The sequence below is a fragment of the Planktothrix tepida PCC 9214 genome, assembly GCF_900009145.1.
GTDB classification, from domain to species: Bacteria; Cyanobacteriota; Cyanobacteriia; order Cyanobacteriales; family Microcoleaceae; genus Planktothrix; species Planktothrix tepida.
Genome location: NZ_LN889782.1, coordinates 706,825 through 764,495 on the forward strand (window position 1 = coordinate 706,825; position 57,671 = coordinate 764,495).

52 protein-coding genes, 1 tRNA gene and 1 pseudogene (2 of these 54 only partly in view) are annotated in these 57,671 nt (G+C 39.3%); 22 read left to right on the top strand and 32 right to left on the bottom strand.

Annotated features, from left to right (window positions below; translation table 11 throughout):
* On the bottom strand, positions 1-1,246 hold the 5' end (the start) of the coding sequence (locus tag PL9214_RS06040; RefSeq protein ID WP_072717909.1) for a GAF domain-containing hybrid sensor histidine kinase/response regulator. 2,645 nt of this gene lie to the left of the window's left edge; only the first 1,246 of its 3,891 coding nucleotides appear in the window; its start codon is at positions 1,244-1,246; the stop codon falls past the left edge of the window.
* A complete protein-coding gene (locus tag PL9214_RS06045) occupies positions 1,239-2,285 on the bottom strand; it encodes a diguanylate cyclase domain-containing protein (RefSeq protein ID WP_072717910.1) in 1,047 nt (348 codons plus the stop codon). The genes PL9214_RS06040 and PL9214_RS06045 overlap by 8 nt, the downstream gene beginning before the upstream one ends.
* 398 nt (positions 2,286-2,683) lie before the next feature.
* Here PL9214_RS06045 and PL9214_RS06050 point away from each other — a divergent pair, with 398 nt between their 5' ends.
* Positions 2,684-3,994: an HhoA/HhoB/HtrA family serine endopeptidase gene (locus tag PL9214_RS06050; protein ID WP_072717911.1), complete on the top strand. Its 1,311-nt coding sequence runs from the start codon at positions 2,684-2,686 to the stop codon at positions 3,992-3,994.
* Positions 3,995-4,147: 153 nt separating this feature from the next.
* Here PL9214_RS06050 and ureA read toward each other — a convergent pair whose 3' ends face one another.
* The 5 genes from ureA to PL9214_RS06075 all read right to left on the bottom strand — a co-directional run bounded on the left by ureA (position 4,148) and on the right by PL9214_RS06075 (position 7,710).
* The gene (gene ureA / locus PL9214_RS06055; RefSeq protein WP_072717912.1) at positions 4,148-4,450 is read right to left on the bottom strand and encodes an urease subunit gamma; all 303 of its coding nucleotides are present in this window, start codon (positions 4,448-4,450) and stop codon (positions 4,148-4,150) included.
* Positions 4,451-4,477: 27 nt separating this feature from the next.
* Entirely contained in the window at positions 4,478-5,326 is an 849-nt protein-coding gene (locus PL9214_RS06060) for an urease accessory protein UreD (RefSeq protein ID WP_072717913.1), read from the bottom strand.
* Positions 5,327-5,440: 114 nt separating this feature from the next.
* Positions 5,441-6,037, bottom strand: a complete 597-nt coding sequence (gene ureG / locus PL9214_RS06065) for an urease accessory protein UreG (protein ID WP_072717914.1) — start codon at positions 6,035-6,037, stop codon at positions 5,441-5,443.
* Positions 6,038-6,118: 81 nt separating this feature from the next.
* Positions 6,119-6,817: an urease accessory protein UreF gene (locus PL9214_RS06070; RefSeq protein ID WP_072717915.1), complete on the bottom strand. Its 699-nt coding sequence runs from the start codon at positions 6,815-6,817 to the stop codon at positions 6,119-6,121.
* A 197-nt stretch (positions 6,818-7,014) separates the two neighbouring features.
* Positions 7,015-7,710: a GDSL-type esterase/lipase family protein gene (locus tag PL9214_RS06075; RefSeq protein WP_072717916.1), complete on the bottom strand. Its 696-nt coding sequence runs from the start codon at positions 7,708-7,710 to the stop codon at positions 7,015-7,017.
* A gap of 279 nt (positions 7,711-7,989) precedes the next feature.
* On the opposite strand from PL9214_RS06075, the gene PL9214_RS06080 reads away from it, so the two are divergent.
* From PL9214_RS06080 to PL9214_RS06100, 5 genes are all read left to right on the top strand, one after another.
* Positions 7,990-8,220: a DNA-directed RNA polymerase subunit omega gene (locus PL9214_RS06080; protein WP_072717917.1), complete on the top strand. Its 231-nt coding sequence runs from the start codon at positions 7,990-7,992 to the stop codon at positions 8,218-8,220.
* 58 nt (positions 8,221-8,278) lie between these two features.
* Positions 8,279-8,911 carry a hypothetical protein gene (locus PL9214_RS06085; RefSeq protein ID WP_072717918.1) on the top strand — a complete coding sequence of 211 codons (633 nt, stop codon included), beginning with the start codon at positions 8,279-8,281 and terminating at the stop codon, positions 8,909-8,911.
* 10 nt (positions 8,912-8,921) lie between these two features.
* The gene (locus tag PL9214_RS06090; protein WP_072717919.1) at positions 8,922-9,287 is read left to right on the top strand and encodes a DUF1818 family protein; all 366 of its coding nucleotides are present in this window, start codon (positions 8,922-8,924) and stop codon (positions 9,285-9,287) included.
* Positions 9,288-9,336: 49 nt separating this feature from the next.
* A tRNA-Pro gene (locus PL9214_RS06095) sits at positions 9,337-9,410 on the top strand.
* 165 nt (positions 9,411-9,575) lie between these two features.
* Positions 9,576-10,220 (top strand): CatB-related O-acetyltransferase, encoded by a 645-nt coding sequence (locus PL9214_RS06100; protein WP_072717920.1) that lies wholly within the window; start codon positions 9,576-9,578, stop codon positions 10,218-10,220.
* A gap of 69 nt (positions 10,221-10,289) precedes the next feature.
* Here the strand turns inward: PL9214_RS06100 and PL9214_RS06105 are convergent, their stop codons facing one another.
* The 7 genes from PL9214_RS06105 to PL9214_RS06135 form a co-directional block, all read right to left on the bottom strand.
* Positions 10,290-10,898: a DUF4276 family protein gene (locus tag PL9214_RS06105; protein ID WP_072717921.1), complete on the bottom strand. Its 609-nt coding sequence runs from the start codon at positions 10,896-10,898 to the stop codon at positions 10,290-10,292.
* Positions 10,895-12,043 (bottom strand): AAA family ATPase, encoded by a 1,149-nt coding sequence (locus tag PL9214_RS06110; protein WP_072717922.1) that lies wholly within the window; start codon positions 12,041-12,043, stop codon positions 10,895-10,897. Before PL9214_RS06110 ends, PL9214_RS06105 begins: the two co-directional genes overlap by 4 nt.
* A 93-nt stretch (positions 12,044-12,136) precedes the next feature.
* Positions 12,137-13,771 (bottom strand): alpha-D-glucose phosphate-specific phosphoglucomutase, encoded by a 1,635-nt coding sequence (locus PL9214_RS06115; protein ID WP_072717923.1) that lies wholly within the window; start codon positions 13,769-13,771, stop codon positions 12,137-12,139.
* A gap of 148 nt (positions 13,772-13,919) precedes the next feature.
* The gene (locus PL9214_RS06120; RefSeq protein ID WP_139294975.1) at positions 13,920-15,476 is read right to left on the bottom strand and encodes a PAS domain-containing sensor histidine kinase; all 1,557 of its coding nucleotides are present in this window, start codon (positions 15,474-15,476) and stop codon (positions 13,920-13,922) included.
* A 608-nt stretch (positions 15,477-16,084) separates the two neighbouring features.
* On the bottom strand, positions 16,085-17,431 hold the full coding sequence (locus PL9214_RS06125) for a TldD/PmbA family protein (protein WP_072717924.1): 1,347 nt from the start codon (positions 17,429-17,431) through the stop codon (positions 16,085-16,087).
* A gap of 93 nt (positions 17,432-17,524) precedes the next feature.
* Positions 17,525-18,178 carry a Uma2 family endonuclease gene (locus PL9214_RS06130; protein ID WP_072717925.1) on the bottom strand — a complete coding sequence of 218 codons (654 nt, stop codon included), beginning with the start codon at positions 18,176-18,178 and terminating at the stop codon, positions 17,525-17,527.
* Between the two features lie 37 nt (positions 18,179-18,215).
* Positions 18,216-18,731, bottom strand: a complete 516-nt coding sequence (locus PL9214_RS06135) for a DUF29 family protein (RefSeq protein WP_072717926.1) — start codon at positions 18,729-18,731, stop codon at positions 18,216-18,218.
* 159 nt (positions 18,732-18,890) lie between these two features.
* Between PL9214_RS06135 and uvrC the strand changes: the two genes are divergently transcribed.
* Both uvrC and PL9214_RS06145 read left to right on the top strand, forming a co-directional pair.
* Complete coding sequence (uvrC, locus tag PL9214_RS06140; protein WP_072717927.1) at positions 18,891-20,750, top strand: excinuclease ABC subunit UvrC; 1,860 nt, start codon at positions 18,891-18,893, stop codon at positions 20,748-20,750.
* Between the two features lie 278 nt (positions 20,751-21,028).
* Positions 21,029-21,151 (top strand): annotated as a pseudogene (locus tag PL9214_RS06145) (transposase); the annotation flags it as partial.
* 12 nt (positions 21,152-21,163) lie between these two features.
* Here PL9214_RS06145 and PL9214_RS06150 read toward each other — a convergent pair.
* The 4 genes from PL9214_RS06150 to leuC all read right to left on the bottom strand — a co-directional run bounded on the left by PL9214_RS06150 (position 21,164) and on the right by leuC (position 27,371).
* Positions 21,164-23,965: a HAMP domain-containing histidine kinase gene (locus tag PL9214_RS06150; protein WP_072717928.1), complete on the bottom strand. Its 2,802-nt coding sequence runs from the start codon at positions 23,963-23,965 to the stop codon at positions 21,164-21,166.
* Between the two features lie 32 nt (positions 23,966-23,997).
* Positions 23,998-25,032 (bottom strand): BMP family lipoprotein, encoded by a 1,035-nt coding sequence (locus tag PL9214_RS06155; RefSeq protein ID WP_072717929.1) that lies wholly within the window; start codon positions 25,030-25,032, stop codon positions 23,998-24,000.
* 153 nt (positions 25,033-25,185) lie between these two features.
* Positions 25,186-25,779: a 3-isopropylmalate dehydratase small subunit gene (gene leuD, locus PL9214_RS06160; RefSeq protein WP_072717930.1), complete on the bottom strand. Its 594-nt coding sequence runs from the start codon at positions 25,777-25,779 to the stop codon at positions 25,186-25,188.
* Between the two features lie 188 nt (positions 25,780-25,967).
* Positions 25,968-27,371, bottom strand: coding sequence for a 3-isopropylmalate dehydratase large subunit (leuC, locus tag PL9214_RS06165; protein ID WP_072717931.1), 1,404 nt, complete (start codon positions 27,369-27,371; stop codon positions 25,968-25,970).
* Positions 27,372-27,556: 185 nt separating this feature from the next.
* Between leuC and PL9214_RS06170 the strand changes: the two genes are divergently transcribed.
* The 4 genes from PL9214_RS06170 to PL9214_RS06180 all read left to right on the top strand — a co-directional run bounded on the left by PL9214_RS06170 (position 27,557) and on the right by PL9214_RS06180 (position 29,613).
* Positions 27,557-28,039: a cupin domain-containing protein gene (locus tag PL9214_RS06170; RefSeq protein WP_072717932.1), complete on the top strand. Its 483-nt coding sequence runs from the start codon at positions 27,557-27,559 to the stop codon at positions 28,037-28,039.
* Positions 28,040-28,100: 61 nt separating this feature from the next.
* Complete coding sequence (locus tag PL9214_RS06175; RefSeq protein WP_072717933.1) at positions 28,101-28,670, top strand: Uma2 family endonuclease; 570 nt, start codon at positions 28,101-28,103, stop codon at positions 28,668-28,670.
* Positions 28,671-28,678: 8 nt separating this feature from the next.
* On the top strand, positions 28,679-28,984 hold the full coding sequence (locus PL9214_RS31950; RefSeq protein WP_222425206.1) for a hypothetical protein: 306 nt from the start codon (positions 28,679-28,681) through the stop codon (positions 28,982-28,984).
* Positions 28,873-29,613 (top strand): nucleotidyl transferase AbiEii/AbiGii toxin family protein, encoded by a 741-nt coding sequence (locus PL9214_RS06180; RefSeq protein ID WP_072717934.1) that lies wholly within the window; start codon positions 28,873-28,875, stop codon positions 29,611-29,613. Before PL9214_RS31950 ends, PL9214_RS06180 begins: the two co-directional genes overlap by 112 nt.
* On the opposite strand, the gene PL9214_RS06185 is transcribed toward PL9214_RS06180, so the two are convergent.
* Positions 29,610-30,182, bottom strand: a complete 573-nt coding sequence (locus PL9214_RS06185) for a Uma2 family endonuclease (protein ID WP_072717935.1) — start codon at positions 30,180-30,182, stop codon at positions 29,610-29,612. The two genes, PL9214_RS06180 and PL9214_RS06185, sit on opposite strands and share 4 nt — an antisense overlap.
* An 83-nt stretch (positions 30,183-30,265) precedes the next feature.
* Positions 30,266-30,976, bottom strand: coding sequence for a hypothetical protein (locus tag PL9214_RS06190; RefSeq protein ID WP_072717936.1), 711 nt, complete (start codon positions 30,974-30,976; stop codon positions 30,266-30,268).
* A gap of 239 nt (positions 30,977-31,215) precedes the next feature.
* On the opposite strand from PL9214_RS06190, the gene PL9214_RS06195 reads away from it, so the two are divergent.
* Entirely contained in the window at positions 31,216-32,430 is a 1,215-nt protein-coding gene (locus PL9214_RS06195; RefSeq protein WP_072717937.1) for an ATP-binding protein, read from the top strand.
* 208 nt (positions 32,431-32,638) lie between these two features.
* On the opposite strand, the gene PL9214_RS31130 is transcribed toward PL9214_RS06195, so the two are convergent.
* Positions 32,639-33,115 carry a hypothetical protein gene (locus PL9214_RS31130; protein WP_072717938.1) on the bottom strand — a complete coding sequence of 159 codons (477 nt, stop codon included), beginning with the start codon at positions 33,113-33,115 and terminating at the stop codon, positions 32,639-32,641.
* A gap of 211 nt (positions 33,116-33,326) precedes the next feature.
* Here PL9214_RS31130 and PL9214_RS06205 point away from each other — a divergent pair, with 211 nt between their 5' ends.
* Positions 33,327-35,204, top strand: a complete 1,878-nt coding sequence (locus PL9214_RS06205) for an AAA family ATPase (RefSeq protein ID WP_186440299.1) — start codon at positions 33,327-33,329, stop codon at positions 35,202-35,204.
* Positions 35,205-35,273: 69 nt separating this feature from the next.
* On the opposite strand, the gene rsgA is transcribed toward PL9214_RS06205, so the two are convergent.
* The 5 genes from rsgA to grpE form a co-directional block, all read right to left on the bottom strand.
* Complete coding sequence (rsgA, locus tag PL9214_RS06210) at positions 35,274-36,416, bottom strand: small ribosomal subunit biogenesis GTPase RsgA (RefSeq protein WP_437126744.1); 1,143 nt, start codon at positions 36,414-36,416, stop codon at positions 35,274-35,276.
* Between the two features lie 5 nt (positions 36,417-36,421).
* On the bottom strand, positions 36,422-36,679 hold the full coding sequence (locus PL9214_RS06215; protein WP_072717941.1) for a sulfurtransferase TusA family protein: 258 nt from the start codon (positions 36,677-36,679) through the stop codon (positions 36,422-36,424).
* A 144-nt stretch (positions 36,680-36,823) separates the two neighbouring features.
* Positions 36,824-37,954: a molecular chaperone DnaJ gene (gene dnaJ / locus PL9214_RS06220; protein WP_072717942.1), complete on the bottom strand. Its 1,131-nt coding sequence runs from the start codon at positions 37,952-37,954 to the stop codon at positions 36,824-36,826.
* A gap of 327 nt (positions 37,955-38,281) precedes the next feature.
* Positions 38,282-40,336, bottom strand: a complete 2,055-nt coding sequence (gene dnaK / locus PL9214_RS06225) for a molecular chaperone DnaK (protein ID WP_072717943.1) — start codon at positions 40,334-40,336, stop codon at positions 38,282-38,284.
* Positions 40,337-40,487: 151 nt separating this feature from the next.
* Entirely contained in the window at positions 40,488-41,234 is a 747-nt protein-coding gene (grpE, locus tag PL9214_RS06230) for a nucleotide exchange factor GrpE (RefSeq protein ID WP_072717944.1), read from the bottom strand.
* 1,044 nt (positions 41,235-42,278) lie between these two features.
* Here grpE and PL9214_RS06235 point away from each other — a divergent pair.
* The 6 genes from PL9214_RS06235 to hisA all read left to right on the top strand — a co-directional run bounded on the left by PL9214_RS06235 (position 42,279) and on the right by hisA (position 49,114).
* On the top strand, positions 42,279-44,282 hold the full coding sequence (locus PL9214_RS06235) for a GspE/PulE family protein (RefSeq protein ID WP_072717945.1): 2,004 nt from the start codon (positions 42,279-42,281) through the stop codon (positions 44,280-44,282).
* A 276-nt stretch (positions 44,283-44,558) separates the two neighbouring features.
* Complete coding sequence (locus PL9214_RS06240) at positions 44,559-45,662, top strand: type IV pilus twitching motility protein PilT (RefSeq protein WP_072717946.1); 1,104 nt, start codon at positions 44,559-44,561, stop codon at positions 45,660-45,662.
* A 77-nt stretch (positions 45,663-45,739) separates the two neighbouring features.
* Entirely contained in the window at positions 45,740-46,873 is a 1,134-nt protein-coding gene (locus tag PL9214_RS06245; protein ID WP_072717947.1) for a type II secretion system F family protein, read from the top strand.
* 224 nt (positions 46,874-47,097) lie between these two features.
* Positions 47,098-47,712, top strand: a complete 615-nt coding sequence (locus PL9214_RS06250) for a hypothetical protein (RefSeq protein WP_072717948.1) — start codon at positions 47,098-47,100, stop codon at positions 47,710-47,712.
* 130 nt (positions 47,713-47,842) lie between these two features.
* Positions 47,843-48,244: a hypothetical protein gene (locus PL9214_RS06255; RefSeq protein WP_139294977.1), complete on the top strand. Its 402-nt coding sequence runs from the start codon at positions 47,843-47,845 to the stop codon at positions 48,242-48,244.
* A gap of 96 nt (positions 48,245-48,340) precedes the next feature.
* Positions 48,341-49,114, top strand: coding sequence for a 1-(5-phosphoribosyl)-5-[(5-phosphoribosylamino)methylideneamino]imidazole-4-carboxamide isomerase (hisA, locus tag PL9214_RS06260; RefSeq protein WP_072717950.1), 774 nt, complete (start codon positions 48,341-48,343; stop codon positions 49,112-49,114).
* 33 nt (positions 49,115-49,147) lie between these two features.
* On the opposite strand, the gene PL9214_RS06265 is transcribed toward hisA, so the two are convergent.
* Both PL9214_RS06265 and PL9214_RS06270 read right to left on the bottom strand, forming a co-directional pair.
* Complete coding sequence (locus PL9214_RS06265; protein ID WP_072717951.1) at positions 49,148-51,055, bottom strand: two-component system response regulator; 1,908 nt, start codon at positions 51,053-51,055, stop codon at positions 49,148-49,150.
* Positions 51,056-51,412: 357 nt separating this feature from the next.
* Positions 51,413-52,597 carry an NAD(P)/FAD-dependent oxidoreductase gene (locus PL9214_RS06270; RefSeq protein ID WP_072717952.1) on the bottom strand — a complete coding sequence of 395 codons (1,185 nt, stop codon included), beginning with the start codon at positions 52,595-52,597 and terminating at the stop codon, positions 51,413-51,415.
* Positions 52,598-52,753: 156 nt separating this feature from the next.
* On the opposite strand from PL9214_RS06270, the gene PL9214_RS06275 reads away from it, so the two are divergent.
* A complete protein-coding gene (locus PL9214_RS06275) occupies positions 52,754-53,362 on the top strand; it encodes a cytochrome b/b6 domain-containing protein (protein ID WP_072717953.1) in 609 nt (202 codons plus the stop codon).
* 31 nt (positions 53,363-53,393) lie between these two features.
* Here PL9214_RS06275 and PL9214_RS06280 read toward each other — a convergent pair whose 3' ends face one another.
* The 3 genes from PL9214_RS06280 to PL9214_RS06290 all read right to left on the bottom strand — a co-directional run bounded on the left by PL9214_RS06280 (position 53,394) and on the right by PL9214_RS06290 (position 55,713).
* Positions 53,394-54,485: a S1 family peptidase gene (locus PL9214_RS06280; protein ID WP_072717954.1), complete on the bottom strand. Its 1,092-nt coding sequence runs from the start codon at positions 54,483-54,485 to the stop codon at positions 53,394-53,396.
* A gap of 33 nt (positions 54,486-54,518) precedes the next feature.
* Complete coding sequence (locus PL9214_RS06285) at positions 54,519-55,160, bottom strand: COP23 domain-containing protein (protein ID WP_245824184.1); 642 nt, start codon at positions 55,158-55,160, stop codon at positions 54,519-54,521.
* An 85-nt stretch (positions 55,161-55,245) separates the two neighbouring features.
* Entirely contained in the window at positions 55,246-55,713 is a 468-nt protein-coding gene (locus PL9214_RS06290) for a helix-turn-helix domain-containing protein (RefSeq protein ID WP_072717955.1), read from the bottom strand.
* A 190-nt stretch (positions 55,714-55,903) separates the two neighbouring features.
* Between PL9214_RS06290 and gatA the strand changes: the two genes are divergently transcribed.
* Entirely contained in the window at positions 55,904-57,364 is a 1,461-nt protein-coding gene (gene gatA, locus PL9214_RS06295) for an Asp-tRNA(Asn)/Glu-tRNA(Gln) amidotransferase subunit GatA (protein WP_072717956.1), read from the top strand.
* 40 nt (positions 57,365-57,404) lie between these two features.
* On the opposite strand, the gene PL9214_RS06300 is transcribed toward gatA, so the two are convergent.
* A protein-coding gene (locus tag PL9214_RS06300) for a calcium-binding protein (protein WP_072717957.1) crosses the window boundary here: on the bottom strand, positions 57,405-57,671 show its end. 630 nt of this gene lie beyond the right edge of the window; 267 of the gene's 897 nt are visible here — the last part of the coding sequence; its start codon lies off the right edge, out of view; it ends in the stop codon at positions 57,405-57,407.

The window sequence follows — 57,671 nt, forward strand, 5'->3', positions numbered from 1 at the left end:
GTAATTCAGCTTGTTGAATTGCGACTCCCAATTGTCCGCCAATTTGAACTAAAAACTTAATTTCTGAGGTTTCCCAATGTCGAGCACTTTGATTTTGGTAGACCGCTAATAATCCCCATAATTGTTTCCCTTGATAAATTGCAATAATTGCATAAGCTTGGGCTTCATACCGTTCTAACGCTTGAATATAACAGGTAGAAAAATTAGCTTTATAAATATTGTCACAAACTCGAAAAACTTCTCCCCGTGTAAAATCTCCCCCTTGGGTTTCTTGTAAATAGCTATCAGTAACGTAGGGAGTTGCTAAATATTTCAGGCTACATTGACTAATATTAGCTCCAAATTGTGGATCATATTTTTGTTCTTCAATTAAAGATTTCCATCCTTCGGCTTTAGATTCAACTAAAAATTCTCCACTCCAGTCAGCATTAAATCGATAAATCACCACCCGATCAGCTTTTAAAAGTTGACGAACTTCTTGGGTTGTGGTTGTAAAAATCGTATCCAGTTGTAAGGATTGACGAATTTTATTAATAATAGCAGCAACAGCTTTTTCTCTTTCAACAGCCTGATTTACCGCTTGGGTTAAATATTCAGACTGCATTTGCAATTTTTTAACAAATTCTGCGTGTTGTAATGCCACGCCTAAATGGGTGGCAATTTGGCGGACAAATTCCATTTCCGATTCTTGCCATTCACGGGGGCTGGAACATTGATGAATGCACAGTAATCCCCATAAATTTTCCCCTTTCAGTAAGGGTGCAACTAAATTAGCCCTGATTTGAAATTGGGATAACATTTGGGCATAGCAACGCGGTAATGGTAACGTATAAATATCATCGGCTGCCCAGATTTTGCCATAAAAATAATAGTTAATATAATGTTCTCCAAAACAGTGATCTTTGATTTTTGCGGATAATGCTGAACGAAAATTGGGTAAAACATCTTCAGATACAAATTCTCCCCGTTGATATTGGGAATCTGGATCAAACCGATACATTCCCACCCGATCTGCATTCAACAATTGACGCACTTCAATCGCTGTAGACTTAAAAATACTATCTAAATCTAAAGATTCTCGAATTTTACTAATAACCGCAAATAGTGCTTTTTGTTGGGCCACTTGATAAGGTTCTGTACTCTTGGCTTTTTCGAGTTGTAATACCCGTTTTCGCAGGGTTTCAAGTTCCTGAATTAAGGGTGCTTCCGTCTCCTTATTGCTTGAAATTGGTTCAGGTTCAGACATAGGTTTTATTTAATAAAGTAACACTACAATTTCGACCTTGTTTTTTAGCTTGATAGAGGGCACGATCAGCCCATTCAATTAATAGAGAGGGACTAAATTGGAAATGGGGAATTAGGCAGGTAATTCCTAAGCTTAAGGTGATATAAGGGCTGACTTGGGAATGGTCATGAACCAGTTTTAGAGATTGTACTTTTTTTTGAATCGTTTGGGCAATTATTTCGGCTTCTAGGAGATCCGTTTCCGGTAAAATAACCGCAAATTCTTCCCCCCCATAACGAGCAACTAAATCTGTTGTCCGGGGAATGGCTTGACTAATGGCTTGGGCGATCGCGCGTAAACAATCATCTCCGGCTTGATGACCATAAGTATCATTATAGGATTTAAAGTAATCCACATCACACATGATTAAAGCCAGGGTTTTTTGTTCTTGACAAAGCTGCATCCATTGCTGTTGCAAATAGTGATCAAATTGTCGTCGATTTGCGGTTTGAGTTAATCCATCTAAATGAGCTAACCGTTGTAATTCTTGATTGAGTTTTTGGAGTTCAGATTGAGATTCTTTGAGAGCGATTTCAATTTCTTTTCGAGCTTTAATTTCTTGTTGTAATCGTTCATTTTTTTCTAAGAGTTGTTGATGTTGACTTCGGAGGGTGAGGTGGTTTTTAACCCGAACTAAAACTTCTTCAACTTGAAAAGGTTTGGTAATATAATCAACGCCTCCAACACTAAAAGCTTTGACTTTATCTAAAACATTATCTAACGCACTAATAAAAATAATGGGAATTTCGGCAGTCATGGGGTCAGATTTGAGAGCTTGACAGACTTCATAGCCATCAAGATCCGGTAACTTAATATCCAGAACAATCAAATCCGGTGGAGCAGCTTTAGCCGTTTTTAATGCCATTACTCCTTTTGTCACCCGTCTGACTTCATATTGATGTTCCATTAACATCGTTGATAATAGTCTTAAATTATCGGGTTTGTCATCAACTAATAAAATACTTCCTGGGGAAGATTGTGAATTTGCAAAATGAATCATTATAAACGACGGGGGACAGGTTAAAGTAAATAGGGAACCAGTTAATATGTGAAATTCGAGGGCTTAAAAAATCAAAAAATTGATTATTGATCGTTGCATCTATTTTATCAGAATTCTTAGCCGTTGATTAAAAGATGGATGTTTCTGATGATATTAAGGTCAAGGGGAATAGACCGCCCCTATTGAGCCGTTAACCGTATCACTAGGTAAGGATTTTAATTAAAAATCCGTAATTTTACGGATTGTTTTTCACCTCTAAAAGACTCAAGCTCTCCAATTTTCATCCAGATGTCATATCTCTGCCACAAGGATGTCATACTCGTCCTATATCTTAAGAAATATCAGGGCAGACAGAAACCAGTCCAATCCCTGAAACCCTTATAGATGAGGTATTAAATATGAAATCCGATTTTGATCCAGCAAATTCTTTAGAGTCCCGTCGTTTAGAGTGGACAGACGCATCTCACTCCGCTTCCCAACGTTCTCGGACACAATCTTTAAAATCTTTATCTTTAATCGTATTAGGAACAGGCTTAGGAATTGCAGGGGTGTCCCTGACTCATCAACTGCAACAACCTCCTCAGCCCACTCAACCCACTCAGCCAACGGTGGCTTCTCCCGCCGTACCTGCGCCGATTCCAACCCAGGTAAGTTCTATGTCAGGAACCATTGCTGATCCTGACCTGATCACTTCTGTTGTGGAACGCTTTGGGCCGGCTGTTGTGCGAATTAATGCCACAAAGACCGTTGAAAGTCAGGTTCCTGAAGGGTTTAATGATCCGTTTTTTCAACGGTTCTTTGGTTCCCAAATGCCCAATTCTCCTCAACAGGAAATTGTTAGAGGTTCAGGGTCAGGATTTATTGTCAATTCTAATGGTCGAATTATTACCAATGCTCACGTTGTCGATGGGGTAACAAAGGTCTCTGTTGTTCTTAAAGATGGTCGTCAATTTGAAGGAAAAGTCATTGGAACTGATCCGGTCACGGATGTTGCTGTTGTTCAAATTGAAGCGAATAATTTACCAACGGTTTCATTAGGCAATTCAGATGTCTTACAACCGGGGGAATTAGCGATCGCCATTGGCAACCCTTTAGGATTAGATAATACTGTAACAGTTGGTATTGTTAGTGCCACAGGTCGTTCGGGTAGTGAAGTCGGAATTCCTGATAAACGAGTTAGTTTTATTCAAACCGATGCCGCTATTAATCCAGGGAATTCTGGGGGGCCGTTACTCAATCAAAAAGGTGAAGTGATTGGGATGAATACGGCGATTATTCAAGGCGCCCAAGGATTAGGATTTGCAATTCCGATTAACCAAGTTCAACATATTGCGGAGCAAATTTCGACGAAAGGGAAAGTCGAACATCCTTATTTAGGAATTCAGATGGTAACGCTTTCTCCTGAAGTCAAAGAAAGTTTAAATCAAGATCCCAATAGTCCAATTAGTGTGAATGAAGATCGCGGGATATTAATTGTTCGAGTCATCCCCAATTCCCCTGCTCATCAATCAGGATTACGCGCTGGAGATGTAATTGTTCAAGTTGAAAATAAACCTGTTACCAAAGCCGATGAAGTTCAACAAGCCGTTGAAAATGTAACGGTCGGAAGTTCGTTAAAAATGCAAATTCAACGCCAAGGTCAACCCTTAAATTTAGAGGTAAAAACCGGAGCCATCCCAACCCAAGAATCAGTAATCAATAATCAATAACAGTATTCAGTTATCAGTTTCCAGCCTTCAGCACTCAGTCTCTAACCCCTAATTAACAACCCTCAACTATTGACTGATAACTGATAACTGATAACTGATAACTGATAACTGATAACTGATAACTGATAACTGATAACTGATAACTGATAACTGTTAATTAATCGGATCATGAACCGTTACTAATTTTGTCCCATCGGGAAAGGTCGCTTCTACCTGAACTTCATGAATCATTTCAGGAATGCCTTCCATAACCTCTTCCCGCTTTAAAATTGTTTTTCCATAACTCATTAATTCAGCCACAGTGCGTCCTTCCCTAGCTCCTTCTAAAATAGCAGCAGTAATATAAGCAACAGCTTCAGGATAATTCAATTTTAATCCTTTTTCTTTGCGTCTTTCTGCTAATAAAGCAGCCGTAAAAATTAAAAGTTTATCTTTTTCTTGGGGAGATAATTGCATAAATAATCCTTGCGGAATTTTAACAGATTAAATTTGCCAGACACGAGGTTTAGCGATCAATTGTCCGGTATAATTTTGACGAAGTAACCGCCAAACATCCGTAAACCAGTCTATCACCTCTTGGGTGGAATTTCCCCGATAGCGACAGAGTAATCCTGATATTAATTGAGTCACTCCAGCTTGGCTAGAAGTTTCTCGCTGTTCCCACAGTTGTCGTATCCTTTGAATTAGATCTTCAGCAATAGGTTGTCCAACCCAAGTTAAGGTAGCAATTACAGGTTGTCCTCCTAAACCATGAGGACTATTTAATAAATCTTCATGGGCTATTAATCCCTGTCGATCAATCCAAAGTGGACGATTATTTTGCCAGATTTCTGTACAGGATTTCCACTGTCCTTGGGTGAAAGTTTCTCCCCGTGCAGTTCGTCCAAATCGAGTAATTTCCCATCCTAAATAACACCCTGAAGGAGCTAAATTAACTTGTATATTTTGGCTAAAGATTGCCCCATTAAAAATGATACTTTCACGGGGAATAAATTCTAAATAGGCGTTATCGTGAACTTCTATCTTAATATTTTGTTGGCTAATTTCTCCCGGACTGCGATAAATTTTGCTGGCGGCTGGTGTGGTTAAGACGACTTGAGTTTCTGGTTGTAAATTAATCGTTTGAGATAAGCGATCGCCTCCCACAATTCCTCCAGCAGTATGTAAAATAATACTGTGGCAAATTGCTTTTCCTTCAGGATAGAAAGAACGCTGAATTTTTAAGGGTGCTTGGCTATAAGCTTTTAATAATTGAGTAGAATCACCAATTTTTTGATAGTCTAATTCCAAAATACCATGCCATTGAGAGGAATTTAGTTTTAAATTAATCATATTAATCTTAAACGTAGTAAGCCCTTTAGGGCTTTCTTACAAATGATTTAACACCAACTACAATCTCCATCTATTCCCTATTGCCTTAATTTAAAAGCCCTGAAGGGCTTACTACTAAATGAGATGAGATTTAATAAATTTAATAATAGCATCTAGCCCTTGTTTAGTTTTTAAATTGGTAAAGACAAAGGGTTTATTTCCTCGCATTTTTTTAGCATCTCGTTCCATGATGTTTAAATCTGCACCAACTAAGGCAGCTAAATCTATTTTATTAATCACTAATAAATCCGATTTTGTAATTCCTGGCCCTCCTTTGCGAGGAATTTTATCTCCGGCTGCGACATCAATCACATAAATCGTAATATCGACTAATTCTGGGCTAAAAGTTGCAGCTAAATTATCCCCTCCACTTTCCACAAATAAAATATCTAAATTCTGAAATTGGGTTTCTAATTGTTCGATAGCGGCTAAATTTAATGACGCATCTTCTCGAATGGCTGTGTGAGGACAACCTCCGGTTTCTACCCCTAAAATACGATCACTTTCTAAGGCTTTAGAACGAACTAAATATTGAGCATCTTCTTGAGTATAAATATCATTAGTTACCACTGCCAATTGATAAGAACTTCGCATTTGCTTACATAAAGCATCGACTAAGGCCGTTTTCCCTGAACCAACAGGCCCCGCAATTCCAACTCGTAACCCAGACATAAAATTAATATAAAATGACTATTTCAATTATACCATAAGAATTAGAAATCAAGGCATTAATTTGTAAAATTTTATCTCTAATTAACTTCTAAATAATCGACTATATTGAGTTTCATGAGCCATACTGGCTAAAGCCAACCCCCAATTACAACTGACTAAATCTTCATCTTTTAATTCTAAAATTGCTGTGGCTGTTAATTCTATTTCTGGGTGTAATTGTAACAATAACGTTTGACCCATGGTTTGACCTAAAGGAATCAGTTTCACCCCAGCATTAATTAAATTAGTCGCCCAACTGTATAGATATCCCAATAAGGCATTTTTGAGATCCAAATTCCAATAAACTGCACCTAGTCCAAACGCGATCGCATAATTACAAGGTTTTCCGACTTGTTCAACCCAATTTTTGAGGGGAGGTAATTCTAAATTCTGATTTGCTGTTGTTTTCACTGCTTCTAAATGAACTAAAAGCTGTATTAAAGTATTTCCCATTTGCCAACTTTGTTGTCGAAGTTCAGCCGTTTCCTTGGTCGCCGTTGACCATTGATTCCAATAGATAAATTGGTTAAAATCTTGATTGACGACACAACGATAAGCTCGAACCATAACCGCAGCTTCTAAGCGAATTGCGCCAAACTTTAAATCTTGAATTAACCACTGTAATAAACTCTGGTGATCCGTAATAATGTGATTTTCAACTAAAGTTTCTAATCCCTCTGAATAACTATAAGCTCCCAAGGGTAAAGCTGGACTTGAAAGTTGCAATAAATTTAAAATCATGACTTCTCATTGCTATAGATGATCCTAAAGCCTTCGTAGAGACGTGCCTTGGCGGAGCCATGCCGTAAGGCTTTTAGCGCGTCTCTACAATAGACAGATGCGTAGCCAACATTGAACGATGGACAGGGAATTTACAAATACCAATAAAAAACCTCCTAGAATAACGGAGGTTAAATCCCATTTTTAGGGTAACAAAGTTAATAAGCTAATTTTTGAATCGGTTCCCAATTGCGGATATCTTCTAATAAAGCTTCATATCCAGCTACATTGGGATGTAAACCATCGGAACATAACCGAGACTTCCACCAATATTCCCCTCGGTTTAACCAAATTTCAAATAGATCTAAATAGGGAATATTGCGTTCTAAACAGGCGAGACGAGTAGCTTCTTTGTACCGAAATTGATCCGCTAAGGTATAGTACAAACAGCCTTGAAAGGGCATTTTGCTTTCATCAACAGGAACCATTCCCACAAATAAAACATTACAAAGACGTTGGGCTTGGTCTAACATACTGTGTAAGGCGGTTTCAAAGTCATTAAATTCGGTGTAGTTGCGACCTTGAAATGACTGTACCCGCGCTGAATCATTTAATCCCACGGAAAAAATACTCACATCCGGTAAACGGTTTCGCAATTCTCCCCGATGGCGAAATTCTTGTTCTAAGCGATCGCGGACTTGAATCACACGATTTCCCCGAACGCCTAAATTATAAAGAATTGGCCCTACCGTATCCGGGGACATCCATTGACATCGCAGTCGCTCAACCCAACCCCCTCCTTGAGGATCACCAAATCCATAGACGAGACTATCCCCCAGAACTACGACTTTGAGTGGCTGACGTTGGGGAACAACAGATAAATTGATTAGGGTTGGATTTATCGCTGCTTGCATTTTGCTTGACAATCCTAGTTAATGGACAGTGTACCGAAGCCAAGTAGTGATTTTTTCCTACCGGCTGTTCATAAAACTTAACACCTCCGTGACCGTTTGACTAGATTCTTCTGCTACATTTTGCAATTTTTTTATCAATAGGCCCTTAGTTACCCATTTCCACACCCCAGTTAACCGGTTAACAGGTTAACTGGTTAACATTACAGGCAAGATGCCTGTTCCACATACCTGGATTTTGATACAATAGAAGCAATACTAGGGTTAGGAAATCATAACTTCATGCAAAAGCGTTCAACGATTGACTCCATAGAAATTACCCGTCGCGCTGCTGATCTTGTTAGTGCGGCGTCTAATCGCTATCGGATTACTGTACAAGTGGCAAATCGGGCAAAACGGTGTCGGTATGAAGACTTTGATAATGGAGATGAGAACACTGTGAAACCTGTTTTACGCGCAATTATTGAAATGTCTGATGAACTGACCCAACCAGAAATTATTTCAGATCGTTAATTCGGGATTCTACGGTGTCGGGTGTTGGTGTCGTGCGTTAACAAGCAACTACAGTGTTATGGTGAAACCTCGGAAACCCCAAAAACAACGAGGGTTAAGTTTTTTATTGGTCGCCTTTAGTATCACCCTATTGATTATTTTGGGTGGTTTTTTTGATTCCCTAGAAATGCAGGGACTCGCCCAAACTCCCCCTGAACAAACAACCTCCCCATCGGGACGGGTGAGAGTCTCTGAGATTTGGAAAAAAGTTTATGAACAGTTACCGAATTTACCCCTGGAAAATCAATATATTTCCCAAGAAACCGGAAAAGTTGCAGAAGACAATACTTTAATCGGTCGGTTAATTCGCTATCACGTTTATGTTAAAGCTCGACCGACTCAATATCGTTTAGATTGGAAACTTACCCTAGCCGATTATTTAGGGGTAAATGAACCGATGTTAGTGTTAGATTATCCGGGTCGAGAAACACTAAAAGAAAATCCTTTAGAACGGGATCAAAAAGCAATTCAACAGTTAAATCGAGCCGAACGGGATGCTTTAGTTAATACCCTTGTTCGCTTATTTAATCCTAATGCGACTAATATTGATAATCCAACTATTCCAAAACCTAATTCTTCATCAACAACCCCGAAAACCCCTCCCGGTCTAACTCCTCTTCCTCAGTCGGGAGATGCGGAATTATTGAAATAACAGGTAGAACGTGGAGAGAATTCTAAAAACGGGAACTGGATGGCGTTTGGGTTGGAATCCTGAAGCAACGGAATTTCAAGGATTAGTCGGGGGTGAAACTTGGGCGATGGAACTCACCCAAGCGGAGTTTGATGATTTTTGTCGGTTGTTGGGTCAATTAGCGGAGACAATGGCCCAAATGGCCGGGGAGTTGATGGATGAAGAAAAAATCGCCTGTGAAGCCGAAAGCGATTGGTTATGGATGCAGGTCGAAGGTTATCCCCATGCTTATACTGTGCAGTTTATTTTGAATACCGGACGTCGGGCGGAGGGGTGTTGGCCCGTTGAAGTCGTGGCAGAATTGGTACAAGCCACAAGAACGTTAAAAATTTTTTAGAAAAGCCTTGACAAATTACTTCTAACGATGCTACATTGGTTAATTGTGTCGGGGCGTAGCGCAGCTTGGTAGCGCACCACTTTGGGGTAGTGGGGGTCGTGGGTTCGAATCCCGCCGCTCCGATTCTAATCTGAAATGTTTAAATGTTTGCCACAAATCCGTATTATGTAGAGACGTTGAATACAACGTCTCTATGTGGCGTTTATGGAGTATCTGTTTGGGAGTTAAGGCTTAACTGATACGATTGAGTGATGATTAAAAATGTTAACACTCTTTCCCCACAATTTCATGAATTACGGCCCTTCTCCCGAAACTCGTTATCCTATTCCCGAACAAACTCGCTTAGTGTATCTGAAAAATATTATTAAAAACCCGAATATTATTGTGGGAGATTATACATATTATGATGATTTTGATAACCCAGAAAATTTTGAAAAAAATGTCTTATACCATTTTGATTTTATCGGAGATCAATTAATTATTGGGAAATTCTGTTCTATTGCTTCCGATGTTAAATTTATTATGAACGGGGGAAATCATCGTACAGATTGGTTTACTAATTATCCATTTCCGGTCTTTGGCAACGGTTGGGAATCTGCAATGCCTGATTCGTGGCCATTTAAAGGAAATACAGTGATTGGAAATGATGTTTGGATTGGATATGGGGCTACGATTATGCCCGGTATTCAGATTGGGGATGGTGCAATTATTGCGGCTCAATCTGTCGTTACCCGTGATGTTCCTCCCTATACAATAGTCGGTGGAAATCCCGCCCAAGAAATTCGCAAACGGTTTGAAGAATCTATCATTGAAGAATTATTAAATATCTGTTGGTGGGATTGGGATATTGAGAAGATTACTCATCATCTTCACGTTATTTGTGGTGCAGATATTGAGGCTTTACGTCAGGTTTTAGACTCTGAATCAATATAAACTGGGTTTCTGAACCAGAAATTTTGATTGGAAACAGTTGAAAACCCAGTTCTTTGAGTTTTATGTTTATTAAGGAATGATTTGATCTGGATCACACAGAGAAATAATTCGATTCACAAAAGCTTTTAACTCTGGGCAAGCTTGAATCGCAATCATCAAATCATTTTTTCCTAAAATTGCTTTACCATCAATGGGTTTATTATAGTCTCTTTGGCATTTTCCTATTCTAAAAATCTCCTTAATCCTATTTGCAGGAGGATTATTATGATTGATTGTTTCAGGAGAACCACTCGGTGCAGAACGATTATGTTTTGCCATTTTTTGGATCGTTTTCCAATAGGGAAGAAGCCATGCTTCAAAATCATGTAATGCTGTATGGGGGTAAAAATTGGGGTTATTTCCCACCCAATTGTTCATTTGAGCTTTAGCATCATTCGCATCTCGAAAGTCGTCTGTTCCTGTATAAACATCTGTCAGTGCAATAACAGCATGATAGCCATCATTATCTAAAAGATTCTCAACAATACGCCTAAGTTTTCTTTCTTTAGGAATACGACCATCCTGGGGAATAAATTTAAGTTTTGGCATTTTTTCGCCCAAACGACGTTGCAAAAATTCACGAAGTTTTTCTCTAAATGCTACTTCAGTAGCCCCTTCAACTAAAATCGCAATTTTCATGGACGACCCCCCATGATATTCATTGCCCACACTTGGTCAAGGCTATAATCTTCTAACCATTTATTCAAATTAAAAGTATCAGCCCAAGTCATTTTTGCTTCTCCTTCTTCAATATCGCAAATTAAAACTTCGTGGGGTTCAAGAAATCCAATCAATCGATCTGAGTGGGTTGCCACGATCAGTTGTGTGTGTTTTGACGCTTCTCTCATTAGATAAACTAAATGTCTTAAAAGTTCAGGATGTAAGCTAACTTCTGGTTCATCTAGCAAGGTAATTGTTGTTAAATTTTGACTTTGAAGTAAAGTAACTAACCAGAGAAAACGTAATGTTCCTTCTGATAATTCATGGACATAGATCGGTTGATCAAAATTGCGGTCTGTCCAAGTCATGGAAAGAGTTCCGGCGGCAACGGGAGGAAAGTTTAATTGCTTAAAATCTGGAAAAGCAGAAGATAGAATATTTTCAACCCATTCAAAGCGATCGCGATCACTTTCTCGAAGGTTATAAAGACAAGAAATCAAGTCTTCACCCCTTGCCCCTGGTAACTTGGCAGGGCGCATGGTTTGTGGTAGACGAATGGGGCTTTTCTCAGAAACATCGAGCGCTCCATAATAGGTACAGGAAGCCAGGGTTTTTCTCAAGTTCTCTGGTTCACGATACATTTTAGGAACTTGAGAAAGGGATGTTTCAAGGGGGTTATGTTCCCAATTTGGTCTTAAAAGTCTATGATCATCCTGACTATAATATTTAATATCTAAACCTCTGGATTCTATATACTTAAAAGGTTCAGAAGCGTTAAGATCGATCTGCTGTGTTAAATTTTCTGCTCTAATTTCATAAGATAAACCTTTAGGAGATAAAGTTAAACTATAGTTTAAAGATTGTCTCTCTAGTATTTGCATTGAAACGGCAATTTCTAGCTCTTGTGCTTTACCTCTCGTTAAAATTTCATTCAGCCCACCTTTGAGTTGCAATATATTCTGTAAATTTCCACTTGCTGAAGCAGCGAGTACAGACATAACATCTAAAAAAGATGTTTTTCCAGAGCCGTTTGCACCAATCATAACGGTGAGATTTCTCATCTCAAGTTCAATATTTTGAAGACGGCGAAATCCTTTTATTGATATAGTTTCTATTCTATTCATACGGTTGTAGTGTTGATAATCCTATTTCCGATTACATATAATAATATTGGTGGGCAAAGCCCACCCTACGAGTTTAGTTCAATTAACCTAAAATTAGGTAATAACCGTCGGTTGTTGACGTCCGGTTATGGTTTTGATTTGAGCAATTTCATCGGCAATTTGAATTAATTCTCCTAACGCTTCTTGGGGATCTAAATTGTGTTTAGTGGGGTCAGGTTCATAACTTTCTAAATAAACCCGTAACGTTGCCCCTTTGGTTCCCGTTCCTGACAAACGAAATACAATTCGAGAACCATCGGTAAACCCAATGCGAATGCCTTGATTATTACTAACGCTATTATCCACCGGATCAGTATAGCTAAAATTGTCGCTATACTCGACTTGATAGGAGCCGTATTGTTTGCCTTTGAGATTCGGTAAAACAGCCTGTAATTTATCGACTAATTGATTGGCTTTTTCCGTTTCAATCTCTTCATAGTCATGACGAGAATAGTAATTGCGTCCGTAGGTTTGCCAATGACTGCGAACAATATCTTCAACGGATTCTTGACGCACCGCTAAAATATTCAGCCAGAATAATACCGCCCATAATCCATCTTTTTCCCGAACATGATTTGATCCGGTTCCAAAACTTTCTTCTCCGCATAATGTCGCTTTTCCAGCATCTAATAAATTGCCGAAAAACTTCCATCCTGTAGGAGTTTCATAACATTCAATTCCTAATTTTTCTGCTACCCGATCCGGGGCTTGGGAAGTAGGCATAGAACGGGCAACTCCCGCTAACCCGTCTTTATATCCGGGGACTAAATGGGCATTAGCCGTTAAAATCGCCAAACTATCACTGGGAGTTACAAAAAAATTGCGTCCTAAAATCATATTGCGATCGCCATCGCCATCGGAAGCAGCCCCAAAGTCGGGTGCATTTTCCCCGAAGATAATTTCCACTAAATCATGGGCATAAACTAAGTTTGGATCGGGATGACCGCCGCCAAAATCTTCTAAAGGAGTGCCATTCAAAACCGTTCCCGGTGCAGCCCCTAAACGTTGTTCAAAAATGGCATGGGCATAGGGGCCAGTAACGGCGTGCATAGAGTCCATACACATCCGAAACTTGCCCGATGTTAACAATTGTTGAATCAAGTTAAAATCAAATAAAGATTCCATCAATTCCATATAAGGTTGCACAGAATCAATGACTTCAACCGTCATCGTTCCCAGTTTAAAACTACCCGGTTTATCTAAATTAATATCCGCCGCATCCATGATTTTGTAGCTATCAATCACCTGGGTTCGAGCATAAATTTCCTCGGTAATTTTTTCTGGGGCTGGCCCGCCATTGCTGGCGTTAAATTTGATCCCGAAATCTCCGTCTGGCCCGCCGGGATTATGGCTTGCAGAGAGAATAATCCCACCAAAGGCTTGATTTTTACGGATGATACAGGATGCGGCTGGAGTGGAAACAATGCCTTCACAGCCCACCAGAACCCGTCCGACACCATTAGCGGCTGCCATTCTTAAAATAATCTGAATCGCTTGACGGTTATAGTAGCGACCATCACCCCCGACGATCAGGGTTCCCCCTTCATACCCCGGTTGAGTATCAAAAATGGCCTGAACAAAATTTTCCAGATAATGGGGTTGTTGGAAGACCGGAACAGACTTGCGTAAGCCTGATGTACCCGGTTTTTGATCATTAAACGGTTGAGTCGAAACTGTACGAATATTCATGAGACTTTGACAATGGAATCCTAGCCCCAATTGTATCGGTACACCACTCCCGTTTTACAATTAATCCTTGTAAAGATCCTATTCGTTACAAATTTGTATAAAATTGTACAAAAAGTCTGGTCTTGATCGTGATAGTTTTCCTCAAGGTCTATTTCCTTGCTTGAAAGAGTTCACCCAGGGGTAAGATAATCTCAAAAGTTGTCCCTTGTCCCTCTTGAGAAGTACACTTTAACCGACCTTGGTGTTTTTCCACAATAATTTGGTGGGCAATAGACAAACCTAAACCAGTCCCTTTACCCATAGGTTTTGTGGTAAAAAATGGATTGAAAATTTGGTCTTGAACTGACTTGGGAATTCCGGGGCCATTATCGGAAATCGAAATCCGAATGGCATCTTCAACTAAAAAGTCTGGGTGTCTTTTGCAGATGTCGGTTTTGATGATAATTTTTCGAGGAACGGGTTGATTTTCTAACGCATCAATGGCATTTGCAAGAAGATTCATAAACACTTGATTGAGTTGATTCGGGTAGCATTTAACTAAGGGAAGCTCCCCATAATCTTTAATCACTTCAATTTCAGCATGATTCCCTTTTGATTTAAGTTGATTATGCAAAATCTTTAAGGTTCCATCCAAACCAATATGAAGATCTGCCGATACCATTTCCTGAGAATCTAAGCGCGAAAAATTGCGGAGGGATAATGCTAAATCATACAAACGATTAGCCCCTAAGCGCATAAACTCTACACTTTGCGGTAATTCATTGATAATTGTATTGACATCCGAAGCTGTTATAAACTCTTGAATTTCGGGGAGGGGTTCAGGATAATTCTGTTGATAGAGTTTGAACAGTTCCATTAATGTCTGAATATCTTGATCAATGTAAGTCAAATTTCCGTAAATAGAACTAATCGGATTTTTGATTTCATGGGCAATTTCGGTCATCATTTGCCCTAAACTGGACATTTTTTCAGCTTGAATTAATTGAGCTTGTGCTTGTTGCAAGTCTTTTAAGGTTTTTTCCAGTTGTAATGCCCTTTCCCGTTCTTGAATTTCTGAAACTCGTAAGTTTGCTTCGGCTTGCTTTCGTTGGGTAATATCCCTGACAATGGCTAACACTTCATCTTTTCCACTTTTGACATAGCGAGCTTCATAATGATGCCATTTATCATCTCCTTTCACAACATATTCACCCATTTGGACTTCACCTGTTTCTAAGGTTATTTTCAAATAATATTCTGTCCAGGTTGCCAAATCTTGAGGAAAAACATCCTGAATTTTTTTACCAATTACGTTTTCTGTTTCTAGGAAATGAAGTTCCTGCTTATCAGGATAATAATCTACTACGATTCTTTCGGAATTAACGCAAAACATTAAATCAGGAATCGCTTGAATTAAACTTTTTGTCTTGGCTTCTGTTTGTTCTAAGATCTGGGTTATTTGCTCATATCGTTCTTGGATAGAACTGAGCATTTCATGTTCTAAATGAATACGAACTAATGTGGAATGATTGAGTGCGGTTTTGAGTGCGGTGACTTCTTTCTGGGTGTTTTCAAGCTCTCCTTCTAAACAATTCCGTTCTGCTAATAAGCACTCATAATCAGCCAAAATTCTATACAGTAAAGCATTTGGGCTGGAATCCTGGTATACGGGGTCAATCATTAGGCTACGATTACAAGAAGCTCTCTGGAAAATGTGCTGACTCATTTGTGGATTTCTCCTTCATTCTGTATAAATCCCTCAACCTTCTAGGAGGATTCCCACAAGGTTTTTTTTCGTGAAATTAATAATACGACCGTTAACATTGGGTTCATGTAATGTTGATCAAATCAGAACTTGTAGTCGTACAAGCAGAGAATCATAGATGGATGTTCTGTTCACTAACCTTTCTAACAAGTGACTAAAGATCGATTAGCACCCTTGTAATTCTGATTTTCCGGCAGCCACCATTAGTTCCTTGGTGTCTATTTCACGTTCTAAGCACACTCTAACTCAACAATAACCTCACCTTTAGTAATCTAAATCACAAAAGAGATTAATTCTTTTTAAAGAAATTTACAAAACCTTAATATCAATACTTCGGACAGTTTTTAAGCAGCTAAAGTACCGTAAGACAGTACAGAAGGAAAATGGGGGTGATTTAAAATCAAATTCGGGTCTAAATCGAACTTGTCAATAAAGGTAGAAAGCAAATGGCGATTGAATTCCAGCCGTTTATAATTTGTAGCTTTTTTTCTCTAAATTGGCTACAAATTTTGCCCTTAATCACACGAAATAAGGAATCAGTTTACCCTGACACAATCTATTTTCCCCTTTTAAACACTATCGGTAATGCTGCTAAAATTAAACGCTTTGACTTTAACTCCTGGTACAACGGTATTCCCATAACGTTCAACAGAACTCAAGGCTTCAACCTGGTTTAAAAGTTCGGGTAAACATTGATTAAAGCGCATATTTTTAATCGGATAAGCAATTTTTCCTTGTTCAATCCAAAACGTACCATCTCGCGTCATTCCTGTTACTTCTAAGGTGCGGGGATTGACATAGCGAACATACCAAGCACGACTGACTAAAATTCCTTGTTCTGTTTGAGAAATTAAATCTTCTAAACTTTGGTTTGACCCTGACATCACAATCGGAAACAAACCACCATGGAACATTTTTCCTTGTTTTTTTGCCCAATACCGACTATAGGATAAGGTTTGAGGAATCCCATCTTTGATAATATCTAACTCATCTTTTCTCATACCATCTTGAAAAAATGTCGAACTTTGTAATAGCAGATAGGCTGGATTTCGTTGTACCTGAATCAAGGGACTAAAAAGTTGTTCTCCAATGCGATTTCCGATGGGTTTTCCTTCTGAATTTGTTCGAGACATAAAAGATCGTCCTTCATCAGCAGCCCGTGCATCTAAATTCCAAATGACCCATTCTAATAAGTCAGTAAAGGCTGCTCCATCGAAGATCACAGGATAAATTCCAGGGCTAACTTCTCGTGGATTTCTGGATAATATGGCTCGATTAATGATGGTTTCAGTTAACTGTTCAGTGGGTAATTGATTCACACTACAAGCCGTTCGTTGTGTCCAAGCAGAACCCGTCTCTATGCGTGCGGTGACACTAAAGTCGGCGACGGTTAAGCGGTTACACGCCCTTACCCCGCGTGAGTTGGCCACAGCATATAACACCGCTTCACTGCTGAGGGTTCCCGATGCTTCTACGTTAGATTTAGCACTCAATTGGCATACCTTCTGTACCATTTCTCCTCTGCGTAAAGGAGATAAGTGAGCCGTTTCGGGATCAAAGGCAGGAATTCGATGATCATAGGTTTGAGGTTCCAGCAGAGGAACCCATTCGGGGTCTTCAGGGGCGACGCGGGCGAGTTCTTCTGAACGGCGAATGGTAGGGATGATGGTATCAGGATTCAGTTCATTTGTGGAGGAGGTAGCACACCGTTTACCAAAATAGCTGGTAATGGAAAGATTAAATTGGGTAGTGGTCAGATTCTGACTAATTTGATTTTCAGAAAACCGAGTTAAGGATTCTTCCGTATTGTTGAGGGTGACGGTGACATCTTCCGCTTCGGAATTGTGCAGAACCGTTTCTAATAATGATAGTGCTTCATCGGTGGAAATTAGAATAGAATTTGTTGCTAGAGTCATAAGTTATCGAGGGTTTCTTTCAACTCTTATTTTAAAATATTTTTAATGTTTTTAGCAATTTAACCTATATTTTATTTGAGAATCTCTTTTAATTTAAGGAGAATTAATAGCACCCATCAACCAGCGTGTAATGCTTCCATCGTCTTCTGTTTGAGAACGTTGTAATGCTTCTACCACTAAGGCTATTTTTAATCCCGGTAAAACGAGAGATTCTTCGATTAATCGACTTCCTTGGTTTTCTACAGCAAAGGCTAAAATTATGTTGTCTTCAACATTGACAACCCAATATTCTTGTGTTCCCAATTTTTCGTAGAGTAATCGTTTTCGACCAATATCATCGGTAAAAGAAGATGCACCAATTTCAACAATTAAATTAGGAGCAGTGAGTTCATCTAAATTAATCGGGGAATTATTGCGAGGCGGAAATTGAAAATTATCCCCAATATAAAACCCGATATCCGGTTGACTATCTCGGATTCCTGTTTTTCTGAAAGAGGTGTTAGTAAATCCTTTAATCCGAATATTTCTTAAAGCTGCATAAATTAAGATTACCGTTGAGAGAATTGTGTTATCGTGTCCGTGTGCTGAACCTAATGGTGACATTTCTACCCTCACATATCCTTGATCATAATAAAATTTACCCTCAGCATACTGAGGATTCTCGGTTAAGGCTAAAAATTCTTCCCAGGTCGCTTTTACCCAGGTGTTGGTTGCGATTGTTTTTAAATCAGGGGGAGCTTGAACCATAATCAAAACCTGAACCCTAAATTAACCTACTTTACAATTATAACTGATCAAACCAATCTTGACCCCCTGGTAATTGAGCTAATTCTTGATCAATGCGGTGAGGTAAATCTTTAACGGGATATTCATAAGTTAAATTGAGTAATTTTTGGGCTATATTTAATAATACATTTTGCTCAATCATTGCTGAGAGTTGAGTTGATTTTAAGCTACCTTCTAATATTTCTATACTTGCAGGACGAATAGCTTGCTCAATTGCTTCTTCTAAATAAGGTTGCCATTGATCAGGTTGAATATAATAAGAATTTTTATTGGCTTTTAAATTCAGTTTTTTGATTTGGATGATAGAATCCGATACTGAAGCAATCCAAGAATTGGTTAATCGCTTTTCAACTTGATTTTTGAGTAAATGGATAAACAGCCAAACCAAAAAAGATTCTATGTTTCTCAGAATTGCTTGTTTTCCCATTTCTTCAAGTTCATCAATAATGTCTAAAGCATCTTGATAACGTTGTTCTAAAATACAATTTCTTAAGTCAGTTAGTTCTTGAACCATAATCTAATCCTTAATTTGGAATACCCTCAAAAAAGTTTAATTTTAAATAGACAAAAATAGAAACGGAATGAGTAGGGGAATTACGACTTTTAAGACAAAATATTTTGTTATAATCAGATTATAGCCATTGAATTCATTACAGTCAAGTTTAAATCAACTATGTCATCTATTATAACTCTTCCTTTAGTTAAAGATTCAGAACGTTTAGAAAAACAGTTACGAGATATTCCTCCGGTTCCTGGGGTGTATTTGATGCGAGATCATCAGGATAATATTCTTTATATTGGCAAGTCTAAAAAATTGCGATCGCGGGTTCGTTCTTATTTTCGAGACTATAATCATCACACTCCTCGCATTGCTTTAATGGTGCAACAAATTACGGAGATAGAATTTATTGTCACAGATACAGAAGCAGAAGCATTAGCCTTAGAAGCCAATTTAGTTAAACAACATCAACCCCATTTTAATGTTCTGCTTAAAGATGATAAAAAATATCCTTATTTATGTATTACTTGGTCAGAAGATTATCCACGAATTTTTATTACCCGTAAACGTCGGTTAGGAAACCCAAAAGATCGCTATTATGGCCCTTATGTGGATACAAGGGTATTGCGGAATACACTGCATTTAATCAAGCAAATTTTTCCCTTGCGTCAACGTCCAAAACCGTTATTTAAAGATCGGCCTTGTTTGAATTATGATATCGGTCGATGTCCGGGGGTTTGTCAACTGTTAATATCCCCAGAAGACTATCGAAAAATTGTTCAAAAAGTAGCGATGATTTTTCAAGGTCGATCAACGGAACTCATTGATCATTTAACAGAACAAATGGAACAAGCTGCTGAAGCTTTAAACTTTGAAACAGCGGCTCGAATTCGAGATCAAATTCAAGGATTACAATCTTTAAATTCCGAGCAAAAAGTCTCTTTATCTGATGATCGAGTCTCACGAGATGCGATCGCATTGGCTGCGAATTCTAAACAAGCTTGTGTGCAGTTATTTCAAATTCGAGCCGGACAATTAGTGGGACGGTTAGGGTTTACCGCAGAAGTTCCACCGGGGTTAAAATTAACAGAAATGGGATTAATTTTACAACGGGTTTTAGAAGAACATTATCAAACCGTTGATGCGGTTGAAATTCCCAGCGAAATTTTAGTTCAATATGAGTTACCTGATGAATCTATTTTAACCGATTGGTTAAGCGATCACAAGGGTAAAAAAGTGACAATTTTAACGCCACAACGCCAACTCAAAGCCGAGTTAATTGAGATGGTTCAACGCAATGCTGAGTATGAATTAGAACGAGTACAAAAATTAAGCGATCGCAATACCGCAGCCTTAGAAGATTTAGCAGAAATTCTGGATTTACCCGACCTTCCTCACCGTATAGAAGGGTATGATATTTCCCATATTCAAGGGTCAGATGCTGTGGCTTCCCGTGTGGTATTTATTGAAGGTTTACCCGCCCAACAATACTATCGCCATTATAAGATTAAAAACCCCAACGTTCACGCCGGACATTCCGATGATTTTGCCAGTTTAGCTGAAGTGATGCGACGGCGTTGTCGAGACTATTCTACCTCAACAGATAAACCGGATTTAATTATGATTGATGGGGGAAAAGGTCAACTGTCTGCGGTGGTCACCGTCTTACAAGAAATGAACTTATTAGAGGAAATTCGAGTGATCAGTTTAGCTAAACAGAGGGAAGAAATCTTTCTTCCTGGGGAAACCTTTCCTTTAGAAACAGATCCCGAACAACCCGGAGTTCAACTGTTAAGAAGATTACGGGATGAAGCCCATCGGTTTGCCATTAATTTCCATCGAAATAAACGCAGTGAAAGAATGAAGCGATCACATTTAGATGACATTCCAGGGTTAGGACATCATCGCCAGAAATTACTTTTAGCTCATTTTCGTTCCCTGGATTATATTAGAATGGCGACCGTCGAACAATTAGCTGAAGTGTCAGGAATTGGCCCCAAATTAGCTCAACAAATCTATGATTATTTTCATTAAAGTAGTGGGGTTTTTACGCCTCTTAATTAAGCTCTCAAGGGCTTACTACTTGTAGTGGGGTGTTTACGCCTCAGAAAGTCCTGAAGGGCTTACTATAGCGCTACGCGCAAGGGAACAGGGAACAGTAAGAAGTGAAAGGGTTTGAGAATTCAGAAATGTCAAACACCGTAATGCGTAGCACTATACTTTAATGTTGAGATTCTTCAGTATCTAGTATGCTAAAACTATAGTTAATAAAATCAATAAAGGCTAAAAATATATCTACCTTTGATCACTGAACAACCAGTGGGGTAGTGGAGGGAATTAATAACAAGCTGAAACTGATTAAACGCACGGCTTATGGATTCAGGAATTTCAAAAACTTTCAATCAAGATGTTTACTGAATTGGCATTTTAACTAAATCTTTAGCATACTAAATACTGAAGAACCCATGTTGACGTAAGGGAATTTCAATTATAAACTCTGTTCCTTGACCGAGTTGAGAATGACATTGAATTGAACCTTTGTGTCTTTCTACAATAATTTGATAACTAATCGATAACCCTAGCCCGGTTCCTTTCCCGACAGGTTTTGTTGTAAAGAAAGGATTAAATAAGTTAGATTTAACAGTTTCTGGCATTCCTATACCATTATCAGCAATTTTGATTCTAATCCATTGCGGATCAAAAAGTTCCGTTTGAATTGTAATTTGATGAGGATTTTGCTGTTGTTGGGTAAAGGAAGGACTACTACTTTCTAAAGCATCAATTGCATTAGAAATCAAATTCATAAACACTTGATTTAATTGCCCAGCATAACATTCTACTAAAGGAATACGACCATATTTTTTAATCACTTGAATGGCTTGACGTTGAGAGTTATCTTTTAAGCGATTATGTAAAATCAACAAAGTATTATCAATACCTTCATGGATATCAACCGCTTTCATTTCAGCTTCATCTAACCGAGAAAAATTACGAAGTGAAAGAACAATTTCTCGGATTCGGTTAGCCCCCATTTTCATGGATTTTAGAATATTATGTATATCTTCAATTAAAAAATTAACATCCCATTCCTCAGAAAAATCAATAATTTCTGGGGAAGGATTAGGATAATGATCTTGGTAAAGTTTAATCAAACTCAATAGTGTATCTGTGTATTCTTGAGCGTGGGTTAAGTTACCATAAATAAAGTTAACTGGATTATTAATTTCATGGGCAACCCCAGCTACCAATTGACCTAAACTCGACATTTTTTCCGCTTGAATTAATTGGGTTTGAGCTTTACGAAAATTGGTTAATGCAATTTCGGCTTCTTCTTTTGCTTGTCGCATAGCTTCCTCTGCTTGTTTGCGATCGGTAATATCTGTAATTGTCCCCACATAAGCTAGAATTTCTCCATCGGAATTAATCTCAGCAGCAGCTTGACCATAGACCCAAGTAATCTTGCCATCAGGACGTTGTAAGCGGTATTCAGACCCAAATTGAACTTGATTTTTAGCACAGTTTTCCCAGTCTTGAAACACCTTCATCTGATCGGGAGGATAAAGGGCACGAGACCAACCTTTTCCCATCGCTTCCTCGATTGTTAATCCAGCAATTTCACACCATCGTTGATTGACATAAAGACAGTTTCCATTATTATCTGTATGGAAAATTCCCACGGGAGAAATTTCAGCTAATGTTGCATACCGTTTCTCGCTATTTCGTAGTGCTTGTTCCGCATTTCGCTGTTCTGTTACATCCACACCAACACTTACAATATAGTTAATTTCTTTAGCTTCATTGAGTAAGACAGTATCCGACCAACTAATAATTCGTTGTTCTCCATGTTTTGTTATCCAACAAGCTTCGTAATATTTAGGATATTGATCAATGAGTAAAAAAGTAAAATTTGCTTTGAATTTTGGGGCTTCATTAGGGTCTAAAAAGACTTCCCAAACATAGCGATTTCTAATTTCATCAAACGTGTATTGGGTTGTTTGTTCAAAGGCTCGGTTAAAGCGAACAATTCGACCTTTAGCATCCAGTAAAACCACTAACGCGCCTGCAATATCTAAAATAGCAGCAATAAAATTTCGCTCCTTTTCAATCGCTGCAAATAACTCATCAATTTGAGTCGTCATTTGATTAAAGCTTGTGGCTAATACCCCTAATTCATTAGAACATTGCACCTCAACTTGGGTTTTTAAATCTCCTTGACTAATTTGTAATGCAGCTTTAGTTAATTTCTTTAAAGGTAAAATAATTTGCCGACTGTGAAATATACCCATACCAATGGCAAAACCTGTAATTAAAATAATTGTTCCTCCCATGGCAAAAATCATGTGAGAGATGGGAGAATAAGCTTCTGTAATTGGCAGTTCAACAACTAAAAACCAATTCACGCTAGGAATCAAAGATGTCGCACCTAAAACTTCTACATTTTTTAATCCCCAATAACGATTAAGCTTTAATTCTTCTTCTGGTAAAGCGCCTTGAATTGAATGAATAATCTTAGGATTCTTTAAATTTTGGACATGAAAATTTTTGGGTTTATTTTTAGATGCAAAAAAAACTCGGTTTCGTTCATCCACAACATAAACATACCCTGTATTTCCTGCTTTAGTCTGTGATAAAATAAAGCTCAGAAAACTTAAATTGATTTCAGCAAATAAAACGCCATCAATTTGATCTGAATTATTGCGAATTGGAACAGACATCACCATTTTATATTTTCGATCATGAGGATCAAACTCAATAGAACCTACATAATCTTCCTGCTGTTTAAAAGGTCTAATAAATAACGGTGAATCTGTATAATTTGTTCTCAAACTTTGATCATCACCCACCCAAAAACTTTCTACTTCTCCTCGACGATTTAAAATAGCAACTAGGTGATAGGCATCATTATGACGAACCAATCCTTCTATCAAGTTTCTTTGAAACTTAGGGGGTAAATCTGTTAACCCTTTAACCCGTGCTAAATAACTTAATTTTCGTTGTAAATCATCTATATAGTTATTAATTTGATAGGCAATCACTTGCGATCGCTCTTTTTGGAGTGCTTGTAACTGTTTCATCTGAGCGTGATAACTGAGATAAGTTAACAATCCGCCACTGGTTAAAACACTCAGTAATCCTACAAAGAGTAAACTGCTACGGAGTTGTTTGGCAAGGGAAGAAAATCGAGGGTTACGAGACGAAAGAGAACCCCGAAGCCTAGATAAAAGATGATATTTCTCCGCTTGAGTCATGATTCGTCCAATAACAGGGAACTGATCGATTTTTATTTATTGTAGTCTGTTGTTAGCTCTGAAGGGGTAATATCAATTTTTCCAGTTACTACTTGTTCTTTAACCTGATTAAATTTCGCCTCTTCTTCCGCCGTTAATGTGCCTCTAAAGGGTGCAAAACCATAAATTTGTTCTCGTAACCCATATTTATATTGTTTGCCTTCCCATCGTCCTTGCTGAACTAATGTTGCAATTTTTAAGACTAATTCAGGAATATTTTGTAAGACACTGGTTAAAATTTTTCCAGGGACGAGATTAGATTGATCTTTCGTCCAACCAATCCCATAAACGCCGGGTTTCTCACTCGCTAATTTTAAGCCTGGAGTTCCAGCTTCATCGGCATTAATCGCAAAAATATCAACGCCTTTTCCTAACCAATCTTCAACAACTTTTTTACCTTTCTCTGCGTTTGTCCAAGTTTTTAAGAACTTCGTATAAACTTCTATTTGGGGTTTTGTTGCGGTTGCACCTCGTCTAAATAATGCTTCTTCTTCTCGATAAACGGGGTAATCATCTCCTACCATATAACCCACTTTATTCGTTTTAGTTTTCATCGCGGCTAATACTCCCGTCAAATAACCGACTTCCCCAGAACGAAAAGCAACAGCGCCTAAGTTTTTATTATTCCCTGGATAGGTAGTTACTAAAGCGAATTTTGTCTCTGGAAAATCTTGAGCGACATTTTCCATGGCTTGAATATAACCCCCACTATGACCGATAATTAAGTCATATCCCTGTTCAGCATAGCGACGAATTAAGGCTTCACTATCAGTTTCGGATACATTTTCAGTATAATTAATTTTAGCATTATATTCTTTTTCAATTAATTTTAATCCTTCATAACTGGCTTGGCTCCAACTCCCATCTTGAATAGAACCCGATACAATACTAGCGACTTTAAATTGACTCTGGGAATCTGAGGGAGAGGTTGTTAATTCTTTTTGATTAGAAGAGCTACAACTCACAATAATCACTAAAGTAATAATTCCCAGTAGGAAATTTGTTAAACATTTGGGTATCTGGAGCATACAATTCCTGAAGGTTAAAGTGAATCGTTCGATTAAATTCTATTGGCTTGAAATTGTAATTGCATCCCTATATTATTTTCGCCTGAAATTAACAGAATTTTTAATGAACGGAACAAGGAAGCTTGATCAACGCCTCCTTGCCCTTTTGAGGATTTAACTTGCCCAATGCAGATAAGGTAATTTTGCGGCTATTACTTGAATTTGCTCAACATTAGCCAGTAATTGTCCGCAACTATCCCACAGTCCCGTTATAAACGATTGACGAGAACCTGCATTCATATTCACATCAATTGTCAAATCTTCGCAGTGGGCTTTCATTGCCTCTAAATCAACCTTAACCGTTGCTTGCGGATTGGCTTTTAATGTCTCTTGAAATGCCTTAACCGCCTCTGGTTCTGCGGTAACACAAGGAATTCCAATGGCGACACAATTGCCGAAGAATATTTCTGCAAAACTTTCTCCAATAATGGCTTTAATCCCCCATTTGGCGATCGCTTGAGGAGCGTGTTCCCGTGAAGAACCACAACCAAAATTAGCATTCACAACTAATATATTGGCTCCTTGATATTCGGGCAAATCAAAGGGATGTTGACCTTGCATTTGTTGGCGATCATCCGCAAAAACTTGTTCCCCTAATCCATCAAAGGTAACACACCGTAAAAACCGGGCAGGAATAATCCGATCGGTATCAATATCACTCCCCACTAAAGGAATTCCTGTTCCTGAAAGATTTTGAATTTTACTCATGATTAATGTTCTGTAGTTAGTATTAACAAATCGTTGACTTTGCTCTTTTTACTTGTGTGACCTCTCCCCCAACCCCTCTCCTGCACGAGGGGAGGATTTTTGTTACTATTAAATCGGCAGTTGCATTTAACAATATCAATGACTCCCCCTTCCCTTGCAGGGAAGAGGGGGTTGGGGGGTTAGGTCAGTTACAACAACTCCCGTACATCCGTAACCACCCCGTTAACTGCTGCCGCCACCACCATTGCCGGACTCATTAACAATGTCCGTCCGTTAGCTGAACCCTGACGGCCTTTAAAATTACGGTTAGAAGAGGAGGCACTGACTTGATTTCCCTGTAATTTATCAGGGTTCATCGCCAAACACATGGAACACCCCGCCTCGCGCCATTCAAACCCTGCGGCTTCAAAGATTTTATCCAATCCTTCCGCTTCCGCTTGTTGCTTCACCCGTTCAGAACCCGGCACGACAAAGGCTTTCACCCCATTGGCAACTTTCCGACCTTGGGCAAATTTTGCCGCTTCCCGCAGGTCACTGAGGCGGCCATTGGTACAACTGCCAATAAAACAGACATCCACTTTTGTACCTTTGATGGGAGTTCCAGGGGCAAATTCCATATATTGATAGGCTTCTTGGGCTACATCCCGATCGCTTTCTGGAATCTGCTCTAAATTAGGAATCAACTCGTTAACAGCCATTCCCTGACCTGGGGTAATCCCCCACGTTAGGGTCGGGGCAATATCCGCAGCATCAAATTTTACCACATCATCATAAACCGCATCCGTGTCACTACGGATACTATTCCACCAAGCAACGGCTTTTTCCCAGTCCTCTCCTTTAGGGGCAAACTCTCGACCCTGCAAATACTCGTAAGTGACTTGATCCGGGTTAACATAGCCACATCGAGCACCGCCTTCAATGGCCATATTACAGATCGTCATCCGTTCTTCCATGGACATACCCTCAAGGGTGCTTCCAGCGAATTCATAGGCATACCCCACACCGCCTTTCACCCCTAATGTACGGATAATATGCAGCACAACATCCTTGGCATACACCCCCGGAGGCAGTTCTCCATTAACTTCAATGCGGCGCACCTTCAGTTTCCCTAACGCCAAGGTTTGAGAAGCCAGAACGTCCCGAACTTGAGATGTCCCGATGCCAAAGGCGATCGCTCCAAATGCCCCATGAGTCGAGGTGTGGGAGTCTCCGCAAGCAATAGTCATCCCCGGTTGGGTTAACCCCTGTTCCGGTGCGATGACGTGAACAATGCCTTGATTTCCCGACCCGATATTATAAAAGCGGATATTGTGTTCTTTGCAGCTTTTCTCCAAGGACTGTATCATTTCTTCCGCCAATACATCCGTAAACGGACGGGCTTGATTATCGGTGGGAACGATATGATCAACTGTAGCGACGGTGCGTTGGGGATACAGTACGCTCAGATTGCGATCGCGTAACATCGCAAAGGCTTGGGGACTGGTGACTTCATGGATCAGGTGCAGACCAATGAAGAGTTGAGTCTGTCCTGAAGGGAGAGTTCCAACGGTGTGCAACTCCCATACTTTATCAAATAGTGTTCTTTCGCTCATAGAATCTGAAGAATAACCGCGTTTGTAACGCTCTTTATACTGGTATTTATTTTAGCGGTTAATGGCACACCGATGCTTAAAAAAGGATAAAATAACAGATTTTTTTAATCGAATTTTGATAATAACTTTTATACTCTGATCAAGATTCACCGTTTTTAACCTTTATTATCGTTATCTTTGCCAAAATGCTTAAATTTCACAAACTTCTCTCCCTGGTTGCGCTGACATTTTTAAGTAGTGTTGCGATCGTTAGAAGTCAACAACTGCAAACCCCGACTAATGCTTACACTCAGAAAGTGACTCGTGAAGTCTTAGCCAGTGGTTCTCCCACAGAAGTACAAGGTCGCGTCTTAGAATTAGTTAAATATACAATTCCCCCTAAGAGTAAGTTACCTGTTCATATTCATCCAGGGATGCAAATTGAACGGGTAGAGTCGGGAACTTTGACTTATACGGTTGTTAAAGGTTCAGCTAAAATTACTCGTTCTAATGGCAAAGAAGAAACGTTAGAAGTGGGAAAAACTACCCGTTTAAATGTTGGGGATGCGTTAGTTGAAGTGGGAGGAATGGTACATTATGGTGAAAATGAAACCGATAACCCAGTAATTTTATTATCCGCTTCTTTATTTGAAGAAGGCAAACCCAAAGCGATTTTAATTGACCCTTGAAAATTATTCAAATTTTAATAAAATATGATAAAATAACATTTAAGTCTACCCTAATTTTATCATGAATCAAACTCTTGCAAAATCAATGAAGTGGACGACAGCCGATTTAGAGTTATTGTCAAATGATGAGTGGAAACGTTATGAAATTATTGCGGGAGAATTATTTGTGACTAGAGCACCAGATTGGAATCATCAAGAAGTTTCTGGTAATATTTATGCAGAATTAAGAGATTGGTCACGTCGCACAAACTTAGGAAAAGCTGTGATGACACCTGGAATTATTTATACTGAATCTGATAATGTTATTCTTGATGTGGTTTGGGTGAGTCGGGAAAAATTAGCGACTTTATTAGATAGTGCTGGACATCTGACAGGTTCTCCTGAATTAGTAGTTGAAGTATTATCTCCAGGAAAAGAAAGCGAAAGACGAGATAAACAAGTGAAGTTAAAACTCTATTCGACTCAAGGTGTTCAGGAATATTGGATTGTTGATCGCTATCAACAGCAAGTTCAAGTTTATCGTCGTCAAAATCATCAGTTAATTTTAGCTGAAACGTTATTAATAACTGATGAAATTACTTCTCCCCTTTTACCCGAATTTCGCTGTCAAGTTGAACTATTTTTTAATTAAAAACAATCATGAATCAGCGTTCTATTCCTGAAAAATTACCCTTTTTAGAACGATTATGTTGGCAAAGAATAGGAATTGAGAATTTAACGCCATTGGAAATGCTAAAACGGTATGAACGGGGATGGCATTATCGAGATATTTTTGGGGAAATTAATCCAACGGAAGCCGAATTTATTCAACAACTGGCTCAACAGTATGGTTCTTGGTTATTCAATCAAATGTTTACAAAATTATTGCTGTTCTCCATCAACTTAATACTAATTTCTTACAAGACTGTCACGCTTATTTTGGCGGAGGAACATTCATCTGTTTAAACTATGGAGAATATCGCCTGAGTAAAGATATTGATTTTCTCTGTTCCACAGGTTCCGGTTATCGATTATTAAGGCAATCTCTGGGCCCAAATAAATATAACGCTTTATTTAATACTCAAAATAATATCACATTTCACCAAGAAATACAAGCCAATCAATATGGAATTAGATTTCCTTTATTAATAGAAGAAACCTTAATCAAATTTGAAATTATTATGGAAGGAAGAATTGAACTAGAAGCACCCGATTTTCCTCAATGGTCGTCTGTTCCTTGTTTAAGTTTAATTGATTGTTTTGCCGAAAAATTATTAGCTAATGCTGACCGATGGATTGATAGTTCAGTAGAATCACGGGATTTAATTGATTTAGCCGTATTAAGATTCAATGCTTCTATTCCTCCCCAAGCGATCGCAAAATCAGAAGCAGCTTATCCGGTAATTAAACCGTTAAAGGAGGCGATCGCAAATTTTCAACAAAAACCCAATTATAGAGACAAATGTTTTCAATCTCTGAGAATTAATAACCCTGTTACGATTATTGACGGTTTAGATTTATTAGCGGTTGATTTTGGGTTAGAACCCACAGAAAGAACGTTTAGGGAATGTTTAAATCAAGATGAGTTTATTTAACTAGGATTCACCTTTAACCAACTGAAGATATCCCTTAAGGTTAAAGTTAAATTAGAGATAAATTCAGGAACTGGAATTACAGCATCCAATTCCTCTAAAAATATTGGTTGTTGTCCTGAAGGATAAACAAAAATAGACTTTTCCTCTGGAACAATTAACCAACCCATCTGGCAACCCGAATTTAAACAATGTAAAATCTTTTGAGTAACTTTAGTGGTGCTTTGTTCAGGTGATAAAATTTCAATCGTCCAGTCAGGATGGGCATTAAACGTATTAGCAATATCTCCATCTTCATCCAGGGGAATTCGATCCCATACAAAAACTGCTACATCAGGAACAATAGAACGACCCCCAAAGGTACATCTTAACTCAGGTAAAGCTAATGCGATCGCTTGTTCTTCAGCGATATTATTAATAACAGTAACAATTTCTCCCCGAATTGCACTATGTTTTCCTCCTGACATCGGTTTCTGGATAATTTCACCATCGATATATTCACTAGCGGGTTTGGTTTCAGGTAAGTTTAGAAATTCTTCTAAGGTCAATATTCCGTTAAGCGTTTGTATCATAATTAATTCCCTTATTATAATTTTAAGCTGTCTGTTTCAATCAGAACCCTGTAGGGGCGAGGCGCACCTCGCCCTAACAAGATCTATCGCCCAAAACGTTGAGAAAACCAAACAAATTCAGCAGGACAGTTAATCGCTTCCTCCATGCTCCGCAATTTAAACCGTCTTCCTGTTCGAGGGTCAATCAAATTTTCACGGCTTTCAAATAATCTTAAGGTTAAATAGACATCCCTTAAAGCATAACGGATCACTGAAGTTTGCGCTCCTTGTATCCAATTTTGTCGGACAGAAAAATCAGGATATGCTAATTCACATTTACCTATACCAAAATTAGCACGACTGACCGAATCTAAATCATATCCAGCTTTCAAGTGATGTTTAAGAGCTTCATTATAAATAGGAATCATTCCTAAAGCTAGTCTAATCTCCTGTAAAACATCGTAAGCTGTTCTAATTTTCAGACCTCGTTTACACATCATTTCATCATCACAGCCTTCAGCTAAGGAATTAAAACCAATGGGATAGGATTTCCGAAATACAGGTGAAATATTGCTGATATCTCCACCTGAAAAAGGAATCAATCGAAATTTCCATTGTTTTAGCCGAGGATCATTGTTGAATGCTTCTGTGAATAGGTTTCCATACATGAGTTGGTGCTTAGTTTCTTCTCTAATATCGTCAGGACAACCAATCCACCAACAGTTTTCGTCTTGCTCGAAGGCAGAAATCATCGCTAATTTATTATTAGGGTTAGGACTGAACATTAACTCGGAATCAAAAATTAGTTCTTTCATAATGTATTCCTTTAGACTTTAGTTAAGGAATATCAATTTAGAAAGAAATTTAAAATTCCCGAAAAATATTAATAGGTTTGCGTATTTTTAATTTTAAATATACGAAAATATAGAAAAATATGGGAAAATAAAAATGGGACTTACACTTTTATGTAAAAAGTTAAGCGAAGTTCGATTTTCCACAAAAACAAAAATTGTTGTATAATTCCAAGAAGACACCAGCCAAAAGCAAACTTGATATGGAACTAAACGATCAAGAACGAGAAAAACAGCTTAAATTTTTAGAGGATGTTGCTCTGCACTACCAGTTTAAAGGAATATGCAAAAAAATTTTTTTGAAACGGTTTGATCCCGCTAACTATGAGAATGATATTACAACGGCAGAACTGGCTCAAAAAATTGGTATTGATGAACCAAAATTTAATCAAACCTTACAAACAATCTGTTTCGTCTTAATTAAAATAAAAAAAGAAGGACGAGGTAGACCTAAAAGTGGTGATAGCCCTTGGAAAACAACTTATACTGTATTATGGACTCGGCAATATGACTGTTGGAAAAATAATTATATTGAATGGCAAAATGAAATTCTCAAACTGGGAGAGTCTATTACACCAGACATCAAGGAACAACTTTCTGAAATTGATAAACTGTCTACTACTGATGAATCTCTTGAATGTAAGAGGATAGAGAATTCTCAACCTTATACTGGCACTCATCCTCCACTTGTTAATTCATTTATTCCCTTAAGGGGACTTATTGAAGAAGATCAACTATTTTTTGGTAGAATACAGGAAATTAAAAGAATATTTGAAACCCTCAATAGTGGTAGTAGCGTTGCAATCATTGGAGAAAGACAAAGTGGCAAATCTTCGCTATTAATGGAAATTAGCAGACAAGCTAAAACTCAACTGTTACAACCCCGTGAACCGATTTATCTAAATTTACAAGGTATTTATGATGAGGATGACTTTTATCAAGCTTTGTGTGATTATGCAGGAATTGATTTTTGTAAAGGTTATCGCCTCACCCGAAATTTACAAAATCATCGATTGTTATTAATTCTCGATGAAGTAGAAAAAATGACCTGGGACGGTTTTACTAATTATATTCACGCAGACTTGCGAGGGTTAGCAGAAGGAAATAATGCAGTCCTGAAGCTAGTTGTTGCAGCTTGTACGTCTTTAGATCAATTATTTGGAAATCAAGGTATTAGGATGACTTCGCCCTGGTGGGGAATTTGCACCGAATACCAGTTAAACCGATGGGATGAACAAACCATCCGTGATTTTATTGCGAGTCGTCTCAATTCACCTTTGTTGGAACCAAAATATCAAACCATTACCTTTACTGAGGATGAAATTACCGAGTTAATTAATAAAAGTGAAGGTCATCCTCAAAAATTGATGGCGTTATGTAATCAACTGTTTAAGCTTTACTTAGAGAGATTATCATGATTTCAACACAAAATCCAGTTCCTCGTTTAGATTTAGCCCCAAAATTAAATCGTTCTCTTTCCTTAAAAAATCCCCTAGATTACTTAAGAGTCTTTTATTGGTTTTTTTTCTTTCCACAAGCTTTGCGTATCTTTGAAGGTCAAATAAGCAAATTAATAGTAATTGGATTTAGTATTAGTGGTCTTGTCTTATATTTGACAAATTTTATTTATTTTTGCTTTTTTAAAATAAATATGAAATTTGAATTGATAATAGGACTTCTAATTTTCAGCTTTATTTGTGGAATATTGAAAGGAATAGGATTTAAAAATGTAACATTTAATAAAAAAATATTAATTGGCTTTGTATCCGGCTTTATAGTTTTAATTTCATTGCTAGTTTTCTGGATTCCTTCTTTTTTTATAAGCCTTTTTATAAGACAAAACTTGATCCCTGAAATCTTATTAAAAATACTTAATAAATTAGATAATAATATTGCGAATTCTAGTTCAATACTACTTTTTTCAATTGTATTTTGGGGAATATTATTTGGAAATTCTTTAGGCTTCTTATTCCCTATAAAATCAATCAAAATTTCTAGCTTGCGTAAATATTGGATTGATAATTCTTTGGTAGGAATCCGAATATATTTATCATTATTGATTATATGGGTTTCTATGGAAATATTTATATTAAATATTAACAATCTAAATCCAGATTATTCTGCTCTTTCTCATTATTTCACTAGAGGAGGAATATTCTTTTTTTTCTGGAGTTTTGGAACAGTAATTGTAAATTCTCGTATTTTAGAGTGGTTGTTTTCTAGTATTCTAAATACATCCAGATTTAGCAATAATCTTAAATGTACTTGGTTTATTAGAATTACACCAATCCCTATTCTTAATCTTAAAAAAAAGGTGAAAAAATGGTTATTGACAGATTGGGATGTAGGTTTACATAACGCCAATCAACTTTTAGAATATACGCTTCAGTATCACTCTGTAATTCAAGGAATTAGTCAAGCATTATGTGAACTACCTCAAGAACATATTGTTTTTCGTACCAGCCAACTAGCTAAATCTCCTTATGATTGGGAACTGATTCGTTGTATATCTGACGAATTATATAAAAAATCAGGAACGAAAAATATTAATGATTTAATAAATACTTCCCTAGCAAGCTCTATCTTAGCTGCTATCACAACTGAAGGCTTTTGGTATTTATATCAATCAACTGATCAAGCAGAAATTAAGAAAGATTTAACTATAGAATATTTGCAGAAAGCACTTGATGCGTTTCAGAAGGTGCGTTTTTTACCTTATGGAGATGAAATATTTTTGATCACTCAAATTTTAAAAGAATGCGTTAATGCTGATGAACTAGCAACAATTTCTTACTTGAATATTAATACTATTTTCTCTGAACCCATGTTGCGTAAAGCAACTTGTGAAGTGATAATTTCTTTAGAAAAAGTTATACAAGAAGTAAAAATTATACAAAGTAGCGTATCTAAACTCTCAAAAAATTCAGCGCTAAATCGTGCATTGGGAGAATTAAAAAATATTCAAGATAACCTCAATAGTCTTCCTGATGCAGAAAAATATATCGTTAAATACATTGTTGAAACTTGGCAAAACTCTCTCTTAAAGGTAGCCAGTAAAATAGGAAAATCAAGCATACCTAAAACATTATTAAATCCTTATATAATTGGTGATCCTGTTCAAGGAATGCTGTTTGTTGGGCGTGAAGAAATTATGCGACAGCTAGAGGAAGTTTGGATTAGTAAACAGAAGTTACAATCTGTAGTTATTTTTGGACACCGACGTATGGGAAAAACATCTATTTTGCGGAATATTTCAACCCGTTTAGACGACAAAGTTAAACTCGCTTATGTTAACTTACTAACCGTTGGTAATAGTATTCAAGGAGTCGGTGAAGTGTTCATGGCGATCGCAGATTCCCTCTCAGACACCCTGCAAATTCCACCCCCCGATGATGATAGCTTAATCAATCTTCCCTATCGCACCTTTGAACGATATTTAAAACAAATTGAAACCCAATTAGGCGATACTGGATTAATTATTGCCCTTGATGAATTTGAACAAATCGAAGAACTAATAAAAAGTGATCGCATTCCAAAAGATTTTATGGGCGTATTGCGGGGAATGGTGCAAATGAGTCCTAAAATAGCCTTTGCTTTAGCTGGACTCCACACCCTCGAAGAAATGACCGAAGACTATTTTAACCCATTTTTTGCTAGTATTATTCCCATCCGTGTTAGCTTCTTAGAACGGGCAACTTGTCGCTATCTTCTTGCTAACCCCAGTGAAGATTTCCCCCTCGATTATAAACCCGATGCTCTTGATTATATTTATGAATTAACTGCCGGACAACCCTATCTCGTGCAACTCATCGGTTTTCTATTAGTTCGTCGGTATAATGATCAAGTCTTTGAACTCGGAAATAACCGAGATCCCATGTTTACTATTGCTGATGTTGATGGGATTATTAATCAACCCGAATTCTACCAAAATGGACGTTATTATTTTACCGGGGTTTGGCAACAAGCGGGGGAAGGTTCACCCGGTCAACAACAGATTATAAAAGCGATCGCACCTCACCCCACCGGACTCGATTTTAACACCCTACAAACCGTTACAAATTTAGACCCCATTTCCCTACAAAATGCCCTCGATACTCTATCTCGTCATGATGTTATTCAAGAAACTGATCACCATTGGCGAATTATTGTTGAATTGTTTCGCCGTTGGGTTATTAATAACGAATCAGTTTAGAAATTTTCCCACCCCTAAATCAAAGAAATCTGGGGTTAATTCTGATCTAAAATTTAACGTTAAAAAATCTTACTCTTCTTCACTAAAATCCTCGCATAAATCCTGTAACGTCTGATGTTGAAAACGACGGGAAGAACGACGATATTTTTTACTGGCTAATTTCGGTTCTAATTGTTGTTTACCGCCTGATTTTGATTTGGATTTGACATTGATTTCTACATCTTTTTGTTGTTGAAGCATTTCTTGATGGGCGATCGCAGCTTCTAAAAAATCCAAATAAATCGGATAACGTTCCCAGTCCCCCCGAACACTACAATTAGGTTCATCTCGATGTAAACAATCACTAAACTGGCATTTTCCCTGCTGGAAACGGTGTTTCGCTTCAGGAAAATAATCTGTTAATTCTTCGGGACTACATTCTAATTCAGGTTGATTAAATCCGGGTGTATCCGCCAATAATCCACCCGTCGGTAATTGAAATAATTCAACGTGACGAGTTGTATGTCTTCCCCGTCCTAATTTGCCCGAAACGCTACTAACCCGTAAATTAATACTGGGAATTAATTGATTAATTAAACTGGATTTTCCCACCCCGGAAGGGCCAGAAATCACCGTTGTTTTATCTTGAAGTTGATACAGTAAAGTATTTTCTAAAAACGTATTTTCTATTTGAAATAGAGATTTTTGAATAATTTGATGATCAGAATTAACCGTATATTCTAACCCGCTACTCACGCTTATAAATAAAGCCTGATATCCCCAATTTAATAAGCGATCGCGCCAGTATAACAACTGTTCTGAGGAGACTAAATCGCATTTATTTAAACACAAACATACTTCTAAACCCGTTGATTCCGCCTTCACTAAAAACCGACTTAAAGCGGTTGCTTCTAGCTCCGGTTCTGCGATCGCAAATACTAATAAAATTTGATTAGCATTAGCAATAGGAGGACGACTCAGTTCTGTCCGGCGGGGAAAAACTTGAGTAATCGCCCCCCGTTTTCCTAACCAGTCCGGTTCTTCCACCACAACTTGATCTCCCACCATCACCTGCTGACCCATTTTTTTCAACAGAGAACGACGGGTACATAACAGGATAGTTTCAGGAAGTGAAGTTCCTTGGGTTTCCAGTTGAACCTGATAGAAATTCGCTTGAACAGCAACAACTGTTCCGATCAGTTCTGGGACATTCAACGGTTCATTGGTTGTCATTGAACTCATTGAACGGTCACAGGACAACGAATTTGCAGGGAGAAAAAGTCCGAACAATCTGTGATTTGCTCAATGTTGTACCCAGCCATCGTTAAACTATCAGGAACTTGCTCAATGGGTTCTCCCGCATCTAACCAAACTTCCAGTAGGGAACCGGGCTGCATCTGTTCTAAGCGTAATTTCGTGCGAACAAAATTGAGGGGACAAGGAGTTCCCCGCAAATCCAATTGAGCATCCGGTTTTAAGTGAGTTGTTTCTGTCATAAAAAGAGGGATAGGTCGTTTGTTATTTGCTGCCTTTTGACCGTTAACACTTCGACAAGTATTACAGTGAGCTTGTCGAACTGCTCAGTGCAAAGCAGCTAACAGCCAACACTTCGACAAGCTCAGTGCAAAGCTATCAGCCGTTTATTTTTGTTGAAATAAATTACCGAGAAATCCCTCAATTCCCCCCTTTCCCGTGCGATCGCCCCGAATCTTAACCAACTGTTCCAGAAGTTCCCGTTCTTCTGGAGTTACCTTTGTGGGAATATCGACGAGAACCGTAATTAAATGATCCCCCCGACTTACGGGATTTCCCAGACGAGGAACCCCTTTATTTTCTAAGGTTAATACCGTTCCCGGTTGAGTTCCTGGCGGAATGGTTAATTTTGTGGGGCCATCAACAGTGTCTACATCAAAGTTAAAACCGAGGATGGCCTGAAGGTAGCTAATTTTCACGTCGGACAGAATATTAATCCCATCCCGTTTAAATTTCGGATCAGGTGCGACGGATAAAAACACATATAAATCCCCAGGCGGCCCTCCCCGTTTCCCGGCATCCCCCTCGGAGGCAACCCGCAGACGAGTACCGTTATCCACCCCGGCGGGAACATTAATTTTAAGTTTTTTCGTGACTTCATTTAACCCACGACCGCCACAGGTGGAACATTTATCTTCAATCATTTGTCCTGTGCCATTACAGTTCGGACAAACGGAGACTTGAGTAAAACTGCCAAAGGGGGTACGAGTTGCCCGCCGCACCTGACCACTCCCCCCACAGGTCGAACAAGTTTGAGGGCGAGTTCCCGGTTTAGCACCACTTCCGGTGCAGGTTTCACAGGTTTCTAAATGCTTAATGCGGATTTCTTTTTCGCCGCCAAAGATAGCTTCTTTGAACTCTAACCGCAGGTCTAAGCGCAGGTCATCTCCCCGGGCTGGGCCTGTGCGCTTGCGAGCTTGGGCATTGCTTCCCATACCCCCGCCAAACCCACTGAAGAAACTTTCAAAAATATCGGTAAATGGATCGGTAAAGTTGGGGTCAAAACCTCCGGCACCACCCGCTACTCCCGCTTCTCCAAAACGGTCGTATCGCGCCCGCATTTCCGGTTCTTTTAAAACTTCATAAGCGCGACTAATTTCTTTAAACCGTTCTTCCGCGCCCTGTTCTTTATTGACATCCGGGTGATATTTGCGAGCTAGGCGACGATAAGCCCGTTTAAGTTCTTCTGTATCTGCGTCGCGGGAGACACCCAATATTTCATAATAATCGCCTGCCATAGAGTATTTTGCCTAAAAATAAATAACAACAAATTTGTTAACGCTTAATCAGGGATAATCAGTAACCAATGTTCCAGTTTCTAGTTTTTAACTAAAAATTGACAACTATAGCGCTACGCGAAGCGGGAACAGGGAACAGTAAGTTGTGAAAGGCTTTCAGGATTTAGAAATTTCCTAACCTTTTTGCGTAGTGCTATATGACGATTTACGACTCACTCTTCCATTGATTACTGTTTACCGATAACTGATCACTGGTTTAATCCTACATTTGAGACTTTTCAATTCTATCATAAATCCTCAAAAGCCTTCCTCTGTAGGACAAACCTTTCAATTCAGGGTATTGGTAAACGGATTACCAGGATCAGGAGGATCACTGAAGGTGTCTATTCCAGAGGAAGTCTCAATCATGCTGTTGTTCAAGAATAATAATTCACTACTGGTAGGTTTTGCCTCTTCTTCATCTTCATCTTCGTCTTCCTGTGTTTCCTCTAGTTTATCTTCTACCGCTTGTACAGAAGCCTCAAATTCTGAAGACTCCGAAGCAACAGATGAAGCGGAAGACGAATTCTGACCTGCTTGTTCATAAATCTCTGAAGCCAAAGCATACAACATTTCTTGGAAGGATTCTAACTGTTTTTTCATATCCTCATGGGAAATATTGGGATTAGCAACCGCTTGTTTTAAAGCCGCAGCTTCTTTGCGAACTCGTTCTTTGAGATCATTACTAATCTGATCAGCCTTGCCTTTGAGGGTTTGTTTACAATTAGCAAACAAAGTTTCGGACTGATTTTTAAGTTCTACCACTAACCGACGTTTTTCGTCCTCATCAGCGTAAATTTCTGCTTCTTGACGCATTCGTTCAATTTCTGCTTCCGTCAATCCTCCGGTATTACTAATTTCAATCCCTTGTTCTCGTCCCGTCCCTTTATCTTCCGCTAAAACTTTCAGAATTCCATTGGCATCGAGATCAAACGCTACTTCAATTTGAGGAACTCCCCGTTTAGCCGACGGAATTCCATTCAGGAGGAATTTTCCTAAACTTTTATTATCCTTCGCCATTGCCCGTTCTCCTTGGAGAACGTGAATTTCCACAGAGGTTTGTCCATCAACGGCGGTGGAAAACATTTGAGAACGGCTCGTGGGAATTGTTGTATTGCGTTCAATAATTTTAGTAAAAACTCCCCCCAAGGTTTCTAATCCTAGAGATAAAGGAGTAATATCTAATAACAATAAATCTTTGACTTCTCCTGCTAACACTCCCGCTTGAATTGCAGCCCCTAAAGCAACAGCTTCATCGGGGTTAACAGAACGGTCTGGGGTTCTTCCTCCAAAATATTCACTAATAGCTTGTTGAACCGCCGGAATTCGCGTAGAGCCCCCGACTAAAATAATGCGATTCACCTGATTAGGCTGTAAACTTGCATCTTTCAACGCTTGGATGACGGGTTCAATGGTACTGTCTACCAACGGTTTCACTAAACCCTCAAATTCGGTGCGACTCAGTTCTAGTTCTAAATGTTTAGGCCCTGAATCATCGGCGGTAATAAAGGGCAAATTAATCGAGGTGGTGTTGCGACTGGATAACTCGATTTTGGCTTTTTCGGCGGCTTCTCGTAACCGTTGTAATGCCATTTTTTCCGTTAAGAGGTTGATGCCTTCCTCGGTTTTGAATTTTTGGATCATCCACTGTACCAGACAGTTATCAAAATCATCCCCGCCCAGATGGTTGTTTCCTGCCGTTGATTTGACTTCAAAAATCCCATCTCCCAGTTGTAGAATCGAGACATCAAAGGTACCCCCACCCAAGTCAAAGACCAGAATTTTCTGATCTTGATCTTGTTTATCTAAGCCATAAGATAAAGCTGCTGCTGTGGGTTCATTGATAATCCGTAAGACATCTAAACCCGCAATGGTTCCCGCATCCTTGGTTGCCTGTCGTTGAGCATCGGTAAAATAAGCTGGAACTGTAATCACTGCTTGAGTGACCGTTGCTCCTAAATAAGCTTCTGCATCTTCTTTGAGCTTTTGCAACACCATCGCCGAGATTTCTTGGGGAGTGTAGACTTGGTTGCGAATTTGGACATTAACGGTGTTGTCCTTGCCTTTGACACAAGTATAGGGAACCCGTGAGCGTTCTTCCTCGGTATCTTCCCAGCGACGTCCGATAAATCGCTTAATACTGTAAACCGTATTTTCGGCATTCGTAACCGCTTGTCGCTTACCCAACTGGCCCACTAACCGATCGCCATATTTACCAAATCCGATAATACTCGGTGTGGTTCGTCCTCCTTCAGAATTAGCGATTACGATCGGTTTACCGGCTTCTAACACAGCAACACAACTGTTCGTTGTCCCTAAGTCGATGCCAATGACTTTTCCCATAGCTCCTCGACGATGAATGTTTGCAATACTGATCCTGAAATCAGCAATTTTTCCAGATTCTTACGGGATAAAATCGCTTTGATCCAGATGGCTTCAGGTGATAGATTTAGAGTTCCCTCCTATGGCTAGTTCCTTGTCCCTGAGCAACACCTTATGCTTCAGATGGAGTTTCTTCGGCGGTAGATTCTGTAGAATCGGGTTCAGGAGCCGTTGCTACTTTGACCATCGCATGGCGTAAAACCTTTTCTCCCAACTGATAACCGTGCATTAAATCTTCAATCACAGTTCCTTCAGGATAGGCATCCGTTGCTTCACGCATCACCGCTTCATGTAAATTGGGATCAAAAGGCTGCCCTTCTGGACGCATCACAGATACCCCCAGTTGTTTGAGACAATCCACCATTAATTTATAAACCCCTTGGTAACTCTTGTGGATATTCATTTCTGAATCGGTTTGGGGTTTAATTTGGGATCTAGCGCGGTCAAAATTATCCACAACCGGGAGTAATGGCTTCAGAGTTGAACCTTTGATGGTGATTTCTAACTCTTCTTTTTCCTTTTGAGTGCGTTTGCGGAAGTTCTCAAAATCTGCCGCCAAACGCCGATATTGACCACTAACATCTTCTAATTGTGCCTTGAGGGCCGCATTGGCTTCCGCTAAAGCCATGACTTCAGCATGAAGTCCTTCCCCCGTTGACTCGATTTCCTGGCCAAAAGTTTTTTCAGAGGGTGCTTCGGTAGCGGATTCGTCCGTCCCGACCTCTGGGTAGGAACTTGATTCCGTCGCTGTTGTCCCCTCAGCATCCAAATTATCGGAGTTCGGGACATCCGACTCTGAGGTTGAATAGGATTGACCCGTTAGTTCATCAGGAGTATTAGCCGTTGAATTAGGCATCATAATGGTACTGTTTGTCCTTGTTAATCACAGAAAATCAGCGTGAGTCCTTAACCCTTACACGGCTGAGGAGTAACCCCGCTATCCATCATCATCGCAAAAATGGGTAGAAACCCCGTCCCTTCGACAGCCCTTCGACAAAGCTTAGGGCAAGGCTCAGGGCTGACTCTATTTAGGACGGCTTTTATTTCCCTTTCGGGGTAGAGGGGCAATCAATCATACCCCTGTGTAGAGGTATGGTTGCCTCCTAACACCTATTTCTAGGGTAAAGTTAGCTGAGTGCTTCGCACACGCTACGCGAACGCCAAGGTTTTAAGAGCTTGTTAGGCTAGTAGCACTTCCTTAACCCGATAAAGATGTTTAACTACTAACGACAGAGCTAGGGACTAGCTACGCATCCACAGGGTGTCATAACTCAAAAAACGTAGTGCACAAGGCACTTAGGCTGGTCAACTATCACGCTCTAGTGAGGCATGACTTCGCGTAGCCTGCGCTCCGCCCATAGCCCCGTTACTTCAGTACGGGGTGCTGACGACATTTCGTTACTTTAAAAATTTTAATCAAAATCATATCTTAAAATACATCCTCAAGGTGAGGTAAACCGTTATGATCAAGATGGAGCCTTAAAATGCTGGGTAGGGGGTTTACAAGATGGGATGGGTTGAGCTAAGGATGCGTACAGGAGGAGATCAATCAGCCCCCTGAACTTCTCTTAGATGCAGATCGGAATTGAGAACGAGAAGGTTGGGTTAAAATTGACACATCAGAGGGAATTCTATTCCCTTAAAACCCACAGCCACCCTAGATGCTTGATAATTGCGGTTGTGTTCTGAGTAACTTAACTCTGAGATGGGTTAGAGGGAAGCCCCGGGACATTTAACCTTTGTGCGGGTTGGAGCTAGGGAAAGTTTCACGCTGTATTTCTTGCCAAAATCAGCGTCGGATACAGGTACACCTCAAACCCATCGTGTCCATTAATCCTGAAAACTAAGTGATTATCGTGACATCAACGCATTAATACAATGACATAGACCTTAATTTTAAGCTATGACGAACACATCCCAAAGACGCGCCCTAGTTGTTCAAAGTACCACTCCCTTTGGCAACAAATTAATTCAATCAGGCTATATTAATCCAGAGCAACTTCAGCAAGCCCTCAAAACCAGTCGTTCAGGTCAACCCCTGACAGAAGTTTTGGAATCGATGACGGGTCGCCCCCTTCCTCCCGACTTGGCACGTCAGTATAAAAAACAACAGCTATTTGAACTGAGAATCATTCACGGGGTCGAAGCGTATGATCCTGAAATTGAACCGATGTCGAATGAAGAACTCGAACAAATGCTGCATACGCTTGATACCAGTTTAGAAACCTGTAAACGCCATCGCTTCATCCCTTTACGCAAACCTGAAAGTGATCCGACTTCGGTGTTGATTGCCATGGTTGACCCCGACAACCTGAATGCGTTGGAGGAGTTAAGAAATCAAATTTTGCGACCCAAGCAGTTGAAACTCCAACGGCGGGTGATTACTCAGGAAGATTATGATCAAATTATTTCCACCTATAGTAACGAAGACGTTAAACGCAAAGCCGCCGAAGCCGCTAAACGTGAACAAGAGAAATTAGAGTTTACCGCCGGAGATTTTGAAACCACCGACCTCGAAGAAGTAGGCGATGAATCTGGTGGGATGGATTTGTCGGAGGAAATCGAACAAGCGGAAACCGCCCCGGTTATTAAGGCTGTCAACGTGATTTTAGCCAAAGCCCTCTCGGAGGGGGTATCTGATATTCACGTTGAACCCCAGGAACATGAAATGCGAATTCGGATGCGGAAAGATGGGGTGTTACAGGAATATTATAAATTTCCCAAAAAAGTAATTCCGGCGATTACTTCCCGGTTTAAAATTCTCGCAGAAATGGATATCGCCGAACGTCGTCAAGCCCAAGATGGTCGGATTCGCCGTAAATTCCGAGGACGGACGGTAGACTTCCGGGTGAATAGTCTACCGAGTCGCTACGGGGAAAAAATTGTATTACGGATTCTCGATAGTTCTTCAACCCAATTAGGGTTAGATAAATTAATTACGGATCAAGAAACCTTAGCCTTAGTTCGGGAAACCGCATCTCGTCCTTTTGGTTTGATATTAGTTACAGGGCCAACGGGGTCAGGAAAATCCACCTCTCTGTATTCGGTTTTAGCAGAAAAAAATGATCCGGGGATTAATATTAGTACCGCAGAAGATCCGATTGAATATGCCTTACCTGGGATTACCCAATGTCAGGTAATTCGGGAGAAAAATTTAACCTTTGCTAATATTTTACGGGCATTTTTACGACAAGACCCGGATGTTTTATTAGTGGGGGAAACACGGGATTTAGAAACAGCAAAAACCGCTATTGAAGCAGCATTAACCGGACACTTAGTGTTAACCACATTACACACCAACGACGCAGCAGGTGCCATTGCTCGTTTGGATGAAATGGGGGTAGAACCGTTCATGGTGTCGGCTGCTTTGTTAGGAATTCTCGCCCAACGGCTGATGCGGCGCGTTTGTGGGGAGTGTCGGCTTCCTTATACCCCGGCTCCTGAAGAATTAGGTCGTTATGGGTTATCGGCTTCTCAAGAAGTCAATATTACTTTTTATAAAGCGAATACCATTGCGGTTGAAGAACGGAAGCATTTAGCAGATATGGGCCAATTGTGTAAAAAATGTAGTGGACTCGGCTACAAAGGTCGGGTAGGGGTCTATGAATTCCTGAAGGTGACCGAACGAATGCAAACCCTGATTACCAAAGGTGCTCCCACTGAACAAATTAAGGAAGCAGCCGTTGAAGAAGGGATGAAAACTTTATTAGCCTATAGTTTGCAGTTAGTCCGTGAAGGGTACACCACCTTTGAGGAAGTGGAACGGGTAACGTTTACAGACTCCGGTTTAGAAGCCGAACTCAAAGCCAAACGCAAACAAGGCTTAACCTGTAAGAGTTGCGTAGCGGAATTAAAACCGGAATGGTTAGACTGTCCCTATTGTATGACACCCCGCTTTATCAGCTAATCAGTTATCAGTTGTCAGTTATCAGTTAACAGTTGTCAGTTATCAGTTACCAGTGATCAGTTATCAGTGCAGGAATTGGCCAGTTCCTTAACTATTAGCTATTAATTCTTGACTCTTAACGGATAACTGATAACTGATGACTGATCACTGATAACTGGTAACTGATAACTGATTTTTGGGAACACTATGAAAAAATCTTAATTTTCACGGTCAACAATCAGAGACGTGCCATGGCACGTCTGCACACAGTCAACAAAAGATTAGAGGAGAATAATTATGCCGGGATTAATGATTGAAGACATTTTAGAGTCTTTAGTCGAGCAAGGTGGCTCTGATATTCATATTCAAGCCGGTGCCCCTATCTTCTTTCGGATTAGCGGGAAACTCACCCCTCAGCCCCAATTTGGAGAAACCCAATCCGCCGAAGAGGTGCAAGTTCTGATTTACCAAATGCTGAATAATATGCAGCGTAAGCAGTTAGAGCAGGAGTGGGAATTAGATTGTGCTTACGGGGTACGAGGATTAGCTCGGTTCCGGGTCAATGTCTATCGAGAACGGGGATGTTGGGCGGCTTGTTTGCGGGCATTAGCCTCTAAGATTCCCAATGCTGATAAATTAGGGGTTCCCCAAGTGATTCGGGATATGACGGAACGCCCACGGGGAATGGTATTAGTCACAGGTCAAACGGGTTCGGGTAAAACCACAACCATGGCAGCTTTGTTAGACTTAATTAACCGGACTCGCTCTGAACATATTCTAACGGTGGAAGACCCGATTGAATATGTGTTTCCCAATATTAAAAGTTTGTTCCACCAACGGCAAAAGGGAGAAGACACAAAAAGCTTTGCAAATGCTCTAAAAGCAGCATTGCGGGAAGACCCAGATATTATTCTGGTGGGAGAAATGCGAGACTTAGAAACCATTGGTCTAGCGATTTCTGCGGCAGAAACGGGTCACTTAGTCTTTGGAACCCTGCACACGAACTCGGCGGCTGCAACCGTAGACCGGATGTTAGACGTATTCCCCCCCGTTCAACAACCCCAAATCCGAGCACAGTTATCCGGTTCACTGGTGGGGGTTTGTAGTCAAAACTTGGTTCCTGCCATTGGAGGAGGTCGTCGGGCGGCGATCGAAATTATGGCCAATACTCCTGCTATGGCTAACCTGATTCGGGAAGGAAAAACTTCTCAAATTTATTCCCAAATTCAAATGGGGGCTAAATTAGGAATGCAAACGATGGAAATGGCTTTAGCGAAACTCTATAACGAAGGTCAAGTCACTTGGGAAGCCGCCATGAGTAAATCGTCTAAACCCGATGAATTAGAACGTTTAATTGGCCCTGCTCCCTCCGCCGCTAAGGGACAAAAAGCCAAAGCTTAATCAGTTATCAGTTATCAGTTATCAGTTATCAGTTATCAGTTATCAGTAAAAAATTAATACTGAGTAGGTAAAAATTTATGGCAGGGAGTGTAGTTCGCAGTCAAGTCAGAAACCGGGGTTTTGACTTCAAACGAATTGAAGAAAGTATTAGTATTGCTCTGGCAACGATTACCGTTAAAGACTTGGCGATTTTTGCGCGTCAGTTTGCGTCTATGTTTAACGCAGGGATTGCGATGGCGAGATGTTTGAGTGTCTTAAGTGATCAATGTAGTAATGCCAAGTTAAAAAATGCCTTAACTTCCATTCGGGCTGATGTGGAAGAAGGGACAGAACTTTCTGTAGCCATGAGGAAATTTCCTGATATTTTTGATCAGCTTTTTATTAGTATGGTGTCTGCTGGAGAAACTGGGGGGGTTTTAGATGAAGTCTTAGAACGGCTGGCGGTGATGATGGAAAAAAACCACAAAACCCAAGCTGAAATTAAGTCCGCTATGTCTTATCCCAAAACGGTGTTATTTATTGCCATTACTATCTTTTTTGGGATGACAACTTTTTTACTCCCCACCTTTGCTAAGGTGTTTCAGGATATTGGGGCAACACTGCCGATGTTTACCCAGATCATGCTCAATATTAGTGCCTTTTGTAGAACTTGGCCTCCGATTCCACAAGCTATTGTAATCGGGACGTTGATAGGGTTATTGTTTGCTTATAAAACCGCTTATAAAACCCCTGGGGGAAGAATGTTTTTTGATAAGTTATTTTTGAAGTTACCGATTTTTGGAAACCTAATTCAAATTTCGGCTGTGGCGCGGTTTTGTACAATTTTTGGAAGCTTAACCCGGTCTGGGGTTCCGATTATGAACTCCTTGGAAATTGTGGAAGAGGTGGCTGGAAATGCAGCGATTGCTTTATGTATTAGAAATGCCAGAGATTCTATTCAACAAGGCGGTTTAATTAGTTTAGCTTTACAAGAAGGCAATGTATTTCCTCCTTTGGCTATTCAAATGATTGCAATTGGAGAAGAATCAGGGGAACTCGACAAAATGTTAATGAAAGTTGGGGCGTTCTATGAAACGGAAGTGGAAGAAGCTGTAAAAGGACTTACCAGTATGTTAGAACCTCTGATGATTGTGATGGTGGCTGGAATTGTAGGTTCAATTTTGCTATCGATGTATTTACCCATGTTTGCCGTGTTTGAAAAACTTGGTTAATTCCAAAACCCAGAAAATTAGATGGTATATCAAACACTACTTTCTGATGTATAAACGATCAAATTTTTAATCGTATCAGATTCAGTTATCAGCTATCAATTCAGGGATATTGACTACTTTCAAGAGGTTGTTTAATTTTCTTAAGGCTAGAAAATAGTTGTTGATGTTGATTCTACCTATTACCCCATTAACCAATGCTGTAAACATTTTATTTTAAATGATCTATGTCTATTCAAAAATCCCATTATGAAGCGTTGCTGGCAGAATATAGTAATTCGGAAGCTGCGATTACTTTACTGAAGCAACATCGTCCTTATTTTGAAATGGTTCCGAGTATTCGCCGTTCTGATGATAGTGTGATTACCATTCCGTTACCGATTGTTCGTTTACGACATGGAGTTTCCTATTCAGGACAGCAGGGAATTAGTATTAAACCGGGGGATGCTGTGGGTTTACCCTGTGATATTGGACTTTTGATGTGTGATCCTGAATGGAAAGTTAAAATTGGGGCTGAGATTTTTATCTTTATTCACCGCCCTCAAGAAGAATTATCGGATTTATTAGCCCGTTGGCGATTAACCCAAGTGTTATTAGATCAAGATTATGAATGGATAATGCCGCACTATTATAAACACATTGATTCTCAAGAGGCCGATGATATTTATCCCCTATTTGTTTTATTTCCTGAAACATCAGAACGGATTAAACGGGGTTTAATTGGTGCTAATTTACCGTTTGTTATTCACTCTGTAGAGGAAATGATTGATAATTATGAATATCCTGATCTCGATCAAATTGAATCAGAAGAATATCAAGAATTTGGAGGAGAGTGGGGATAAGTCGCTGGTGAATGTTGGGTCTGGGGGATGGAAAGGAACTTAATGGATCAAAATATCTGGATTAAAAATCAATTGGGGTCGGCTAATTTTAAAATCTCCTGCTATCATTACCAAATTAAACATCCCCAATATGGCAATCATCATGAGCAAACTCAAACCCTTACTCGTGAGTCTCTTAGCTACAGCAACTATGAGTGCTGTGTTCTCTCCGGCGTTGGAAGCGAGTCCTTGTCCCTTTAGCAAATATAAGTCTAATGGGTTGTTAACAAATTCTAATGTTAGTTCGGGTTCCCTGTGGACAAAAATTCCCCCGATTAAACCGGATTATGGCATTATTGCTGGATTAGCACTCTCGACAGTCGGGTTATTGGGACTGGGAAGCCTTTACCTTAAAAGTCACTCTCAGAAGGCTGAAGCTACGACAGAAGCAATGTTTATGGAACATCCTGAAGCTCCAGGGGGTGCGTTAGATATTGCTTCTGACCCCATACCAACTGATTCAACCCCAGAAACAGAAACCGTATCAATCTAATTGCAATCTAATCCTTTTATAACCTTAGACCTAAGCCCGCAAAGAGCGGGTTTTAATTTGTGAGAAACTGAATAGTGTTAATTATAAACCCATCCTATGAATATTATCCCTGCTATTGATTTATTAGACGGACGCTGTGTGCGATTATATCAAGGCGACTATAACCAAGCTCAAACCTTTAATGATGACCCCATTGCGGTTGCTCAAGATTGGGTTGAACAAGGAGCAACAAGGTTGCATTTAGTAGATTTAGATGGAGCAAAAACCGGAAAACCCACAAATTATCAGGTGATTGAAGCGATCGCAAATACGATTAATATTCCGGTACAAGTTGGCGGAGGATTACGCACTCGTGACAACGTAGCTACCCTATTCAATTTAGGGGTAGAACGGGCAATTTTAGGAACGATTGCAGTAGAAAAACCTCAATTAGTTGCGGATTTATGTGCACAATTTCCGGGTCATATTGCGGTGGGAATTGATGCTAGAAATGGCAAAGTTGCGACGAAAGGATGGTTAGAAACCTCGGAAATTTTAGCGACGGATTTAGCGGAACAAATGGCACAGTTAGGGGTTGTCACAATTATTTATACCGATATTCATCGGGATGGAACTCTCATTGGGCCCAATCTTGAGGCTTTACGAGAAATTGCCAATGTCGTTTCGATTCCAGTCATTGCCTCTGGAGGAGTGAGTTCAATTACAGATTTATTAAGTTTATTATCCTTGGAACCTTTAGGGGTCACTGATGTAATTGTCGGACGGGCACTCTATACCGGGGATATTAATTTAAAAGAAGCAATTCAAGCCGTCGGTCAAGGACGATGGCAAGATGTTCCCTCAGATTTTGGAGACTCTACCTTTGCTTAATTTTTAAGGTCGAGATTCCGTTCAAGAACGGGTTTACATCAGTAAAGCTTTAACCCGTTCTTGCTTCCATTTAGAGGTTAACAAGGCTACCAGATATTGAGTTGCATCGATAGAATTCAAGGGTTTTGAAAATAAAAATCCTTGTCCCCATTCACATCCTAATAATGATAATTGATTCAATTGAGATTTTGTTTCAATTCCTTCCGCGACAACATCCATTCCTAATCCATGAGCCAAGGTAATAATGGTTCTAATTAACTCAATTTCTCCTTGATTTGAACCAATTTGACGAACAAAAGAGCGATCAATTTTTAAGGTATCAATGGGGAATTCATGGAGACGACTGAGGGAAGAATATCCTGTCCCAAAATCATCAATACAAAATTGAATCCCTAGGTTTTTCAGCCTTTTTAAAGCTTCAATGTGATGAGAACCCGTTTTTAGTAAAGATCCTTCTGTAATCTCAAATTTGATTTGATGACTTTTAATTTTGAAATGCGAAAATAGCTCTTGAACTTGTTCAGAGAAAGAAACCAGCATTAATTGTTGAGGGGCAACATTAACATTAATCGCAATTTCTGAAAAACCAGGAAACTGTTCCTGCCAAATTTCAATTTGGTTTAAAGCAGTTTTGATCACCCACCATCCTAACTCAATAATTAATCCGGTTTCTTCCGCCACAGGAATAAATTGATCTGGGGGAATCATTCCTTTTTGTGGGTGATGCCAACGAATTAACGCTTCAAATCCTAATTTTTGGGAGTGAGAAAGGGCAATAATGGGTTGATAATACAGAGAGAATTCCTGATTTTGAATCGCACGCCTGAGATCATTTTCTAACTGTAAACGACTCATGGCTTGTTGTTGCAATTCACTGGTTAAAAGTTGATAACAACCTTTGCCATTTGCTTTCGCAGAATACATAGCTACGTCAGCATCTCGCAGGATATCTTCGGGGTGATAATATCCAAATTTACTAAATGTAATTCCTATACTCCCGCCCGTATAGACTTCATATTGATTTAATTGAAAAACGGGACTTAGCACATCTAAAATTTTTTGAGCAATGGTCATGACTTCCTGCTCATCGGTAATTTTTTCAACAATAATAACAAATTCGTCTCCTCCTAAACGAGCAATATGGAGATTAGAGGTTAAGCAAGATTCTAACCGTTTAGCAACCTTTTGTAACAGTTTATCTCCTAATAAATGACCTAAGCTATCATTAATAACATTGAAGCGATCTAAATCTAAAAATAAGACCGCATAATGATAATTAGAGTCTGATTTAGCTTGTTCAATTAAGGTTTTAAGTTGAGAAATACACCAAGCTCGATTGGGAAGTCCTGTCAGTGGATCATGATAAGCTTTATAGTGTAATTGCTGTTCTCGCTCTAATAGTTTTTGTTGCGCTTGCTGTAATTCTTCTAAGGTACTTTGTAGTTGGGAGGTACGTTCTTGTACTCGTTTTTCTAATTCTAAATTTAGCTGATTTAAAGCTTGTTCTGCTTGTCTTTTTTCCTGAATTTCAGACTTTAATTGAGAATTTAAAGCATAAAGCTTTAAGTGCAGATTAATCCGGGCTAAGATTTCACTTTGATCAAAAGGCTTGGTAATATAATCTACAGCCCCTAAGTTTAACCCTTTAACTTTTTGTTGGATTTCTGCTAATGCTGTTATAAAAATAACAGGGATTTCACTATAGGCAGGATTGGCTTTTAAATGAGTGCAAATCTCAAATCCATCCCAATCCGGCATCATCACATCTAATAAGATTAAATCAGGCGTGTTTTGGTCAATAATTTCCAGACCACTTTCTCCATCTAATGCTTTCCAAACTTCAAATCCAGCATAATCAAGATACTCAAATAATAAGTCAACATTGATAGGGTTATCATCAATAACTAAAATTTTGTATCTGGGCTTGACTACAGTATTCATACAATCTACTCCTATGGGATATGTTTCAATTCAGCCGGAATTTTGCTAGAAATTGAAGATGAATTTAAACCAGGCTTTGATGTCCTATCAATGTGTTAACCAAAGGATAAAATTTCTGGTTCTCAAACATTCCTGACCTTTGTGTTGCGATGTTTACTTTGAACTGATAACGAGGGTTCAAACGATGGAAAATGGTGTGATAGATGCACAGGATCAAGAATTAATAGCGATTATGACTGCTTTGACGATCAGATCAGGAACTCATTGTTACAAAAGTTAATCCAATAACTAACACATTTTGAAAATAAAAGCAAGTTTTTTCTAAGCTTAACCAAAATCGAGTGGCGCATTCACTCTTTACCCGATCAATTTCATTAAACGTAAAGGGGATAATTGAGTGATGATTGGATCGGGTTGTCCTGTGATAAAATTTGCAAACCGTTGAGCTAAGGGGGGAATCAAAACCAAAGGATTGCTAAACCCTGAAAAAATATGGATGTTATCAAAGTTACCAACAGCACCAATCAAGGGTAAACTATCGGAACTAAAGGCTACTAAACAATGATAGCAAGTTGCGGGTAAATTTGCTAAGGTTGGTAAAATTTTAGTGATTTCCTGACGAATCAAGGTTTCGCTTTCGAGGAGGTTCACTTGAGCATTAACATCGCTAAAAGTATGGGAAGGTTGACCCATTCTAATTCGACCGTCTAGTAACTGAGCGGCACTTTTATCAACAATGAATGGTGCTAACTCATGACCCGGTTTTTCCCATAAAGGTTGTAATTCCGGTTGCGTCGATTTCGCTTCAAGTTGAAAACGTTCCATTGACGCTGACATGACAATCGTTCGTAATTTTAAATCGACGGGGGGGGTTTCTAAAATTTCAGTATGGGTAAAATAAATAGGAATTGAAATTCCGGCATTTTTTAATAACTGGCGACTTAACCCTCCCGCACAAATGGCGATATTTTCAGCTTCATATTGTTCTAAATGAGTCGTGACTTGAACCGCTTGATTTTGAATCGGATAAATCTGCAAAACTTGATCAAAAATTTGAGTTCCTCCTAAACTTTTAAACCTTTTAATATAAGCTGTATTCAGATGTTCAGGAGAAACTTGACCATGACGAACCGTAAATGCTCCACTCATCCCTTGAGGATTTAGTAAGGGTTCTAATTCACAGGCTTCTTCAATAGAGATGAATTGAGGAGATGTAGCAAAATAGCGATATTTTTGGGCTATCAATTCTGGATCATCATCAGGATTTACGACTAAAATTAAATCGAGTTCTCTTAACTGCGTATTCACTCCTAACTCATCGGATAAAATCTGATGACGTTGGTGACCTTCTTCACATAAAATTCGGGTCAGTTCCGTTGTTCCTGACCAATACGCTAAACCGCCATAACTATAACGAGTTGCACCATCTAATATCGGATTTGGATCTAATAAAAGTACCTGAAATCCTTTTTTAACTAATTCATAACTGAGTGCAGAACCGGTAATTCCAGACCCAACTACAATCCAATCGTAAGTGTTCATGGAATTTCTGTGGTAGTAGTGAAATTGTAAGCAGACTCATAATCTACTATACAATAAAACTGTTTATAATATAAATCAGCTTCCGCCATCCTGGAAGGATAAAATGATTCATTATTGATTCATATTTTCTCCTTAACGCTCTAAAATTGTTCAAAAATGTCTAAATCACAACCCTATCAACCTTTATTTTTAAGACTTTCTCACGCTTTAAATGCGTTTTTAATTTTAGGTGCTTTAGTCACTGGATTTCTAGTTTATGACAGTTATGATCGCCGTTTTGGTGGGTTAGGATTAACTCAAGAAAACCGCCACTTAATTGATATTCATGGAACCTTTGGATTTTTCCTTTTGTTTGTCTATATTATTTTTGCTATTTATAGTTTAATTGCGGGTAGAAAAAGACTAATTCAAAAAAATACATGGCAAAGTTTAACAGAAATTAATAAACCTGTTTGGTGGTATAGTCTTCTCCGTATTAGTAATACTGTAGCATTAATTGCAGCCGCATTATCGGTTATTTCAGGAAAGTTTCAGCAAGAAAATTGGCTCCCTAATGGAGAATTTAATCACCTGTGGTATTTTGTTCATTTAATCGCTTGGGTGATCATTCTATGTTCCATTTTACTTCATGTTTTAATGGTTTTTAAAGTTGGGGGTTTTCCTTTAGTTGTTTCTATGTTTAACACCAACTATAAACCTCAAGATCATCCTAAATTATGGTTGAATAATATTCGAGATTGGGGTCAACGTTTTTTGAATAAATAGTATATAGATGATATGTTCGGCTCTATCCATTTTAAAAACTATTACAAGTAAGATTAACTTTTAAATTATCAAAGTTAGGATAATTTAAGGGATAAATCAATACAGAAAAATGTTGATCTAATAGAGAAGTGGATAAAAATAATTCCACTGAAACCGAAGACTGATTTAATTCGGGGATAGATGCGATAACCCTTTCAATAGGTATTGCAAAGGCTAATTGCACCATTTTTTCGCGGAGTTGGGGACTCGGTAACGAACCATCTTGATAAATGTAAGGATCTCCCCAAAGGGGATAGGCGTGCATTCCATTAATTCCAATTACTTTACCTTGGGAATTTAATAAGGGCCCCCCACTCATGCCTTTTTGAATGGGATTCGTATAACCAATTGTATACCCTTGTTGAATTGCTTTTTCTGAGATTAGAGAAACCCGACCTCGTGTTAAATGCAGTCCTAATTTAGGTAAAAATTCAGGTTCATTGAGTTGAGAAAATTTAGAAGGTAAAGGTTTTGATAATAGTGATAATTCAGACTGAGTTTTTGAAATTTGGGTATGATTTTTAATCTCTATAGCATTTGGATGATTAGATACTTCTAACCAGGGAAAACCCGCACCAAATACCTTGTCTCCCGGTTGAATTGCAGGAGAGAGTTGTAAATTTGCGATCGCATAAATCCGAGTTTCACTTTTAAAGTGTAATAAGGCTAAATCCTGACCAGAAAACTTCCCATTAGAAATGGGATAACTTGAATAAATCTGACCATCAGGCGTTTGAATTGAATAGGGGGGGTCACTGGGGGTTAAAATATGTTGATTGGTTAGAACCGTATAAAAATTTCCCTGTTTCCTGACTAAAATACCTGACCCCCAAGCGGAACCTGATAAAATTTTAACGGTAATGCTTTGAGCAATTATTTTGAGTTCTTTAGGAGAACAAACTTGACAAGAAATATCCCAACAATTCGATTTCACTGAAAACAGAGTTGAAGGATGATCTCGAATCTCTAAAGTAGAAGAAGTTAAAAAAACATCAGAAAAAATAAGTATTGGTAGCGTGATTAAACAACTGCCAATACCTGTTAGCGTTTTAAGTTTTTGAGAAATTTTAGAAGGATCAACCATGATAATTGAAATCAAAATCAATCGCTTTTTTGTTCAAGGCTGTTCATCTAATCCAACTGAATCCGATGCCGAAACACTACCTTTATCCTCAATATATTGATTAAGATCCAAATAAAATCGACCCTTACTTTCCTCTAGGGGGCCAGCACTTGCATTGGCTCGAAGATCAAATAACTGTTGTAATGTACGATTGGCATTTTGTTCCGGTTTCAACGTAAATAAAACACCCAAGCAAGGCCCCTCTTGACTATTAGAAACACAGATAACAGGCTGTTGATTCACCCGTCCTGTAGTCACATAATTTAATAGCCCTCGTTCATAAAATTGTTGGAATTTTGAAGACACTTGGCGACAGCGAGTTTCAGGAACATAACCAGCATCATCAAAAATTCGAGAAACCCAACGGATAACCGGAAAAGTTCCCCGTGAATTCTTAACAAAAGTTGTCGGAATCCCATCAGAACTTACACCACAATAAAACTGTTGTCTAACCCGTTCAGCATACTGATAATTAGGGATTTCAACTTGATTTTGTTGACAACGATTCCCATTGCCAAAATCGCAGGAACTATTCGGAGATAACTCTCGTCCTTGACTTGCAGAAGTTAACACGAAAAAAGTGTTAAAGGCAATCGCGCTCATCTTTAAACTTTTGAGAAAAATTAAGTTTTTCATATTCGTTTGATCTTGCTAACGGATACAAAAATGTAAAAAATTACAAGCCAAAAATATTAGCCTTAAAAAACCGATATTCCAGGCTTTAGTCCCGATCATTTAGGGTGGTTTGCTTCCTCCAATTCACTCCTAAGCGTTTGAGATAATCCCAACCTCTTTGCGGCCAAACGTGATCACGACCTGTTTTATGAGCAATCCATTCTGCTACTTTTGGCCCTGACCAAGAGCCTCCATCGGGTGCGGGCCCTTGCAACGCTTCCATCAATTCTTGTTGTTGTCCTGAAGTCAGTAGAGATTTTGCCGTTGGGGGTTGGCGTTCTCGGCTGCGGTTCTTGATGGAACTCGGCCCCTCATGGTTGTAGCGCCGGATAATTTCTTTGGCGTAATCGTAATTTAACCCCACAATATCCGCCGCTTGTTTGATTGTCCAACCCCCCGCCACAAGGTGAAGCAGGTGCCATCGACGAGCCTCAGTTGTATCTCGTGCTTGACGATAACGAACTTTTAGGTCTTCGAGCGTCAGATGGGGTTCTAAGTGAGCTTTAGGTGGCATTCCTCCGATACAGCATCAGGAAAGTTGGTTAATCTATCCCAACTTTTTATGCTTTTCCGGATCAAACAAAGAATTTTCATCCCCTACACCGCAGTTAACAAGTTAACAGGCAAGATGCCTGTTCCACAGACCTCCTCTTCCTCTGGTAAACTCAGATATGGGTATTTAAGAACATGAGGAAAAGTAGAGTATGGCATCCATCCGTAAGTTGCACCGACAACTGATCAAGAAAGAACGCTCCGCCGTTGAGATCACCCAGGAGGCATTGGATCGGATTGCACAACTCGAACCCAAATTAAAGAGTTTTCTTTGTGTAACGGCAGATCGAGCCTTGGAACAGGCGCGTCAAGTGGATGCCAAAATTGCGGCGGGGGAAGAAATTGGTCTATTAGCAGGTATTCCCATCGCGATTAAGGACAATATGTGTACTGAGGGAATTCGGACAACCTGTGGTTCCAAAATTTTAGAGAATTTTATCCCTCCCTATGAATCCACCGTTACTCAAAAACTCGCTGCGGCTGGGGCTGTAATGGTGGGAAAAACCAACCTCGATGAGTTTGCGATGGGGAGTTCTACGGAAAACTCAGCTTATCAAGTGACCGCTAATCCTTGGGATCTCGAACGAGTTCCGGGGGGGTCTTCGGGAGGGTCAGCCGCAGCCGTTGCAGCCGAAGAAGCGGTGGTTTCCTTGGGCTCCGATACGGGGGGTTCCATTCGTCAACCGGCTTCCTTCTGTGGTGTCTTGGGACTTAAACCCACCTATGGATTAGTCTCTCGCTATGGGTTAGTTGCCTATGCCTCATCCTTGGATCAAATTGGGCCCTTTGGACGGTGTGTAGAAGATGTCGCTATTTTATTACAAGCGATCGCCGGTCATGACCCAAAAGATGCTACCAGTTTAAACCTTCCTGTTCCCGATTATGTTTCCGCCCTTAAACCGACCTTAAGAGCAAAAAGCGGGATTAAAATTGGGGTAATTAAAGAAACCTTTGGGGAAGGATTAGATCCGATTGTTGAACAAACCGTTACGAAAGCAATTAGTGTTTTACAGGAATTAGGAGCAGAAATTCAGATTGTTTCTTGTCCTCGATTCCGTTATGGTTTACCGACTTATTATGTAATTGCTCCTTCGGAAGCCTCTGCAAATTTAGCCCGTTATGATGGGGTGAAATATGGGTTCCGTCATCCTGATGCAGAGAATTTAATTGAAATGTATCAGAAAACCCGGGCGCAAGGATTTGGGGCGGAAGTTAAACGCCGAATTATGGTAGGAACCTATGTGTTATCGGCGGGATATTATGACGCTTATTATTTGAAAGCACAAAAGGTGAGAACCTTAATTAAGGAAGACTTTGATCGAGCGTTTAGTCAGGTGGAAGTGTTAGTTTGTCCGACTGCACCTTCAACGGCTTTTAAAGCAGGTGAAAAAACGGCTGACCCGTTAAGTATGTATTTATCGGATTTAATGACAATTCCTGTGAATTTAGCGGGTTTACCCGGAATTAGTGTTCCCTGTGGTTTTGATGATCAAGGATTACCCATTGGGATGCAATTAATTGGGAAACCGTTAGGGGAATCTCGATTATTAGAAGTTGCTAATGCCTATGAAAAAGCAACAGATTGGCATAATTATAAACCCAAGGGAATTTAATTAAACTGTGGGGTGGGTTCGCCCACCTTTTTCTCATTAACTAAACAGGAGTTGCTGATAAATTTAGGAGATAATTTGTGTTTCCTTCTACTGAAGAGACTCGTAGAAAATATGTACCCCTCGGTAATTGGTCAATTTGAATCGATTCTGGGGTTAAACCTAAATTAGCAGAACTCGCAATAATTTCATTACTTTGAACGGCTTGATTTCCATTCAAATCTTGAATTAAATCTAAATCTAAATTAGCCTTCATTTGATTCATGATAGCACTAAAATCACTCTTAAAATTAGGAATAATAAATTGATA

What these genes read in the sequence shown, in the direction of transcription:
- PL9214_RS06045 (WP_072717910.1), bottom strand. Translation starts at nt 2,285, where the DNA reads ATGATTCATTTTGCAAATTCACAATCTTCCCCAGGAAGTATTTTATTA.
- PL9214_RS06050 (WP_072717911.1), top strand. Translation starts at nt 2,684, where the DNA reads ATGAAATCCGATTTTGATCCAGCAAATTCTTTAGAGTCCCGTCGTTTA.
- ureA (WP_072717912.1), bottom strand. Translation starts at nt 4,450, where the DNA reads ATGCAATTATCTCCCCAAGAAAAAGATAAACTTTTAATTTTTACGGCT.
- PL9214_RS06060 (WP_072717913.1), bottom strand. Translation starts at nt 5,326, where the DNA reads ATGATTAATTTAAAACTAAATTCCTCTCAATGGCATGGTATTTTGGAA.
- ureG (WP_072717914.1), bottom strand. Translation starts at nt 6,037, where the DNA reads ATGTCTGGGTTACGAGTTGGAATTGCGGGGCCTGTTGGTTCAGGGAAA.
- PL9214_RS06070 (WP_072717915.1), bottom strand. Translation starts at nt 6,817, where the DNA reads ATGATTTTAAATTTATTGCAACTTTCAAGTCCAGCTTTACCCTTGGGA.
- PL9214_RS06075 (WP_072717916.1), bottom strand. Translation starts at nt 7,710, where the DNA reads ATGCAAGCAGCGATAAATCCAACCCTAATCAATTTATCTGTTGTTCCC.
- PL9214_RS06080 (WP_072717917.1), top strand. Translation starts at nt 7,990, where the DNA reads ATGCAAAAGCGTTCAACGATTGACTCCATAGAAATTACCCGTCGCGCT.
- PL9214_RS06085 (WP_072717918.1), top strand. Translation starts at nt 8,279, where the DNA reads ATGGTGAAACCTCGGAAACCCCAAAAACAACGAGGGTTAAGTTTTTTA.
- PL9214_RS06100 (WP_072717920.1), top strand. Translation starts at nt 9,576, where the DNA reads ATGAATTACGGCCCTTCTCCCGAAACTCGTTATCCTATTCCCGAACAA.
- PL9214_RS06105 (WP_072717921.1), bottom strand. Translation starts at nt 10,898, where the DNA reads ATGAAAATTGCGATTTTAGTTGAAGGGGCTACTGAAGTAGCATTTAGA.
- PL9214_RS06110 (WP_072717922.1), bottom strand. Translation starts at nt 12,043, where the DNA reads ATGAATAGAATAGAAACTATATCAATAAAAGGATTTCGCCGTCTTCAA.
- PL9214_RS06115 (WP_072717923.1), bottom strand. Translation starts at nt 13,771, where the DNA reads ATGAATATTCGTACAGTTTCGACTCAACCGTTTAATGATCAAAAACCG.
- PL9214_RS06120 (WP_139294975.1), bottom strand. Translation starts at nt 15,476, where the DNA reads ATGAGTCAGCACATTTTCCAGAGAGCTTCTTGTAATCGTAGCCTAATG.
- PL9214_RS06125 (WP_072717924.1), bottom strand. Translation starts at nt 17,431, where the DNA reads ATGACTCTAGCAACAAATTCTATTCTAATTTCCACCGATGAAGCACTA.
- PL9214_RS06130 (WP_072717925.1), bottom strand. Translation starts at nt 18,178, where the DNA reads ATGGTTCAAGCTCCCCCTGATTTAAAAACAATCGCAACCAACACCTGG.
- PL9214_RS06135 (WP_072717926.1), bottom strand. Translation starts at nt 18,731, where the DNA reads ATGGTTCAAGAACTAACTGACTTAAGAAATTGTATTTTAGAACAACGT.
- uvrC (WP_072717927.1), top strand. Translation starts at nt 18,891, where the DNA reads ATGTCATCTATTATAACTCTTCCTTTAGTTAAAGATTCAGAACGTTTA.
- PL9214_RS06150 (WP_072717928.1), bottom strand. Translation starts at nt 23,965, where the DNA reads ATGACTCAAGCGGAGAAATATCATCTTTTATCTAGGCTTCGGGGTTCT.
- PL9214_RS06155 (WP_072717929.1), bottom strand. Translation starts at nt 25,032, where the DNA reads ATGCTCCAGATACCCAAATGTTTAACAAATTTCCTACTGGGAATTATT.
- leuD (WP_072717930.1), bottom strand. Translation starts at nt 25,779, where the DNA reads ATGAGTAAAATTCAAAATCTTTCAGGAACAGGAATTCCTTTAGTGGGG.
- leuC (WP_072717931.1), bottom strand. Translation starts at nt 27,371, where the DNA reads ATGAGCGAAAGAACACTATTTGATAAAGTATGGGAGTTGCACACCGTT.
- PL9214_RS06170 (WP_072717932.1), top strand. Translation starts at nt 27,557, where the DNA reads ATGCTTAAATTTCACAAACTTCTCTCCCTGGTTGCGCTGACATTTTTA.
- PL9214_RS06175 (WP_072717933.1), top strand. Translation starts at nt 28,101, where the DNA reads ATGAATCAAACTCTTGCAAAATCAATGAAGTGGACGACAGCCGATTTA.
- PL9214_RS31950 (WP_222425206.1), top strand. Translation starts at nt 28,679, where the DNA reads ATGAATCAGCGTTCTATTCCTGAAAAATTACCCTTTTTAGAACGATTA.
- PL9214_RS06185 (WP_072717935.1), bottom strand. Translation starts at nt 30,182, where the DNA reads ATGATACAAACGCTTAACGGAATATTGACCTTAGAAGAATTTCTAAAC.
- PL9214_RS06190 (WP_072717936.1), bottom strand. Translation starts at nt 30,976, where the DNA reads ATGAAAGAACTAATTTTTGATTCCGAGTTAATGTTCAGTCCTAACCCT.
- PL9214_RS06195 (WP_072717937.1), top strand. Translation starts at nt 31,216, where the DNA reads ATGGAACTAAACGATCAAGAACGAGAAAAACAGCTTAAATTTTTAGAG.
- rsgA (WP_437126744.1), bottom strand. Translation starts at nt 36,416, where the DNA reads ATGACAACCAATGAACCGTTGAATGTCCCAGAACTGATCGGAACAGTT.
- PL9214_RS06215 (WP_072717941.1), bottom strand. Translation starts at nt 36,679, where the DNA reads ATGACAGAAACAACTCACTTAAAACCGGATGCTCAATTGGATTTGCGG.
- dnaJ (WP_072717942.1), bottom strand. Translation starts at nt 37,954, where the DNA reads ATGGCAGGCGATTATTATGAAATATTGGGTGTCTCCCGCGACGCAGAT.
- dnaK (WP_072717943.1), bottom strand. Translation starts at nt 40,336, where the DNA reads ATGGGAAAAGTCATTGGCATCGACTTAGGGACAACGAACAGTTGTGTT.
- grpE (WP_072717944.1), bottom strand. Translation starts at nt 41,234, where the DNA reads ATGATGCCTAATTCAACGGCTAATACTCCTGATGAACTAACGGGTCAA.
- PL9214_RS06235 (WP_072717945.1), top strand. Translation starts at nt 42,279, where the DNA reads ATGACGAACACATCCCAAAGACGCGCCCTAGTTGTTCAAAGTACCACT.
- PL9214_RS06240 (WP_072717946.1), top strand. Translation starts at nt 44,559, where the DNA reads ATGCCGGGATTAATGATTGAAGACATTTTAGAGTCTTTAGTCGAGCAA.
- PL9214_RS06245 (WP_072717947.1), top strand. Translation starts at nt 45,740, where the DNA reads ATGGCAGGGAGTGTAGTTCGCAGTCAAGTCAGAAACCGGGGTTTTGAC.
- PL9214_RS06250 (WP_072717948.1), top strand. Translation starts at nt 47,098, where the DNA reads ATGTCTATTCAAAAATCCCATTATGAAGCGTTGCTGGCAGAATATAGT.
- PL9214_RS06255 (WP_139294977.1), top strand. Translation starts at nt 47,843, where the DNA reads ATGGCAATCATCATGAGCAAACTCAAACCCTTACTCGTGAGTCTCTTA.
- hisA (WP_072717950.1), top strand. Translation starts at nt 48,341, where the DNA reads ATGAATATTATCCCTGCTATTGATTTATTAGACGGACGCTGTGTGCGA.
- PL9214_RS06265 (WP_072717951.1), bottom strand. Translation starts at nt 51,055, where the DNA reads ATGAATACTGTAGTCAAGCCCAGATACAAAATTTTAGTTATTGATGAT.
- PL9214_RS06270 (WP_072717952.1), bottom strand. Translation starts at nt 52,597, where the DNA reads ATGAACACTTACGATTGGATTGTAGTTGGGTCTGGAATTACCGGTTCT.
- PL9214_RS06275 (WP_072717953.1), top strand. Translation starts at nt 52,754, where the DNA reads ATGTCTAAATCACAACCCTATCAACCTTTATTTTTAAGACTTTCTCAC.
- PL9214_RS06280 (WP_072717954.1), bottom strand. Translation starts at nt 54,485, where the DNA reads ATGGTTGATCCTTCTAAAATTTCTCAAAAACTTAAAACGCTAACAGGT.
- PL9214_RS06285 (WP_245824184.1), bottom strand. Translation starts at nt 55,160, where the DNA reads ATGAAAAACTTAATTTTTCTCAAAAGTTTAAAGATGAGCGCGATTGCC.
- PL9214_RS06290 (WP_072717955.1), bottom strand. Translation starts at nt 55,713, where the DNA reads ATGCCACCTAAAGCTCACTTAGAACCCCATCTGACGCTCGAAGACCTA.
- gatA (WP_072717956.1), top strand. Translation starts at nt 55,904, where the DNA reads ATGGCATCCATCCGTAAGTTGCACCGACAACTGATCAAGAAAGAACGC.